At 64.1% G+C, this 44,778-nt stretch carries 45 protein-coding genes and 1 tRNA gene; 23 read left to right on the forward strand and 23 right to left on the reverse strand.

Translation table 11 applies throughout. The features are described 5' to 3' along the window. Positions 1-93 precede the first annotated feature (93 nt). From prfA to EN943_RS06065, 3 genes are all read right to left on the reverse strand, one after another. On the reverse strand, positions 94-1,173 hold the full coding sequence (prfA, locus tag EN943_RS06055; RefSeq protein WP_127411902.1) for a peptide chain release factor 1: 1,080 nt from the start codon (positions 1,171-1,173) through the stop codon (positions 94-96). Positions 1,174-1,183: 10 nt separating this feature from the next. Next, positions 1,184-3,454 carry a phosphoenolpyruvate--protein phosphotransferase gene (ptsP, locus tag EN943_RS06060; protein WP_013529460.1) on the reverse strand — a complete coding sequence of 757 codons (2,271 nt, stop codon included), beginning with the start codon at positions 3,452-3,454 and terminating at the stop codon, positions 1,184-1,186. An 83-nt stretch (positions 3,455-3,537) separates the two neighbouring features. Then, a complete protein-coding gene (locus EN943_RS06065) occupies positions 3,538-4,791 on the reverse strand; it encodes an aspartate kinase (protein ID WP_127411903.1) in 1,254 nt (417 codons plus the stop codon). A gap of 257 nt (positions 4,792-5,048) precedes the next feature. Here EN943_RS06065 and EN943_RS06070 point away from each other — a divergent pair, with 257 nt between their 5' ends. Both EN943_RS06070 and ubiG read left to right on the forward strand, forming a co-directional pair. Next, positions 5,049-6,890, forward strand: a complete 1,842-nt coding sequence (locus EN943_RS06070) for a CHASE3 domain-containing protein (RefSeq protein ID WP_127411904.1) — start codon at positions 5,049-5,051, stop codon at positions 6,888-6,890. A gap of 115 nt (positions 6,891-7,005) precedes the next feature. After that, entirely contained in the window at positions 7,006-7,755 is a 750-nt protein-coding gene (ubiG, locus tag EN943_RS06075) for a bifunctional 2-polyprenyl-6-hydroxyphenol methylase/3-demethylubiquinol 3-O-methyltransferase UbiG (protein ID WP_023811162.1), read from the forward strand. Positions 7,756-7,757: 2 nt separating this feature from the next. Here ubiG and EN943_RS06080 read toward each other — a convergent pair whose 3' ends face one another. After that, entirely contained in the window at positions 7,758-8,276 is a 519-nt protein-coding gene (locus EN943_RS06080) for a flavin reductase family protein (RefSeq protein ID WP_127411905.1), read from the reverse strand. 142 nt (positions 8,277-8,418) lie between these two features. Then, positions 8,419-9,309 (reverse strand): DMT family transporter, encoded by an 891-nt coding sequence (locus EN943_RS06085; RefSeq protein WP_127411906.1) that lies wholly within the window; start codon positions 9,307-9,309, stop codon positions 8,419-8,421. Positions 9,310-9,405: 96 nt separating this feature from the next. On the opposite strand from EN943_RS06085, the gene EN943_RS06090 reads away from it, so the two are divergent. Further along, positions 9,406-9,891 (forward strand): MarR family transcriptional regulator, encoded by a 486-nt coding sequence (locus EN943_RS06090; protein ID WP_127411935.1) that lies wholly within the window; start codon positions 9,406-9,408, stop codon positions 9,889-9,891. 129 nt (positions 9,892-10,020) lie between these two features. Here the strand turns inward: EN943_RS06090 and EN943_RS06095 are convergent, their stop codons facing one another. The 5 genes from EN943_RS06095 to EN943_RS06115 all read right to left on the reverse strand — a co-directional run bounded on the left by EN943_RS06095 (position 10,021) and on the right by EN943_RS06115 (position 13,094). Further along, on the reverse strand, positions 10,021-10,575 hold the full coding sequence (locus tag EN943_RS06095) for a hypothetical protein (RefSeq protein WP_164778094.1): 555 nt from the start codon (positions 10,573-10,575) through the stop codon (positions 10,021-10,023). A 122-nt stretch (positions 10,576-10,697) separates the two neighbouring features. Next, positions 10,698-11,123 carry a DUF1178 family protein gene (locus tag EN943_RS06100; RefSeq protein ID WP_127259830.1) on the reverse strand — a complete coding sequence of 142 codons (426 nt, stop codon included), beginning with the start codon at positions 11,121-11,123 and terminating at the stop codon, positions 10,698-10,700. Then, positions 11,120-11,986: a carbon-nitrogen hydrolase family protein gene (locus EN943_RS06105; RefSeq protein WP_127411908.1), complete on the reverse strand. Its 867-nt coding sequence runs from the start codon at positions 11,984-11,986 to the stop codon at positions 11,120-11,122. Before EN943_RS06105 ends, EN943_RS06100 begins: the two co-directional genes overlap by 4 nt. Before the next feature lie 10 nt (positions 11,987-11,996). Further along, positions 11,997-12,266, reverse strand: coding sequence for a glutaredoxin 3 (gene grxC, locus EN943_RS06110; protein ID WP_127411909.1), 270 nt, complete (start codon positions 12,264-12,266; stop codon positions 11,997-11,999). A gap of 27 nt (positions 12,267-12,293) precedes the next feature. Then, positions 12,294-13,094 (reverse strand): ComF family protein, encoded by an 801-nt coding sequence (locus EN943_RS06115; RefSeq protein WP_127411910.1) that lies wholly within the window; start codon positions 13,092-13,094, stop codon positions 12,294-12,296. 65 nt (positions 13,095-13,159) lie between these two features. On the opposite strand from EN943_RS06115, the gene EN943_RS06120 reads away from it, so the two are divergent. Then, entirely contained in the window at positions 13,160-14,035 is an 876-nt protein-coding gene (locus EN943_RS06120; RefSeq protein WP_127411911.1) for a methyltransferase domain-containing protein, read from the forward strand. 27 nt (positions 14,036-14,062) lie between these two features. Here EN943_RS06120 and EN943_RS06125 read toward each other — a convergent pair whose 3' ends face one another. The 5 genes from EN943_RS06125 to argJ form a co-directional block, all read right to left on the reverse strand. Beyond that, the gene (locus tag EN943_RS06125; RefSeq protein ID WP_127411912.1) at positions 14,063-14,248 is read right to left on the reverse strand and encodes a Flp family type IVb pilin; all 186 of its coding nucleotides are present in this window, start codon (positions 14,246-14,248) and stop codon (positions 14,063-14,065) included. Positions 14,249-14,357: 109 nt separating this feature from the next. Next, positions 14,358-14,672, reverse strand: a complete 315-nt coding sequence (locus EN943_RS06130) for a hypothetical protein (protein WP_013529445.1) — start codon at positions 14,670-14,672, stop codon at positions 14,358-14,360. Between the two features lie 129 nt (positions 14,673-14,801). Next, the gene (locus EN943_RS06135) at positions 14,802-15,224 is read right to left on the reverse strand and encodes a (deoxy)nucleoside triphosphate pyrophosphohydrolase (RefSeq protein ID WP_127411913.1); all 423 of its coding nucleotides are present in this window, start codon (positions 15,222-15,224) and stop codon (positions 14,802-14,804) included. After that, the gene (locus tag EN943_RS06140; RefSeq protein WP_127411936.1) at positions 15,217-15,969 is read right to left on the reverse strand and encodes a GNAT family N-acetyltransferase; all 753 of its coding nucleotides are present in this window, start codon (positions 15,967-15,969) and stop codon (positions 15,217-15,219) included. The genes EN943_RS06135 and EN943_RS06140 overlap by 8 nt, the downstream gene beginning before the upstream one ends. A 29-nt stretch (positions 15,970-15,998) precedes the next feature. Beyond that, a complete protein-coding gene (argJ, locus tag EN943_RS06145) occupies positions 15,999-17,240 on the reverse strand; it encodes a bifunctional glutamate N-acetyltransferase/amino-acid acetyltransferase ArgJ (RefSeq protein ID WP_127411914.1) in 1,242 nt (413 codons plus the stop codon). Between the two features lie 170 nt (positions 17,241-17,410). On the opposite strand from argJ, the gene EN943_RS06150 reads away from it, so the two are divergent. Both EN943_RS06150 and EN943_RS06155 read left to right on the forward strand, forming a co-directional pair. Next, positions 17,411-18,640 carry a caspase domain-containing protein gene (locus EN943_RS06150; protein ID WP_127411915.1) on the forward strand — a complete coding sequence of 410 codons (1,230 nt, stop codon included), beginning with the start codon at positions 17,411-17,413 and terminating at the stop codon, positions 18,638-18,640. A gap of 318 nt (positions 18,641-18,958) precedes the next feature. After that, entirely contained in the window at positions 18,959-19,558 is a 600-nt protein-coding gene (locus EN943_RS06155; protein ID WP_127411916.1) for a TetR/AcrR family transcriptional regulator, read from the forward strand. A 68-nt stretch (positions 19,559-19,626) separates the two neighbouring features. On the opposite strand, the gene EN943_RS06160 is transcribed toward EN943_RS06155, so the two are convergent. Further along, positions 19,627-20,544: a peptidylprolyl isomerase gene (locus tag EN943_RS06160; protein ID WP_127411917.1), complete on the reverse strand. Its 918-nt coding sequence runs from the start codon at positions 20,542-20,544 to the stop codon at positions 19,627-19,629. 247 nt (positions 20,545-20,791) lie between these two features. Between EN943_RS06160 and secA the strand changes: the two genes are divergently transcribed. From secA to EN943_RS06175, 3 genes are all read left to right on the forward strand, one after another. Further along, positions 20,792-23,524, forward strand: a complete 2,733-nt coding sequence (gene secA / locus EN943_RS06165) for a preprotein translocase subunit SecA (RefSeq protein WP_127411918.1) — start codon at positions 20,792-20,794, stop codon at positions 23,522-23,524. Between the two features lie 357 nt (positions 23,525-23,881). Further along, complete coding sequence (locus EN943_RS06170) at positions 23,882-25,282, forward strand: lipopolysaccharide biosynthesis protein (protein WP_127411919.1); 1,401 nt, start codon at positions 23,882-23,884, stop codon at positions 25,280-25,282. Beyond that, on the forward strand, positions 25,282-26,562 hold the full coding sequence (locus tag EN943_RS06175) for a GNAT family N-acetyltransferase (RefSeq protein WP_127411920.1): 1,281 nt from the start codon (positions 25,282-25,284) through the stop codon (positions 26,560-26,562). Before EN943_RS06170 ends, EN943_RS06175 begins: the two co-directional genes overlap by 1 nt. A gap of 72 nt (positions 26,563-26,634) precedes the next feature. On the opposite strand, the gene EN943_RS06180 is transcribed toward EN943_RS06175, so the two are convergent. After that, a tRNA-Leu gene (locus EN943_RS06180) sits at positions 26,635-26,719 on the reverse strand. Between the two features lie 276 nt (positions 26,720-26,995). Between EN943_RS06180 and EN943_RS06185 the strand changes: the two genes are divergently transcribed. Further along, the gene (locus tag EN943_RS06185) at positions 26,996-27,583 is read left to right on the forward strand and encodes a YqaA family protein (protein ID WP_127411921.1); all 588 of its coding nucleotides are present in this window, start codon (positions 26,996-26,998) and stop codon (positions 27,581-27,583) included. 34 nt (positions 27,584-27,617) lie between these two features. After that, entirely contained in the window at positions 27,618-28,136 is a 519-nt protein-coding gene (locus EN943_RS06190) for a disulfide bond formation protein B (protein WP_127411922.1), read from the forward strand. Positions 28,137-28,462: 326 nt separating this feature from the next. On the opposite strand, the gene EN943_RS06195 is transcribed toward EN943_RS06190, so the two are convergent. Further along, on the reverse strand, positions 28,463-29,020 hold the full coding sequence (locus EN943_RS06195; protein WP_006328497.1) for an HNH endonuclease: 558 nt from the start codon (positions 29,018-29,020) through the stop codon (positions 28,463-28,465). A gap of 128 nt (positions 29,021-29,148) precedes the next feature. Beyond that, on the reverse strand, positions 29,149-29,790 hold the full coding sequence (locus tag EN943_RS06200) for a DNA-3-methyladenine glycosylase (RefSeq protein WP_127411923.1): 642 nt from the start codon (positions 29,788-29,790) through the stop codon (positions 29,149-29,151). Between the two features lie 73 nt (positions 29,791-29,863). On the opposite strand from EN943_RS06200, the gene gluQRS reads away from it, so the two are divergent. Next, positions 29,864-30,739: a tRNA glutamyl-Q(34) synthetase GluQRS gene (gluQRS, locus tag EN943_RS06205; protein ID WP_127411924.1), complete on the forward strand. Its 876-nt coding sequence runs from the start codon at positions 29,864-29,866 to the stop codon at positions 30,737-30,739. 148 nt (positions 30,740-30,887) lie between these two features. Further along, positions 30,888-31,784, forward strand: a complete 897-nt coding sequence (locus EN943_RS06210; protein WP_127411925.1) for a DMT family transporter — start codon at positions 30,888-30,890, stop codon at positions 31,782-31,784. A gap of 85 nt (positions 31,785-31,869) precedes the next feature. Here EN943_RS06210 and EN943_RS06215 read toward each other — a convergent pair whose 3' ends face one another. After that, positions 31,870-32,721: a YihY/virulence factor BrkB family protein gene (locus EN943_RS06215; protein WP_013529430.1), complete on the reverse strand. Its 852-nt coding sequence runs from the start codon at positions 32,719-32,721 to the stop codon at positions 31,870-31,872. 55 nt (positions 32,722-32,776) lie between these two features. Between EN943_RS06215 and EN943_RS06220 the strand changes: the two genes are divergently transcribed. The 7 genes from EN943_RS06220 to EN943_RS06250 all read left to right on the forward strand — a co-directional run bounded on the left by EN943_RS06220 (position 32,777) and on the right by EN943_RS06250 (position 38,175). Next, positions 32,777-33,643: an SDR family oxidoreductase gene (locus tag EN943_RS06220; protein WP_127411926.1), complete on the forward strand. Its 867-nt coding sequence runs from the start codon at positions 32,777-32,779 to the stop codon at positions 33,641-33,643. A 25-nt stretch (positions 33,644-33,668) separates the two neighbouring features. Then, on the forward strand, positions 33,669-33,860 hold the full coding sequence (locus EN943_RS06225; protein WP_027038149.1) for a twin transmembrane helix small protein: 192 nt from the start codon (positions 33,669-33,671) through the stop codon (positions 33,858-33,860). Between the two features lie 25 nt (positions 33,861-33,885). Next, positions 33,886-34,467: a cob(I)yrinic acid a,c-diamide adenosyltransferase gene (locus tag EN943_RS06230; protein ID WP_127411927.1), complete on the forward strand. Its 582-nt coding sequence runs from the start codon at positions 33,886-33,888 to the stop codon at positions 34,465-34,467. A gap of 28 nt (positions 34,468-34,495) precedes the next feature. Further along, complete coding sequence (locus tag EN943_RS06235; RefSeq protein WP_127411928.1) at positions 34,496-35,296, forward strand: rhomboid family intramembrane serine protease; 801 nt, start codon at positions 34,496-34,498, stop codon at positions 35,294-35,296. Positions 35,297-35,477: 181 nt separating this feature from the next. Continuing rightward, complete coding sequence (locus EN943_RS06240; RefSeq protein ID WP_027038146.1) at positions 35,478-36,227, forward strand: electron transfer flavoprotein subunit beta/FixA family protein; 750 nt, start codon at positions 35,478-35,480, stop codon at positions 36,225-36,227. Positions 36,228-36,250: 23 nt separating this feature from the next. After that, complete coding sequence (locus tag EN943_RS06245; RefSeq protein ID WP_127411929.1) at positions 36,251-37,180, forward strand: electron transfer flavoprotein subunit alpha/FixB family protein; 930 nt, start codon at positions 36,251-36,253, stop codon at positions 37,178-37,180. Between the two features lie 116 nt (positions 37,181-37,296). After that, positions 37,297-38,175: a 3-hydroxybutyryl-CoA dehydrogenase gene (locus EN943_RS06250; protein WP_013529423.1), complete on the forward strand. Its 879-nt coding sequence runs from the start codon at positions 37,297-37,299 to the stop codon at positions 38,173-38,175. A 57-nt stretch (positions 38,176-38,232) separates the two neighbouring features. Here EN943_RS06250 and EN943_RS06255 read toward each other — a convergent pair whose 3' ends face one another. The 3 genes from EN943_RS06255 to EN943_RS06265 all read right to left on the reverse strand — a co-directional run bounded on the left by EN943_RS06255 (position 38,233) and on the right by EN943_RS06265 (position 41,560). Further along, entirely contained in the window at positions 38,233-40,251 is a 2,019-nt protein-coding gene (locus tag EN943_RS06255) for a PAS domain S-box protein (RefSeq protein WP_127411930.1), read from the reverse strand. Between the two features lie 132 nt (positions 40,252-40,383). After that, positions 40,384-41,022, reverse strand: coding sequence for an NrsF family protein (locus EN943_RS06260; RefSeq protein WP_127411931.1), 639 nt, complete (start codon positions 41,020-41,022; stop codon positions 40,384-40,386). Position 41,023: 1 nt separating this feature from the next. Beyond that, on the reverse strand, positions 41,024-41,560 hold the full coding sequence (locus EN943_RS06265; RefSeq protein WP_127411932.1) for a sigma-70 family RNA polymerase sigma factor: 537 nt from the start codon (positions 41,558-41,560) through the stop codon (positions 41,024-41,026). A gap of 260 nt (positions 41,561-41,820) precedes the next feature. Between EN943_RS06265 and EN943_RS06270 the strand changes: the two genes are divergently transcribed. The 3 genes from EN943_RS06270 to EN943_RS06280 form a co-directional block, all read left to right on the forward strand. Beyond that, positions 41,821-42,828, forward strand: coding sequence for an iron ABC transporter substrate-binding protein (locus EN943_RS06270; RefSeq protein ID WP_127411933.1), 1,008 nt, complete (start codon positions 41,821-41,823; stop codon positions 42,826-42,828). Between the two features lie 174 nt (positions 42,829-43,002). Then, on the forward strand, positions 43,003-44,583 hold the full coding sequence (locus EN943_RS06275) for an iron ABC transporter permease (protein ID WP_164778098.1): 1,581 nt from the start codon (positions 43,003-43,005) through the stop codon (positions 44,581-44,583). Next, the coding region (locus EN943_RS06280; protein ID WP_164778096.1) for an ATP-binding cassette domain-containing protein at positions 44,580-44,778 on the forward strand (199 nt) is incomplete at its 3' end. The genes EN943_RS06275 and EN943_RS06280, both read left to right, overlap by 4 nt.

The raw sequence follows: 44,778 nt of genomic DNA on the forward strand, positions 1-44,778 counted from the left end.
ATCAGCCTCGCATCGAGCGCCGGATCGTCGATCGAGGCGGCGGCAAGCCGGGCCCGCGCTTCCAGCAGCAGCGGCCCGAGTGCGTCGGGCAGGTCAGCCATCCACGCCGATGTCGGCGAGCAATTTCGACTGATGATCGGCGATCAGCGCGTTGATGATCTCGTCGAGTTCGCCCATCATCACCCGGTCGAGCTTGTAGAGCGTCAAATTGATCCGGTGGTCGGTGACGCGGCCTTGCGGGAAATTATAGGTCCGGATGCGTTCCGAGCGGTCGCCGGAACCGACCTGCGACTTGCGCGATTCGGAGCGCTCCTCGTCGGCCTTCCCGCGCTCCAGATCATAGAGCCGGGCGCGCAGGATCTGCATCGCCTTGGCGCGGTTCTGATGCTGCGACTTTTCCGCCTGCACGACCATGATGCCGGTCGGCAAATGGGTGATGCGGACGGCCGAATCGGTGGTGTTGACGTGCTGGCCGCCCGAACCCGAGGCACGCATCGTGTCGATGCGGATGTCTTCGGCCCTGATGTCGATGTCGACCTCTTCGGCTTCGGGCAGCACCGCGACGGTTGCCGCCGACGTGTGGATGCGCCCGCTCGCCTCGGTTGCCGGCACGCGCTGCACGCGGTGCACCCCGGATTCGAATTTCAGATGCGCAAAGACGCCCTTGCCCGACACAGTGGCGATGATTTCCTTATAGCCGCCGGCATCGCCATCGCTGGCCGAGGCCGTCTCGAAACGCCAGCCGCGTTCGGCGGCGTAGCGCTCATACATGCGAAACAGGTCGCCGGCGAAAAGCGCGGCCTCATCGCCGCCGGTGCCGGCGCGGATTTCGAGAATGGCGTTCTTGTCGTCGGCGGCATCCCTGGGCAACAGCAGGATCTGGATGTCCTTCTGCAGCGCCTCGATGCGGTCCTCGACCTCCGGCAGCTCGGCCTCGGCGAGCGCCCGCATCTCGGCATCGGTGCCCTTGTCGGCAAGCATGGCTTCGAGGTCGGCCTGCTCATGCTCGGCCAGGCGCAGTGCCCTGACCTTGGTAACCATGTCCTGGATTTCGGCATATTCGGACGCCATCCGTACATAGGCTTCCGGCGCCGGGCCGGCCGACATCTGCGCTTCGAGCATCTCGAAACGCTTGACGACTTGATCCATACGATCGCGGGGCAAATTGACCATGATGAGGCTGCTACAACGGGATCGAACGGTCGTCGGCAAAGGCCTGCAGCAGCGCCCGCATCGGCAAGCCCTGTGCTGGAGCCATCAGATTGTCGTCGAAAAACGCCTTCAACTCGTCCAGCGGCAGTTCCGTCAGCATCGCCTTGACCGGGCCGATCGAGGCCGGCGACATCGAGATCGAGCGGAAACCGAGTCCGATCAGCGCCATCGCCGAAATCGGCTTGCCGGCGAGTTCGCCGCACAGCGTCACCGGCGTATGGTTGCGGACGCCGGCATCGGCGATCTGCTTGAGCACCCGAAGGAACGGCGCCGACAGCGTGTCGAAGCGGTTGGCCAATTGCGTGTTGCCGCGGTCGACGGCCATGACGAACTGGAACAAATCGTTCGAACCCACCGAGACGAAATCGACCGCCTTCATCAATTCATCGAGCTGGAACAGCAGCGACGGCACTTCCAACATGGCGCCCAACTTCAGGCTGGTCGGCAAATGATGGGCAAAACGCGAGAGATGCCGCACCTCGCGGTCGATGATCTCGCGCGCCTGGGCGATCTCGCCAAGCTCGGTCACCATCGGCAGCATAAGCTTCAATTCACGCCCGCCACTGGCCTTGAGCAAAGCGCGTATCTGGGTGCGCAGCAGCCCCGGCCGGTCGAGCGTCAGGCGGATCGCCCGCCACCCAAGCGCGGGGTTCTCTTCCTGGATCGCGCCCTTGAAATAGGGCAGCACCTTGTCGCCGCCAATATCGATGGTGCGGAAAGTGACCGGCTTGCCGCGCGCCGCTTCGAGCACGTCGCGATAGAGCTTTTCCTGGGCCTCGGCCCGGGGAAATGTCGAGGCGACCATGAATTGAAGTTCGGTGCGGAACAGGCCGATGCCGGCCGCACCCGCTTCGGCAAGCTGCGGCAGGTCGACGGCAAGACCGGCATTCATCAACAGGTCGACCTGGACACCATCCCTGGTCGTCGATGGCTTCTTGCGCAGTTCGCGATAGACCTCTTGCCGGCGCGCCCGGAACCGCACTTTTTCGGCATAGGCGGCCTCGAGGTCGGGCTGCGGCCGCAAATGGATCACGCCCTCCTCGCCGTCGACGATGATGGCATCGCCGTTTTCCGCCATGGAAACGGCGCCCTTCATCTGGCCGGCGACGGGGATGCCCATGGCACGCGCGACGATGACGACATGGCTGGTCGCCGCGCCATCCTCGAGCACCAGCCCGCGCATCTTGTCGCGGGGATAATCGAGCAGCTCGGCAGCCCCCATCGAACGGGCGACGATGATGGCGTCCTTCGGCAGCGATGCGGCAACATCCTCCGGCCCGCGCCCCATCAGCTGGCGCAGCAGGCGGTTGGCGAGGTCGTCGAAATCGCTCATCCGCTCGCGCAGATAGGGATCGGTCATGTGCAGCATGCGGGCGCGCATGTCGCTCTGCACCTTTTCTACCGCGGCTTCGGCCGTCAGGCCGTTGCGGATCGCCTCTTCCAGCCGTCGCACCCAGCCGCGATCGTTGGCGAACATGCGATAGGCTTCCAGCACCTGGCGATGCTCGCCCTCGAAGGCGACGTCGCGGCGTTCCAGCATGTCGTCGATGGACAGCCTGAGCGAACTGAGTGAGGTCTCCAGCCGGCGGACCTCTTCCTCGCTGTCTTCGTTGAACAGATTGGTGACGACGATACGCGGCTCGTGCAGCACGACATGGCCAAGCCCGACGCCTTCATTGAAGGACAGGCCGGTGAAGCTGACAGGACGGCGCAGATCGAGTTCGAGGCCGGGCCGGGTCAGCCGCGCCAGATCGCCGGTGGCGATCATCTCGGCGATCACCATCGCCGTGGTTTCCAGCGCCTCGACTTCGTCGTCGCGGTAGTGGCGCATGGTCTTGTTCTGCACCACCAGCACGCCCAGCGTGCGCCCTGCCCGCAGCACCGGCACGCCGAGGAAGGAGTTGTAGATCTCTTCCCCGGTCTCCGGCAGATAGGCGAAGGCAGGGTGTTCCTGCGCATTGGACAGGTTGAGCGGCCGCGCGCTGGCGGCGATCGTGCCGACAAGGCCTTGGCCCAGCCGCAACTGTGCCAAATGGACGGCGTTCGGGTTCAAACCTTCGGTGGCGTAGAGTTCGAGCACCGAATCGGCGCGCAGCACATAGAGCGAGCAGACTTCCGCGACCATGTTGGAGGCGATGTCGCGCACAATCCGGTCAAGCCGCTCCTGCGGCTCCAGCGGCTCCTGCATGAGCTCGCGGAGCCGTTTGAGCAAAACGCGCGGGCCACTGGCCTGATCACGCATCGCGGCTTGTTCTCCAATGGGCATTCTGCCCGCCGCAGTTTCCACCGCGACCGGCGCACACGCAACAACTCAAATCGTTCTCGCTACTGCTTATCCAGACCGTAGACGGAATGCAAAGTACGAACCGCAAGTTCCGTATATGGACCGTCGATCAGGATCGAAATCTTGATCTCCGAGGTCGTGATGGCGCGAATGTTGATCGATTTGTCGGCCAGCGCCTTGAAAGCGGTGGCGGCGACGCCGGCGTGGCTCCTCATGCCGATGCCGATGACCGAAACCTTCGACATGCCGGCTTCCGACTGCACGACATCGTAGCCGATCTCGGCTTTCAGCCGTTCAAGCACGGCCAGCGCCTTGTCGACATCGCCCGACGGCACGGTGAAGGTCATGTCGGTGAACTTGCCGTCCTCGGAAATGTTCTGGACGATCATGTCGACATTGATGTTGGCCTCGGCCAGCGGCCCGAAGATGCCGGCGGCAACGCCCGGCCGGTCGCCGACCCGGCGCAGCGAAATCTGCGCTTCGTCCTTGGCGTAGGCAATTCCGGTGACGACCTGCTGTTCCACGATCTCTTCCTCGTCGCAAATGAGCGTTCCGGGCGGATTGAGCAAATCCCCCATTCCGGGCGCATCGGGATCGTCGAAGGACGACCGCACGAAGGTACGCACCCTGTGCACCATGGCAAGCTCGACCGAACGCACCTGCAGAACCTTGGCGCCGAGCGAGGCCATTTCAAGCATTTCCTCGAACGAGATCTTGGCCAGCCGCCGCGCCTTGGGCTCAATGCGCGGATCGGTGGTGTAGACCCCGTCGACGTCGGTATAGATGTCGCAGCGATCGGCCTTGACCGCCGCGGCGATGGCAACCGCACTGGTGTCGGAGCCGCCGCGGCCGAGCGTGGCGATACGATTGTCCGGGCCGATGCCCTGGAACCCGGCGATCACCGCCACCTGGCCCTCGCCGAAGCGCTTGATCAGGAACGCGCCGTCGATGTCGAGGATGCGCGCCGCTCCATGCGCATTGTCGGTCTTGATCGGGATCTGCCAACCCTGCCAGGAGCGGGCATGCACGCCCATATTTTGCAAGGTGATGGCCAGAAGGCCGGCCGTGACCTGCTCGCCGGAAGCGACGACCGCATCATATTCGCGTGCGTCGTGCATCGGCGAGGCCTCACGCGTCCAGCCGACCAGTTCATTGGTCTTGCCGGCCATCGCCGAAACGACCACCGCAACCTCATGGCCGGCGTCGACCTCGCGTTTGACGTGACACGCCACGTTGCGGATGCGGGCGATGTCGGCGACCGAGGTTCCGCCGAATTTCATCACGATGCGCGCCATGGGAGCGAAATGCCTTTGCCTGAAGCCGGATCCCAGCCAAAGCCGGAATCCCGAAAAGCGGAAGGCCGGCTGACGCCGGCCGCTGAATGCGCGGCCTCCTTAGCCAAATGATGAAGGTTTCGCAAGGCTGGCGGCCGATTGCCGGCTCCGGAAGCCGGCATATTGCCTTCCGCCCCGCTGCCGCCTACGAAATGCTGCCCGCGGGGAATTCTTTTGGCTCGGCATACCAGATGATGATTGCTCGTCTTCGACGTGCCATGCGATGGCAATCACTCCCGCTTATCGCCGGCTTTGCCGTGCTGGCGCTGATTGTCGGCAGCCGTGCCATGCTGGTCGAGGAACAGCGGGCCAACCGCGCCGCCGCGCGCGAGGCAATCGAATATCAGCAATTGCTTTCGGGTCTGCTTTCTCTGGCGCAGGAAGCCGAGAGCGGCCAGCGGGGCTATCTGCTGACCGGCGAGAAATCCTATCTCGAACCCTATCGGAGCGCTGTCGGCGCCATTCCGGGCCAACTTGCCCGCATCGACAGCTTGACTGCCCCCGACGACCAGCTCGTCCAGCAGATCAGCCGTATCAAGGACGCGCTTTCGCAAAAGCAGGCTGAACTGGCCGAGACGATTGCCCTGTACGACCAGGGCAATGCGACGAACGCGCTGGATCTGGTTCGCAGCGGCCAGGGCAAGGCCGTCATGGACGAAATCCGGACCAGCATGGATACGGTCCGACGCATCAGCGCCGCAGCCGTCGCCGCGCGCGACGCGCATACCGATCAGGTGGAGGCCTGGCTACGCATCGGTTCGCTGGCGGCGCTGCTGGCGATCTTCCTGCTTGCCGGCTACGCGATCAGGGAATCGCGCCGCCGCTTCCGTGAGGTTGCCGTTGCCCAGGATGAGTTGGTCCACAAGAACGTCGCCCTCGGCAAGGAGATCGAGACGCGCGAAAAGGCCGAATCCCAGATCCGCCAGATGCACAAGATGGAGGCGGTCGGCCAGCTTACAGGTGGCATCGCCCACGACTTCAACAACATGCTGGCGGTGATCATCAGCGCCATGAACCTCGCCCAGCGCAAGCTGGCGCGCGGCGAGCACGACATCGCACAATTCATCGATGCGGCGATCGATGCCGCGACCCGTGCCGCCAATCTGACGGCCCGGCTGCTCGCCTTCTCGCGTCAGCAGCCGCTGGCGCCGCAGATCGTCGACGCCAACCGTCTGCTGACCGGCATGTCCGACCTGATCCGTCGGGCACTCGGCGAAACCATCCGCATCGAAACGGTGCTCGCGGGAGGCTTGTGGAAAACCCATGCCGACCCGAGCCAGATCGAGAACGCCGTTCTCAACCTGGCCGTCAACGCGCGCGACGCCATGGGCGATGATGGCAAGCTGACCATCGAGACCGCCAACAGCCATCTCGATGAGAACTACGCCGCCGCCCATGCCGAAGTCGCGGCCGGCCAGTATGTCATGATCGCCGTCAGCGACACCGGTTCGGGCATGAGCCCCGATGTCATGGCCAAGGCCTTTGAACCCTTCTTCACCACCAAGCCGGTCAACAAGGGCACCGGCCTGGGATTGAGCCAGGTGTTCGGCTTCGTCAAACAGTCGGGCGGCCACGTCAATATCTATTCCGAACCCGGCGAAGGCACGACGATCAAGATCTACTTGCCGCGGTATTTTGGCGCCGAAGAGCCGGCCGTGCCCACCGGGCGAGGCAACAACCCCGCCGCACCCGTCACCGAAACGATCCTTGTCGTCGAGGATGATGCCCGCGTGAGGGTCTCCACCACCGGTGCCATACGCGAACTCGGATACACCGTCATTCATGCCGCGAGCGGCGAGGAAGCGTTGCAGAAACTGGCGGAGAGCCCGAACGTCGCCCTTCTGTTGACCGACATCGTCATGCCCGTCATGAACGGCCGCAAGCTGGCGGAAGAGGCCGTTGCCCGCATGCCGCAACTGAAGGTGATCTTCACCACCGGCTTCACCAGGAACGCCGTGGTCCACAACGGCGTGCTCGACCACGACGTGCATTTCCTCGCCAAGCCCTTCACCATCGAGCAACTGGCGGCGAAACTGCGTGACGTGCTCGGCACGAAGTAGGCAGGCTGCGCTGCCAGCCCAGTCGGTCTGTCAGCCCCTTTGGCAGCATCGAAAATTGTTGCCTTGACATTCGCGGCCTCACGCCCGACTTCCTAGCGTTCGAGGAGACCAACCGATGCCAGAGCCCCGACGATCGACGATCGATGCCGGAGAAGTGGAACGCTTTTCCGCCCTTGCCGCCGAATGGTGGAACCCGAACGGCAAGTTCCGTCCCCTGCACAAATTCAATCCGGTCCGGCTGGCCTATATCCGCGACCAGATAGCGACGCGCTTCGGCCGTGACCCGCGCGCTGCAAGGCCTTTCGAGGGTCTGCGCATCCTCGACATCGGCTGTGGCGGCGGACTTTTGTGCGAGCCGATGGCGCGGCTTGGCGCCGAGGTTGTGGGCGCGGATGCCTCCGAAACCAACATCGAAGTGGCCAAGCTGCACGCTGCCGAGGGCAATGTCAGCGTCGACTATCGCGCCACGACGGCCGAGGACCTTGCCGACGCCGGCGAAAAATTCGACGTCATCCTCAACATGGAAGTGGTCGAGCACGTCGCCGACATCGATCTGTTCGTCGCCAAATGCGGCGAGATGGTCCGGCCCGGCGGCATCATGTTCGTGGCCACCATCAACCGCACGCTGAAGGCGCTGGGCTTAGCCATCATCGGCGCCGAATATGTGCTGCGCTGGCTGCCGCGCGGCACCCACCAGTTCGGCAAGCTGGTGCGCCCGGAAGAGCTCGAAAAGGCGCTTGGCGGCGCGGGCCTGACCATCATCGACCGCACCGGCGTCACCTACAACCCGCTGGCCGACCGCTGGGCGCGCTCGAAGGACATGGACGTCAACTACATGGTCCTGGCGGAAAAAGGCTCGGTCTGATCTTATTCAGAATTCAACGGCCTGTAGCCGCCGCGCCAGTAGATCAGCGCCTGGCCGGCATCGGACGTGCGCACGGCCTCGACCGAACCAATGACGATCGAATGCGTGCCGCGATCGATCATCTCGTCGAGGCTGCAGTCGAAGGCGGCCACCGCATCCGAAAGCAGTAAAGCTCCGGTCTTGAGCGTCATCCATTCGGCACCCTCATAGCGGTCCTTGCCCTTGATGCCGCCAAAGCCGGAGAACCGCTCGGCCACGCGCTGATGCTGGGGGCCAAGCGAATTGACGCCGAAATGCCGGTAGCGCTCGATCACCGGCCAGGTCGACGACGACCTGTTGACGCAGGCGATCACCTTGGGCGGCTCGGCCGACAGCGAGACGACCGAAATGACCACCAGGCCGGAGCGATCCTCGCCGGTGCCGGCGGTGATGACGCTGACATTGCCGACGATCAGCCGCATCGCGGCCCGAAAATCAGCTGCATCGACAGCAGTCCCCTCGGATGTCTTCGGTTCGTTCATGGCTTGCTCCAGAGCACGATCCCAAAAAGGGAAAAGTCCCCGGAAAAGACCACGCTCAAACAGGAAGATAAAGCAGATCTGGATACAAATTCAGGTGAGATCGGTTCCAGGCGCGAAGGCAGTTCGGATCCCCTGCGACCGCTCACGCCTTCTGGCTTTGTGCCCTGGTGGTGATGAACACGCCGGCGGTGATAATGAGCGCGCCTGCCCAGGTCAGCAACTGATAGTGCTCGCCGAGGAAGATCGTTCCGGCAAACAGGCCGACGGCCGCCGCCACATAACCGATCTGGCTGAGATAGACCGGACCGCCGACCGCCTGCAGCCGGAAGAAGAAGGCGAACATCGCCGACGCCGACGCGGCTTGCGCGACGACCACCAGCGGCACGCCGCCGAGTGGCACGAAGGCCTTGACGCCGAACAGGGCGAGAATGCCGACAAGCAGCATCGCCGCCGACGCCAGATGGCTGCCGACGGCAAGCTCGATCGGGCCGGTGCCTTCCGGCCAGTCGACCGTGCGGTAGATGTTGCCGGCGGCAAGACTGACCGGGATGAGCAACCCCATCGCCACCCAGAACAGATCGGCCGGCTGGCCGGCCTCGCCGCGCGTCACCGCGACCATCACGGCGCCGACGAAGCCGACGGCGATGCCAACAATGCCAAGCATGTTGGGGCGCCGGACACGCAGCAGGATCGAGAACACCAGCGTGATGACAGGCGACAGCGTGAACATGATGCCGGTGTAGCCGGCGCCCAGATGCGGGATGGCCGAGAACATCAGGAGATTGGGGACGGCATAGGACACCGCCGCGGTGACGAAAAAGTAGCGCAATTTGTGCGCGGTGAGCCGGATCCGCTTGCCGCGAGCCAAGAGCACGCACAGCAAGACCCCGCCGGCGCCGAGCGAGATGACGAAGGCCCAGACCATGGCCGGCACGCCGGCAGCCGTGGCGAGCTTGCCGAACGGCAGCGTCAGGCCGAGCAGGCCGCCGGTGACGACCAGCAGGCCGAGCGCCGAATCCCAGAGAAGTTTCATTGACCGAATCCTGTAGCGCGGCCCTTGGCCGGCGTTGCATGTTACGATAAGATAACGGAAAGATTCTTAACGTCAAGATATATGGTGGTGAGACAATTGGACAGGGCAGCAAGAGCGATCGAGCAATGGAAGCGGGAGCGGCCCGATCTGGATGTCTCGCCGATGGGTGTGCTCGGGCGGCTGAACGAGGCCTCCTCGCTGATCGCCCGCGAGCGCCTGGCGCCGTTGTTTGCCCGTTATGGATTGCAGTCCGGGGAATTCGACGTGCTGGCAACGCTGCGCCGTTCAGGCTCTCCCTACGCGCTGACGCCGACCGCCCTCTATGAAGCGACGATGGTGACGTCAGGCGCCATGACCAACAGGCTCGACCGGCTCGAGACGTCCGGATTGATCCTGCGCGGGCCGCATCCCAACGATAGGCGCGGCATTGTCGTGAGGCTGACCGAGAAGGGCCTGGCCTTGATCGATGAAGCCGTTACCGCCCACGTGGCCAACGAACATGAGGTTCTCTCGGGCCTGACGCCGGCGGAACAGGAGACGCTCTCTCGGCTGCTTGAGAAATTGATCGGGAGTGTGGGCTAGAGCAATTCCAAGAAAAGTGTGAAACGGTTTTCCCAGGAAAAACGCATAGCGTTTTCCTTGGGAATAGCGTCAAAACAAAGAGTTAGAGCAGCTCGCCGTTTCCGTGAAACGGTGAAATGCTCTAGCCGGTCAATTCATAGGCTGCCGCGAGAACCGGCGCCGGTGTTTCCAGCGCTGGTATGATACGGTGAGGTGAACAAGCCGGGCCGGCATGTTGAGGTAGAGCAGAGCATCTCGCAAACCACTGAGATTTCGCTCACTCATCGCCTTGTCGGAAAAGTCCGGCATAGCCTCAAGTGTCGCTTCAGCTTGCTGGCTCCGACCCTTTCCTGTCGGCAATCTGGCCGCAAAGGCTATTTCTCGACGCAGACAGACCTGCTCGACGCGATCCCGCAACGCCTCTTCGTAGCCGATGCCGCATCGCATAAGCCGCGCATGGGTGGCCTCATGGACGATAATCGAAGCGACCAATTCCGGCGTCGTCTCTTCGCTGATGATATGGCGCTCGTCCAATTCGCACGCCTTGGAGGAGTTTGCCCATTGCGCGACGGAAGCAGGAAGGGTTGTGACGAATACCTGTCTTACGTCCCCAAGCAGCCGTCTGTAGCGCACTGGATCAAAATCACGAATAAGCTGAAGTGCCTCGACGATCTTGTCGGTGCCCTTGTCGCTGATGATGAGCAATCCGTCGATCGTTCGGGTACCGCTAAGCTTCACGGCGGCCCAGCGGGCCAATCGGCCAACGACGGCTCTTATGCTGCGTCGCGGCTCAATCGCTTCTGGGTCGCGCAAAGCTCCCTCGGAACTCAGTTGCGGTCGTCCGGGAACACCGGAATCGGCATGAACTCGACGCCGTCCTCGGCCAGGCTCTTGGCTTCTTCCAGCGTCGCCTCGCCATAGATGCCGCGCGGGTCGCTCTCGCCGAAATGGATCTTTCGCGCTTCCTCGGCGAACTTGTCGCCGACATAATCGGCATTCTCGCGCACCTTCTCGGCCATCGCCTTGAGCTGCGCCAGCGCCTGCTTCTGCGCCTCGCCCATGGCCAGCGCTATGGTTTCCTGCTTGCGCGCCGTGGAGACGGCCGGCGCCATCAGCGCTTTCTGCACCTTGTGCGAACCGCAGGTGGGGCAATCGACGAAGCCGCGCTTCTTCTGGGTGTCGAAGTCGTCGTTGCTGCGGAACCAGCCTTCGAATTCGTGCTCGTGCTCGCAGATCAGGGCAAAACGGATCAAGAGGCTGCACCCCTGAGCCGCGGCAACTCGCCCAAGCCGGCATTGACGGCGAAATCCCGCGCATTTTTGAGGTTGGGGATCTTCTTGCGCGCGGCAAGCGACTGCGCCGGGTCGATCTCGGCGACGATCACACCAGGCTCGTCATGTGCGGCTTCCGCAATGATACGGCCCCACGGATCGACGATCAGCGAATGACCGTAGGTCTCGCGGCCATCCTCATGCAAGCCGCCCTGCGCGGCGGCGACGACATAGGCGCCGTTCTCGATGGCGCGGGCCCTGAGCAGCACGTGCCAGTGCGCCTCGCCCGTCTGGCGGGTGAAGGCAGCAGGTACGGAAAGCAGGTCGGCGCCGGCCAGTGCCTCGGCACGGAAGAGTTGCGGAAAGCGCAGATCGTAGCAAACGGCGAAGCCGAGCTTTGCACCCTCGATCTCGGTGACGACGGCCTCGGTGCCCGGTTCGTAAGCCGCAGATTCACGCCAGCTCTCGCCATTGTCGAGATCGACGTCGAACATGTGGATCTTGTCGTAGGTGGCGAGCGTGGCACCGTCCGGCCCGAACAGCAGCGCCCGGTTGGCGAGCTTGCCGTCGGCGCGCAGGATGGCGGTCGAGCCGATATGCAGGAAGATGCCGAGGTCCCTGGCCAGCCTGCGCGCGGTCGCGACGACGATGTCCTTGTCTTCGGAGGTGAATGATGCGGCGCGCGCTTCCTTGTCGCGGATCAGCGCCCCGGTCATTTCCGGCGTCTGGATATAGGTCGCGCCCTGACTCGCGGCTTCACGCACCAGCCGTTCGAGATCGACGGCGTTGCGCTCGGGGCTCTCGCCTGAACGCATCTGGATCGCAGCGGCTTTGAAAACACCCATCGTCATTCCCTCAATTCGTCGCGCCGTTGGCGAGCAGTTTGTCCAGCCGGCCTTCGGCCTCCAGCTCGTGGAGGTCGTCACAGCCGCCGACATGCGTATCGCCGATGAAAATCTGCGGAAAGGTCGTGCGGCCATGCGCCCGGGAGATCATCTCCTGGCGCAGTTCCGGCGAGAAGGAGGCATCGTGCTCGGTAAAGGCTATGCCCTTGCGCTCGAGCAGCCGCTTGGCTGCCGTGCAATAGCCGCACATCATGCGGGTGTAGATCGTGACATCGGCCATGACGAATTTCCGCTGTTCGTTGCCGACTTATATAGTCGCGGACTCGTCCGCCCGGAAGTCCCCCGGCAACACACGGGCAAAGGTCAGCACGTCGACGGCGGCCGCACCTCCCCTTTTCAGCGCCTTCGTGGCGGAACGCACCGTGGCGCCGGTGGTGTAGACATCGTCGATCAAAAGCACCCTGCGGCCGGCGATCTCGATTTCCGCCTCGGCTGGTACCCGAAAGGCGGCCCGCACATTTTCCTCGCGCTCGCTGCGCTCCAGCCCGACCTGCTGGCGGGTGAGCTTCACGCGCTGCACCGCCGAGGGGGCAAAGGGCAGTTCGCTGAGCGCCGAGACCGCCCTTGCCAGTTCCGCCGATTGGTTGAAGCGCCGCCTGAAAAAGCGCCGCCAGTGCAGCGGCACCGGCACCACCACATCCGCCTCGGCGATGAGATCGGCACCCGCACGCACCATCCAGCGCGCCATCCAAGGTGCCAGATCGGTGCGATCCTGGTATTTCAACCCTTGCACCATTTGGCGGGCAACGCCGGAATAGGCGACCGCCGCCCGCGCCCGCTCGAAAGGCGGCGGATCGGCAATCGCCTCGGCCGACAGAAAGCCTTCGCCCATATGGTGGGTGAAAGGCGTACCCATGACGGGACACCATGGCCGCTCCAGCAGCCTGAGCTTCGGCCAGCAGGCGCCGCACAGCACGCCCGGCTGCGAGACATGCCGGCGGCAACCGGCGCAGACCGGCGGGAACAGCATACGCGCCGGCCAGCCGACAACCGACCGGGCGAGGTTCGTGATCCCGATGGGCTTGATCTTGGGCATCGGATCGGTCACGTGGTTGCTCCTGCGCACCACTATATCAACGATCTTGGAGCGTGGACAAACAAAGGATCTGCCCGTTGCAGCCGATAATGGATACCTCTCTGTGGCTGGCGCACAAGCGGCGCGCGCTTGCCCATCCCGTCGACGGCGCGGACTTCCTGATGCGCCGCACGGCCGAGGACCTCGCCGACCGGCTGGGCGCCGTCGAGCGCAGGTTCGTCAAGGCGGCCGCGCTGTTTTGCCAGACGCCGGCGGCAGCCGAAACGCTCGCCGAAAGCGGCAAGGTCGCCGACATTGTCCGCGTCGAGACGGATACGGTTTTCCTGAGTGGTGGCGATCTCGGCTTGATCGCACCGCTCGAAACCGTGCCGTTCGAAGCGGAAAGCCTCGATCTGGCGGTGTCGCTTTTGTCGCTGCAGGCCATGAACGACATTCCCGGCATGCTGATCCAGATCCGCCGTGCGTTGCGGCCGGATGGGCTTTTCCTCGGCGCCTTTGCCGGCGCCGGTACGCTTTTCGAGTTGCGCGAAAGCCTGCTTGCGGCCGAGACCGAGCTTTACGGCGGCGCCAGCCCGCGTGTCGCCCCGTTCACCGACGTCCGCGATGCCGGTGCGCTGCTGCAGCGCGCCGGTCTCGCTCTGCCGGTCGCCGACGTCGAGACGGTGACGGTGCGCTATGCCAGCCTGTTCAACCTGATGGCGGATTTGCGGGCCATGGGCGAAACCAATGCGCTCACCGATCGCAGCCGGCGGCCGGGCTCGCGCAAGCTGTTTGCCCGTGCGGCGGAAATCTACGCCGAGCGGTTTTCCGACCCCGACGGCCGCGTCAGGGCAAGTTTCTCGATTGTCTGGATGTCCGGCTGGGCGCCCGACGCTTCGCAGCAAAAACCGCTGAAGCCAGGGTCGGCCAAGATCTCGCTGAAGGCAATCCTGGAGGCGCCCGGCGGGCAATGATCCTGCCCGCAGGCGCGGAAAGTTGGATCAGTTTGTGGGTGCGAAAGCGTTCGCAAGCTTGCTGTTGTTGTCGCTGAACAGCCAGATGATCCCGTCGCGGACCTCACCGATGCCGCCGACGATGGCCAGCGACAGCACAGCGATGATCACGCCATATTCGACGGCCGTGGCGCCGGTCTCGTCGTTCAGAAAACCCAGCAGCTCTGCTTTCATGGCCTCAACCCCTCTGTCCGGGACCTTACAGCCGACCTGTTAAGAAAGGTTAACGGCAAAGGCTTAACAGGCGGTGAAACCGCCGCCTTTGCGAAATCTCTTAACCATGTCAGCAGTCGCCGCTGCTCCTGCCATTGGACCTGATGATGCAGACCGAGCTCGGCTGTGGCTGCAGCACGCTGCGGCGCAGCGTGTAGGTTTCGCGATGACCGATCGAGCCTGTGGCCGCCATGTCAAGCCCGCCGAAACCATCACGGGCCGACAGCGAGCGTGTCTGGCTGTCGAGGAAGGGGGTTGCGATCAGCGCCAGCGCCACCGCGGCCGAACCGAACAGAAGCGTGATGCGCAATATGCCCATGCCCGCATCGGCGGCGCGAAACCCCCGCTCGGGCCGGATCGAGTCCCAATCCCTGTCTAGGCTCATGCTATCGCTCCCCGGCAAATCGACGGCTCGGCCGCGAACGGCCCTGCTTCAATTTTTCACGACGAGATAAATCTTCCATTAATGCTGGCTGATACAACGCCTCGGCCAGGAACCGGCCGGACGGGAGCCTCAGAGAAGATCGATGAGGAACGGGATCAGCGGCGCATCGGCCGGCGGCATCGGATAGTCGCGCATCTGCTTCGGCCGCACCCATTTCAGCGCCTGCCCTTCCCTGGGCTGCGCGATACCGCGAAAGCGGCGGCAGATGAACAGCGGCATCAGCAGGTGGAAATCGTCGTAGGAATGACTGGCGAAAGTGAGCGGCGCCAGGCACGGGATGTCGGTTTCGATGCCGATTTCCTCATGCAGTTCGCGAATGATGCACTGTTCGGGCGTCTCGCCCGGCTCGACCTTGCCGCCGGGGAACTCCCACAGCCCGGCAAGTTGCTTGCCCTGAGGCCGCTGCGCCAAAAGCACCCGACCGTCGGCATCGACCAGCGCGCAGGCGGCGACCAGCAGCAGGCGCTTGCTGGCGGTCACGACCTCATTCATGACCCGGTGGCCGGCGGTAGTGGTAGCGATAGACTTCCTCGAAGCCGAGCGAATGGTAGAGCGCCAGTGCCGGCACATTGTTGGCCTCGACCTGCAGCCAGGCTTCCCGCGCGCCCCGCAGCCGTGCCCATTTCAGTGCCGACAGGATCAGGTTGCGGCCGTGACCCTTGTTGCGTGCCGATTTGTCGGTGGCGACCTCGAACAGGCCGGCGAGGTCGCCGTCGTGCACGCAGATCAGCGTCGCCAGCGCTTCGGCCCCATCTTCGAGCGCGAACAGCCCGGCTTCGGGCTGGATGGCGCCGATGATCTCCGACAGGCCGGGCCGCAGCGAAACGTCCGAACCGCTGACCTTGAGCGACGCGCCGATGAAGCGGCTGATGTCCTTGAGCGGGATCTGGTCCATGGCGGCGTCGAGTTGCGCATCTGCCAGCGGCAGCCGCATGACCAGGGACTCGTCGAACCGGCTCCAGCCCTCGCGGTCGAGATGGCCAGCGAGATCGGGACCCGACAACGGCGACATGCGGAACGTCAGCGGCCTGCCATAAGCATCGAAACGGCGGCTGGCCCGGCCGATACGGTCGGCCATGTGCATGATATCGCCGGGATCGAGCGGATTGACCGAGTTCAGCCGCTTGGCCGGATGGCCGGCGGTCAGCCGCACCACCCAGGTGCCGTCATAATGGACGGCGGCCGCCGGCCAGGCGCGAAAGCCGGCCGCCTCGTAGCGGCGTACGATCGCCAGCATGCTTGCCGGATGCCTGGAGCTCAAAACCATCAGCTCCGGTAATCGCCATTGATGACGACATATTCCTTGGTGAGATCGCAGGTCCACACCGTCGCCTTGCCGCGGCCGATGCCGATATCGGCGCGGATGCGGATGTCGTCGCGCTTCATGTAGGCCGACGTCGCTGCCTCGGAATAGCCGGGATCGCGCTCGCCTTCATGCGCCAGCCTGTTGTCGCCGAACCAGATCGACAGCCGGTCGCGATCGGCGGGTTCGCCGGCCTTGCCGACAGCCATGACGACGCGGCCCCAATTGGCGTCCTCGCCGGCGACCGCCGTCTTGACCAACGGCGAATTGGCGATCGACAGCGCGATGCGCTTGGCCGAGCGCGCGGATTTGGCGCCGGTGACGGTGACTTCGACCTGCTTGCGGGCGCCCTCGCCATCGCGCACCACCTGCAGCGCCAGCGATTTCAGCACCTTGCCGAGCGCCCGGCGGAACGCGCCAAGGCGCGCATCCTTGGGATCGGTTATCTCCGGCGCGCCGCGCTTGGCGGCCTTGCCGGTGGCGAAGATCAGCAGCGTGTCGCTGGTCGAGGTGTCGCTGTCGACGGTGACCGCGTTGAAAGTCTTGGCCGTGCCGCGCGACAACAGATCCTGCAGGACAGGGGCGGCGATCGGCGCGTCGGTGGCGATGAAGGAGAGCATCGTCGCCATGTCGGGCGCGATCATGCCGGCGCCCTTGGAAATGCCGTTGATGGTGACATCGGTGTCGCCGAGCTTGACGGTCGCGGTCGCCACTTTCGGATAGGTATCCGTGGTCATGATCGCCTTTGCCGCTTCGGTCCACAGCTCAGGCTTGCCGTTGCTGACCAGCCCCGCCAGCAGATGGCTGAATTTGCTGGTGTCGAGCGGCTCGCCGATGACGCCGGTCGAGGCCAGGAAAACCTCCGCTGCCGTGCAGCCGGCCGCCTTCGCCGCCGCCTCGCCGGTCAGCGCGGTCGACTCGCGGCCTTTCTTGCCGGTGAAGGCGTTGGCGTTGCCGGAATTGACGACCAGCACCCGCGCCTTGCCTGCGCCGAGATTCTGCCGGCAGAAATCGACCGGCGCCGAGGGGCATTTCGATTTCGTGAACACGCCGGCGACCGCGGTGCCTTCATCGAAGATCATGGTCAAAAGATCGGTGCGGCCCTTGTACTTTATCCCTGCCTCGGCGGTGGCGATGCGCACCCCCTCGATTTCTGGCATTTTCGGGTATTTCTTCGGCGCAAGCGGCGAAATCGTCGTGGACATGGAGGCCTCGGGCGGGAAAATCGCAAGGGAAGGCCGGTTTGCCCGATAGACCGCGCGGGCGCAAGGGCGTTTTCGTCGCTCTTGTCCGGGAGTTCGAACTCGCCAGGGGTTAAGCCTGCATCTCAAATCCGTTGGCGCCGGCGGGGCCAATGGCGTTATGATCTCACCCCATGGGCAGGCTTGCGATCCTCGCATGGGCATTTCTGGGACTTTTGCTGCTGAGCGCGGATGCGCAGCCGCAACGGCGGGTGGCGCTTGTCATCGGCAACGGCACTTACGCCGAAGCCGGCACGCTGGCCAATCCTGTCAACGACGCGCTCGACATCGCCGACAAGCTGCGCTCCATCGGCTTCGAGGTCATCGAGGGCAATGATCTCGGCAAGCGCGAACTCGAACGCAGCATCGGCGCGTTTTCCGATGCGCTCCAGGGCGCCGGCGTCGGGCTGTTCTACTATGCCGGCCACGGCCTGCAGGTCGACGGGCGCAACTACATCGTGCCGGTCGACGCCAGGCTGGACGTACCGGTCAAGCTGCAGCTCGAGGCCGTGCCGATCGACGAAGTCCTCGACATCATGGAACAGCAGACCAAGGTCAGCCTGGTGTTTCTCGATGCCTGCCGCAACAACCCGTTTGCGCGCAGCCTCAGCCGCACCGCCACCACGCGCTCGGCGACGGCGCTGGCCGGGCTGGCGCAGTTCGAATCGACGCGCGGCTCGTTCATCGCCTTCTCGACGGCACCTGGCGCTGTCGCCATGGACGGAAGCGGACGCAACTCGCCCTTCGCCGCCGCCCTGCTGCGCCACATCGCCGAGCCCGGCCAGAGCATCAACGACATGATGATCGCGGTGCGCCGCGACGTGGTTTCGCAAACCCGCGAAATCCAGCGCCCCTGGGAGCAGGGCTCGCTGCTCGAACGCTTCGAATTCGTCTCGGACCGACAACCCACCCAGCAGCAGAAGCCGGCCGCCGCTCCGGCACCGCCCACCGACGTTGCCGTGCTTGAGCGCTCTGTGGGCGACGACAACGCATCGATCGAGAAATTCCTGCGCCGGGATTATCTGACGCCGGACACCAAGGCGATGGGCGAGGCCGTCAAGCGGCTCTACGGCTCGTCGGCCACCATTTTCGGCACAAGCTACGACACCGATGCCATCGTCAAAGTGAAGACCGACTGGTTCGCGCAATGGGCCTCCTGGTCGCTTGGCCTGGAGCCCGGCAGCCTGAAGGTCACTCCGCATGGCGACGACCGCGCCGAGGCCGTCTTTGCGATGCGCTACGACTATGTGCCGAAGGACAGATCGGCGGCACGCCTGACCGGCAAGGCGCGCGTCACGCTTGGCTTGGTCAAGGCCGACGGCGGCTGGCATATCGAATCCGAGACATCGCAAGCCATGCAGTAGACATCGTCCGACGGCCGGTCCGGCGGTGTCACCCAGTTTGTGCCGGCCGCCTTCATGTTGATAGGAATTTATTCTTGACAGGGTGAGAGCAGCTATGCTATCTTTTCGTCCATGGTGCTGATTTGCGCCAGCGACCCGCCGCCCCGGCGGGTTTTTGCGTTTGGGGGCCTTCGCCAATCAACACGCCGGTAAGAGTTCCAGAAAAACGACTAACCACTACCCCGACCATGCCAGCCTCCAGCAGCTTGAAAACGCGCCGTTTCGTTTGAGCGTCGGGTCACCTATATTGCCGTCGAAGTGTTGGCGAGGACGACAGAGATGGCCGAGGACGCCGATCCGGCGCGCAGATCGATCGGTGCGCGGCGCAACCCCGACAGCGCCGATGCCATTCTCCAAGCCGCCGAGGCCGTGCTGGTCGAAGCCGGCTATGCCGGTTTCTCGATCGAGGCGGTGGCGCGGCGGGCCCGCGCCGGCAAACCCACCATCTATCGCTGGTGGCCGAGCAAGGCGGCGTTGCTGCTTGAGGTCTACCAGCGCCAGAAGCGCGTCGATGTTCCCGATACCGGGCGACTGGAGGAGGATCTCGTCGGCTTCCTGAAAAACCTGTTCGCCCACTGGCGCGAGACATCGTCGGGAAGCGTGTTCCGGTCGCTGATCGCCGAGGCACAGTCGGACGAGACCGCTGCCGCGGCCCTTGCCGACTACTCGCTGGGCCGACGGTCCCACACCGGCCAGATCATCGAACGCGCCAAGGCAAGGGGCGAAATCCCGGCCGGCGTCGATTCAGCTGTTGTCGCCGATCTGATCGCCTCCTTCGCCTGGAGACATCTGTTGACCAACCGCCTCGACGAGAACGAAGCGGCCATCGGCAAGGCGGTCAACTACGTGATGCGAGGTATAACGGCACCCGCCCCCTAAAAATACGGCAACAAAAAAGGGCGCGGCAACTCCTGGCTGCCGCGCCCTTTTTCGAAGAGCTATCAGTCTTACTTGGCGCTTTCCAGCGTATCGACCGTCTTCTTCAGGTTCGCGTCGGGGATCTCGATCTTGGCGCCGGCGCGCAGCGACTTGACCAGCGCAAAATACTTGTCGCGAATGACCGCCTGCTTGGCCTGGTCCTTGACGTCGTCGAAGGCCGGCGGCTGCTTGGTGCGCTTGTCCTCGAGCTTGATGACATGCCAGCCGAACTGCGTTTGCACCGGCTGCTCGGTGTATTTGCCGACCTCGAGCGCGGAGGCCGCCTTGTCGAACTCCGGCACCATCTGGCCAGGTCCGAACCAGCCGAGATCGCCGCCGCTGGTCTTGCCTGACGGATCGCTGGTGTGCTCGTTGGCGAGTTTCTGGAAGTCGGCGCCGCCATCGAGCTGCTTGATGATCGCCGCGGCCTCTTCCTTCGTCTTCACGAGGATGTGACGGGCATGCAGCTCGTTGGTGGGCGGCGTGTTGGCGATTTCCTGGTCGTAGCGGGCGCGGACCTCGGCGTCGGTGACCTTGTCGACGACACCCTTCTCGACCATCTCGCCATGCAGCGCGCGCTGCTGCAGGAAGGCCATGCGGCGCTGGAAGTCGGGATCCTTGTCGAGCCCGGTGGTGACCGCCTGGGCGGCCATGACGCGGATCTCGATGGCAGCCGAAAGGGCGGCGGCACGGCGCTGCTCGGGCGGCAATTGCGCGAACTGCTGCGACAATTCCCCTTCGGCAAGCACCAGATCTGCTTCGGTCAGGGGCTGGCCGTTGACCATGGCGATAACCTTGTTCGGATCGACCGGTGCCGCGGCTGGCGCTGCTGCATCCGCCGGAGCGGGAGCGGTTTGCTGCGCCATCACAGGCGAGAGCGAAAGGGCCGACAGGCCGACGGCCAGGCCAAGGCTGGCGAGCGACGCGCGGCGAAACAACAGGGACATAGGGTGACTCCGGTGGGGATTGTTAAGAGGGGTGCTTCCAGATCGGCCAGATTGTGGCGGAATTTGGCGCAGCTGGCAGGGCCGGCGCGGCGTTGACATCAGTTGAGCCCCCTCTTATCTGTCCAACGACTTTGCGTCCAGAACCGTTTTCCGGGCGCTTTTTGTGTTTGTCCACGTTCACGTGGAATTGATGGGGCCGGCCGGCGCTCATCGCAAAGATTGAGAATTCTATCGAAAGGACCAGTGGATGGTCAGTCTCGGCGGTCTCGCCCGTAAGGTTTTCGGTTCCTCCAACGACCGTCGGGTCAAATCGACCCGGCCCCGTGTCGAGGCGATCAACGCCATGGAAAACGAGATGCGGGCTCTCTCCGACGAGGAGTTGGTCGGCCGCACCGCGAAATTCCGCCAGGACATCGCCAACGGCGCTTCGCTCGATGACCTTTTGGTCCCGGCCTTTGCCACCGCCCGCGAGGCCGCGCGCCGCGTGCTCGGCATGCGCCCCTTCGATGTCCAGCTGATCGGCGGCATGGTGCTGCACAATGGCGGCATTGCCGAGATGCGCACCGGCGAGGGCAAGACCCTGGTCGCGACGCTGCCGGTCTACCTCAACGCGCTCGCCGGCAAGGGCGTCCACGTCGTCACCGTCAACGACTATCTGGCCACCCGCGACTCCGAATGGATGGGCCGCGTCTACAAATTCCTCGGCCTCTCGGTCGGCGTCATCGTCCACGGCCTTTCCGACGAGGAGCGCAGCGCCGCCTACGCCGCCGATGTCACCTACGCCACCAACAACGAGCTCGGCTTCGACTATCTGCGCGACAACATGAAATACGAGCGCGCCCAGATGGTGCAGCGCGGTCACAATTACGCGATCGTCGACGAAGTCGATTCCATCTTGGTCGACGAGGCGCGCACGCCGCTGATCATTTCCGGTCCGCTCGAGGACCGTTCGGAAATGTACAACACCATCGACACCTTCATCATCCAGCTGCAGCCGCAGGATTATGAGATCGACGAGAAGCAGAAGACCTCGATCTTCACCGAGGAAGGCACCGAGAAGCTCGAGAACCTTTTGCGCGACGCCGGCCTGCTCAAGGGCGAGTCGCTCTATGACGTCGAGAACGTCGCCATCGTCCACCACGTCAACAACGCGCTGAAGGCGCACCGGCTGTTCCAGAAGGACAAGGACTACATCGTCCGCAACGGCGAGATCGTCATCATCGACGAGTTCACCGGCCGCATGATGCCGGGCCGCCGCTATTCGGAAGGCCTGCACCAGGCGCTCGAAGCCAAGGAGCATGTGGCGATCCAGCCGGAGAACCAGACGCTGGCCTCCGTCACCTTCCAGAACTATTTCCGCCTCTACAAGAAGCTCTCCGGCATGACCGGCACGGCGCTGACCGAGGCCGAGGAATTCGGCAACATCTACGGCCTCGAAGTTACCGAGATCCCGACCAATCTGCCGGTCGTGCGTATCGACGAGGACGACGAGGTCTACCGGACGGTCGAGGAGAAATACAAGGCGATCGTCAGGGAGATCCGCGAAGCCAGCGCCAAGGGCCAGCCGACGCTGGTCGGCACCACGTCCATCGAAAAGTCCGAGCAGCTGGCCGAGCGCCTGCGCAAGGAAGGTTTTACCGATTTCGAAGTGCTGAACGCCCGCCATCACGAGCGCGAGGCGGCGATCGTCGCCCAGGCCGGCAAGCCCGGCGCCATCACCATCGCCACCAACATGGCCGGCCGCGGCACCGACATCAAGCTCGGTGGCAATGCCGAGATGCGCATCGAAGATGAACTCGGCGACATGCCGGCCGGACCCGAGCGCGAGGCGCGGGAAAAGGAAATTATTGCCGACATCGAGCGGCTGAAGGAAAAGGCGCTGGCCGCCGGCGGCCTCTACGTGCTGGCCACCGAGCGCCACGAATCGCGCCGCATCGACAACCAGCTTAGAGGTCGTTCAGGAAGACAGGGCGACCCCGGCCGCTCGAAATTCTTCCTGTCGCTGCAGGATGACCTGATGCGCATCTTCGGCTCCGAGCGCATGGACGGCATGCTGCAGAAGCTCGGCCTCAAGGAAGACGAGGCGATCATCCATCCGTGGATCAACAAGGCACTGGAAAAGGCGCAGAAGAAGGTCGAGGCGCGCAACTTCGACATCCGCAAGAACCTTTTGAAATATGACGACGTCTCCAACGACCAGCGCAAGGTGGTGTTCGAGCAGCGCATCGAACTGATGGACGGCGAAGGCCTCTCCGAAACAATCGCCGAGATGCGCGAAGGCGTTATCGACGAGATCGTCGCCAAGGCCATTCCCGAAAACGCCTATGCCGAGCAGTGGAACGTTGCCGGGCTGAAGGCCGAGATCGCCGAGTTCCTGAACCTCGACCTCCCGGTCGAGGACTGGGCCAAGGAAGAGGGCATCGCCGAGGACGACATCCGCGAGCGCATCGCGCAGGCCGCCGAAGCCGCCGCCAAGGAGCGCGCCGAGCGTTTTGGCCCCGAGGTGATGAATTACGTCGAGCGCTCGGTGGTGTTGCAGACGCTCGACCATCTGTGGCGCGAGCACATCGTCAATCTCGACCATCTGCGTTCGGTCGTCGGCTTCCGCGGCTATGCCCAGCGCGATCCGCTGCAGGAGTACAAGGGCGAGGCGTTCGAGCTGTTCCAGGCCATGCTCGGCAATCTGCGCCAGGCCGTCACCGCGCAGCTGATGCGCGTCGAACTGGTCCGCCAGGCCGCCGAAGCCCCGCCTCCGGAAGCCCCCGACATGTTCGGCACCCATATCGACGGCACCACCGGCGAAAACGACTTCGAAGGCGGCGAGACCGCCCTCCTGGTCCGCCCGGAGACAACCGCCATCGTCGCTCCCGAAGACCGCGATCCCAACAACCAGGCCACCTGGGGCAAGGTAGGCCGCAACGAAGCCTGCCCGTGTGGTTCGGGGAAGAAATACAAGCACTGCCATGGAGCGTTCGCGTAAGAGCGCGCTTTCCTTCTCCCCGTCACTATACGGGGAGAAGGTGGCCCGCAGGGCCGGATGAGGGGCGGCGCCGGCGTTCGCGGTTAGCGCCGCTAAAATCCCGCGAAGGCCGCTTCGTCGGCGGCCGCAACCACGCCCTTGTCGGTTCGACCCACCATTTGCCCACGCGAAGTCGCGTATAAGCGCGTCTTGTCGCGCACAGCCCGATCTCCCAACGCCTGCGCCGCCCCTCATCCGCCTGACGGCACCTTCTCCCCGTATAGGGACGGGGCGAAGGGGGCTCCCTACCCACGTTTTCTTAATGTGTCTCCGCTACACCAACGCCTGAAAAGAAGCGGAAAACGGAGAGAAATCGGGGTGCGCTTTTCCGCGGCCACGACTGCCGGGCGGTTCTTGCCGCAGCGTTGGGCGCTGCGCATGGGGCCGTTGCTTGGCCGCATCGATGCTGTGCTGTTCACCGCCGACGAGCGCGGCGAGGCGAGCCGCATGTCGGTCATCGCCTTCTCGGTCCGCATCGTCAGCGCCGTCATCGCCTTCGTCAGCCAGGTGCTGATGGCACGCTGGATGGGCTCGTTCGAATACGGTATCTTCGTCCTCGTCTGGGTGACGATGGTCATCGTCGGAAACCTCGCCTGCCTGGGCTTCCACACCTCCGTCATCCGCTACATTCCCGAATACCGTGAGCGCGGCTTGATGGATGAGCTGCGAGGCATCGTGCTGGCCAGCCGCCTGTTCGTGCTGATCGCCTCGACGCTGATTGCCGGGCTCGGCGCGCTCGGCGTCTGGCTGGCGGCACCCTGGATCGAAAACTACTATGTGATTCCGTTCATCCTCGGCGTCATCTGCCTGCCGATGATCGCCATGTCCGACCTTCTGTCGGGCCTGGCACGCGCCAACAGCTGGGCGCTGTTTGCCCTGTCGCCGACCTATCTGGTGCGGCCGGTGCTGATCCTGCTGTTCATGGCGCTGATGCTGTTTGCGGGCTACGCACCCGATGCCAGGACCGCAATCTTCGCCTCGATCGCCGCCACCTACGTCACCACGCTGGGACAACTCATCGGTGTCACCCAGCGCATGGAACGGCAGATCCCGGCGGGGCCGATGAAGGTCCATTTCGCGCAATGGTTCATCGTCTCGCTGCCGATCTTCCTGGTCGAGAGCTTCTTCTTCCTGCTGACCAATGCCGACGTGCTGATGGTCGGCGCCTATATGGACCCCAACGACGTCGCCATCTATTTCGCCACCGTGAAGACGCTGGCGCTGGTGCATTTCGTCTATTTCGCCGTCAAGGCAGGCGTTGCCCAGCGCTATGCGCAATTCACCCATGGCGATCCGAAAAGGCTCGCCGCCTTTGCCCGCGAGACGGTGTCGTGGACGTTCTGGCCCTCGCTGTTGATGGCGCTGCTGGTGCTAGCGCTCGGCGAGCCGATGCTGGTGCTGTTCGGCCCGGAATTCACATCAGGCTATCCGCTGCTGTTCCTGCTCGTCTTCGGCGTCGTGGCGCGCGCCGCCGTCGGCCCCTGCGAAAGCCTGCTGACGATGAGCGGCAACCAGAACATCTGCGCTGCCGTCTATGCCATGACGCTGGCCTTCAACATCGCCCTCAACGTGGTGCTGATCCCGATGTTCGGCCTGTGGGGCGCGGCGATGGCCACCGCCTTTGCCATGATCTTCGAAGCCGGCGCGCTCTCCTTCACGGTGTGGCGCAAGCTCGGCATCGTCATGCTCATCTTCTTAGCCCCGAAAGGAGCCGCGTGATGGCTGCCATCCCGTTGCTTGAGGAAACCAGCGGCGGTACCGCCGGCGCCATGGTGTCTGGCCTTGCCGGGCTGACCCGCGACGCCGACCCCGCCCATATCGAGATCCTCGCCAACAACCGGCCCGAGCGCAAGCTCGCCATCTACCCGGCATCCGCCGGTTTCGACCTGGTCGAGGAGCTGGATTATCTCTGCGCCCGCACGGTCGAGTCCAACGTGTTCTTCAACCCGCGTTTCCTTGCACCCGCCATGCCGCGGCTGGAGGATCGCGAGGTGCGGCTGGCGGTCATCCGCGACGGCGACGAATACCGCAACCGGCTGCGCCTTCTGGTGCCGTTCTCGGTTGAGCGGCCGGTGGTGCCGCTCGGCGTTCCGGTCATGCGCACATGGTCGAGCCCGTTCGGTCCGCTCGGCACGCCGCTGGTCGACCGCGACGATCCGGTCGGCGTCGTCGAGGACTTCTTCTCGATGCTGTCGCGCCCGCACCTCAAACTGCCGAAAGTGTTCGTCCTGCCCGACATCCGGCTCGATGGCCCGGTGGCGAGCCTGCTTGCCACCGTGGCCGAGGCGCGCGGCCTGATGCTGGTCACCACCGGCCAGACGCAGCGCCCGGCGCTGGAGAGTGAGCTCGACAGCGACGATTATCTGAAGGCCTCGCTGCGCGCGCACCATTATCGCGAGTTCCGCCGGCTGAAGCGGCGCCTCGGCGACCTCGGCAGGCTGGAGCATGTCGTGGCGCGCGGCCCTGAAGACATCCGTCACGCCATCGAAAGCTTCCTGACGCTGGAAGCGGCCGGCTGGAAGGGCCGCGAACGCACCGCCATGGCGATCGACCGCTTCCGCGCCGCCTTCGCCCGCGAAGCCGTGCACCGGCTGGCCGAGCAGGACATGTGCCGCATCCACTCGCTGACGCTCGACGGCCGCACCATCGCCTGCCTGATCGTCTTCGTCGAAGCCGGCATCGCCTACACCTGGAAGACCGCCTATGACGAAACGCTGGCCAGCTATTCGCCGGGCACGCTGCTGATGATCGAGGTGACCAGGCAGCATCTCGACGATCCCAACATCATGATGACCGATTCCTGCGCGGTGCCCGACCATCCGGTGATGAGCCGGCTATGGGCCGAGCGCAAGCCGATGGGCACGCTGGTGATCGGGCTGACGCCGGACGCCGACCGCCTCACCCGCCAGGCCGCCTCGCAACTGCATCTCTACCGCGAAACCCGCAACATGGCCCGCCTGCTGCGCAACCGGATGAAGAGCTTGCTGGGACGGCGGTAAGATTGCCGGATCTGGCAGGCTGAACCAGAACGCAGTCTCCTGTGGTCAGTGAGCCTGGCGATGCTGAAAAAATGGTGCCCCTAGCCGGAATCGAACCAGCACTCCTTGCGGAACTCGATTTTGAGTCGAGCGCGTCTACCAATTCCGCCATAGGGGCTCAGGCCGGGCGGCCTGGATGGCGCGGGACTATACGGTTGGAGGGCTGTTCGTCAACTGGCCAATTCTCCAGTGCCTCCAAGATGCGACCAAACTGCGCCTTCCGATTTCGTGACGGGGCTGCCATTGTGCAGCGCGGAAAATCTTTCTAGACAGGCGGCGCATCAAAGCGCGGCACGTCTGCGGGGACGGATGGCGTGCTCTGGGTCTTTGTTCGGTGCATGCCATTACACCCCAGCCTGCCTGCGCAATGGAACGACACGCATTAGGAGTGCCGATGCTTCGCGGACTTTACGACTGGACCTTGTCGCTGGCGGCCCGCAAATCCGCCGAATGGTGGCTGGCCTTCATCGCCTTCGTCGAAAGCTCGGTGTTCCTGGTGCCGGCCGACGTGCTCTATCTGCCGATGGCGCTGTCGCGGCCGGATCGCGCCTACCGCTATGCGCTGATCGCCACCGTCGCCTCGGTGCTGGGCGGCATCGCCGGCTGGTTCATCGGCCACTACGCCTATGACGCGGTGGCGAGGCCGATCCTCGAATTCTACGGCAAATATGACGAGTTCGAGCAACTGCGCGCAGGGGCAGGCGTCGGCTTCATCGTCCTGATGCTGATCACGTCGGGCGCTGCCCATCTGCCGCCGATCAAGGTGGTGACGATCCTGTCCGGCGTCATCGGCGTCAATTTGCTGCTGTTCATCGTGCTGGCGATCGTGGCCCGCGGTGCCCGCTTCCTGCTGCTGGCCTGGCTGCTGCGCCACTATGGCGAACCGATCCGCGAATTCATCGAAAAGCGCCTCGGTCTCATCGCCGGCGCCGGCGCGGCTGCCCTGATTTTGCTCTATATCCTGGTCAAATACGCGTTCTGAACAGAACCATTGCGAGCCGGACGGACCGATTGAAATGACAGCGACCATGAATGCCGACACCGGACGCCAGCGCACGCTGACCGCCTTGTTCCTCGCCGTCGCCATGGCCGCCACCGTTGGCTCGGCGCTCGGCTTCCAGTATCTCGGCGGCTATATCCCCTGCCACCTCTGCCTCGAACAGCGCACGCCCTACTATATCGGCGTGCCGCTGATGGTGCTGGCGGTGATTGCATCGATGCTGCACGCACCCAGCTGGCTGACGCGCGGCCTGCTGGCCGTCGGCGGCCTCCTGATGCTCTACGGCCTCTATCTCGGCGTCTACCACTCCGGCGTCGAATGGCAGTGGTGGGCCGGCCCGACCGATTGTACCGCAGGCGCCGGACCGGTCGACACCGGCGGCAAGGGCGTGCTCGACGCGCTCGACAAATTCGTGCCGCCGTCCTGCGACAAGGCCGCATTGCGCATCCTCGGCCTGTCCCTGGCCGGCTGGAACGCCATCGCCAGCCTGATCCTCGCCGCAGTCGCCTTCCGCGGCGCCCTCACCCGCGACTAAGCCTGTTCGATCGAACAGCGCGACACAGAGTTCGCGCAAAAATTCGCCGGGCTGAGTCGGATGGCGCGGCTTTCGACGTCCGAGCCAGGTCGACCCCCACTCCGTCTCGGCTTCGCCGAGCCACCTCTCCCCCGATCGACGGGGTAGAGGAAGGGCGCGAACCTGTTGTAGCCAGCGCTCCTCCGAGAGAGGCTCCTTTCCTCTCCCTCCGGAGGGGGGAGAGGTGGCTCGGCGAAGCCGAGACGGAGTGGGGGAAGCCGGTCCTTAAGCGCGAAGCCGCTGATAAGTGAGCGCGAGGCGGCCAGCATGGCGGATTGTGCCGAACTCTAGGGTTCGAGTTCGACATCCCAGTACAGATAATCCATCCAGCTCTCATGCAGATGGTTGGGCGGGAACAGGCGGCCATTGTTGTGCAGATCGTGCACCGTCGGCTGGAAAGGCTTCTGCAGCGGCCACATCTTGGCATGCGCCGGCATCATGCCGCCCTTCCTCAAATTGCAGGGCGAGCAGGCGGCAACGACATTCTCCCATGTCGTCGCACCGCCGCGATGGCGGGGGATGACGTGATCGAAGGTCAGATCCTCCGGCGTGCCGCAATACTGGCACTGGAAGCGATCGCGCAGGAAGACGTTGAAGCGGGTGAAGGCCGGGTGCCTGGAGGGCTTCACATAGGCCTTCAGACTGACAACGCTCGGCAGCTTCATCGAGAAGGTCGGCGAGGAGACGGCGTGCTCGTATTCGGCGACGATGTTCACCCGGTCGAGGAACACCGCCTTGATGGCGTCCTGCCACGACCAGAGCGACAAGGGGTAATAGCTGAGCGGACGGTAATCCGCATTCAGCACCAGTGCTGGAAGCCCATCCGGAGATACGGCAACCGTCACGTGTTCACCTCCTTGGTTCTAGACCCGAACGGCGCGGATACTGTAAGCCCGACATGACAGGGATGTGAAGCGGATTGTCGCGTCGCTGAAGCGCCAAAAATGCATGATTTTTATGATTCTTCGCGGATTCAGGCCGGCGGCGCGGCGTCCCGCCCTCTGGTTTCACGATAATAGGACCAGAAAAGCCGCGATGCGACACCTCGCCACGGGCTCCATGATTCGGCCAATGCGATCAGTGTTTTCTCCGGCGGCCGCGGCTCGATGCCGAGCGCGTGGCCGACCGCGCTCTGCAGCGCGACATCGCGCGCGGGGAAGATGTCGGGGTGCCCGGCGGCAAACAACAGGTACACTTCCGCCGTCCAGGGACCGATGCCGGACACCGCCGTCATCGTCGTGATCGCCTCCTCGGCGTCGAGCGAACAGAGGTGATGCAGGTCGAGGCCATCGGCCACCGCCTGGGCAATTGCGATCAGGCCGCGCTGCTTCGGCCGCGACAGGCCGGCCTCGCGAAACATCTCTTCGCCGGCGGCAAGGATCGCCTGCGGCGTCAGCGGATCGACGAGCTTGGTCAGCCGGCCGAAGATGGCATCGGCACTGGCGCGGGACACTTGCTGCGAGACGACGATCGAGGCCAGGCTTCTGAAACCCGGCTCTGAGAGCCGCAGCGGCACCTCGCCGGCCATGCCGCGCACCTTCTCCAGGCGCGGGTCGATCACGCAAAGCGCATCGAGCCCCCGGGCAATGTCGTCTGATGTCACGATACGGCGCATGCTTTCTTGTTCCTCGACCGTCGACAGGGTAGCAATTGGCGAAGCGCCGCAAAACATGATTGCCGCCTGAGAGATGACACTCCTGACATTCCGTTTCGCGCCCAGCCCCAACGGCGACCTGCATCTCGGCCACGCCTATTCGGCGCTGCTCAACCAGAAGCTGGCGGCACAGGCGGACGGCCGCCTGCTGCTGCGCATCGAGGATATCGACACGACGCGCTGCACGCCGCAATTCGAGGCAGGCGTGCTTGCCGATCTGAAATGGCTGGGGCTTGGCTGGGAAGAGCCGGTGCGCCGCCAATCCGAGCATTTCGCCGAATACCAGGCGGTGCTCGAGCGGCTGGTCCAGGAGGAACTCGTCTATCCCGCCTTCATGAGCCGTGGCGAGATCCGCGCCTTCATCACCGACAGCGAAAAGCGAGGGCGCGATTGGCCGCGCGATCCCGATGGCGTGCCGCTCTACCCCGCCGCGGACAAGGCGCTGCCGATCAGGGAACGCCAGCGTCGGATAGCCGGGAATGCGCCCTTCGCCTGGCGGCTGGATGTCGATGCCGCCATGGCGCGCGTCGGCAAGGACCTGTCCTGGACGGAGTATTCCGACGAGACGCTCCTTGCGACGCGCTCGATCGAAGCTCGCCCGCGAGACTGGGGCGACGTGATCGTGGCGCGCCGCGACATCCCGACCAGCTACCACCTCGCCGTGGTCATGGACGATGCGCAGCAAGGCGTCAGCCACGTCGTGCGCGGGCAGGATCTGTTTTCCGCCACCGGCGTCCAGCGCCTGCTGCAGGAACTCTTGGGGCTGCCGCAATCCGCCTATTTCCATCATCGTCTCATCCTCGGGCCCGACGGACGAAAACTGTCGAAGAGCCTGGGCGATACCGGCCTTGCCGCCTTGCGCCATGCCGGAGCGTCGCCTGACGACATCAGGCGGATGGTCGGGCTTTGAGCCCGGTGAGACCAGGGAACCACCCCCCAGATGCGCCGGGCGTTGAATTCCGGTGATCCATGGATCAACCGTTTCGCTTTGCGCGCCGGGGTGAACGGGATTAGAGCAGCGCCACGGCAATTCTCTCCAGTGCGGCGGACTCCGGAACATGCATAGCATCAAGCGGTTCATTCCCGCCACCTTCGTCGTCTTGTGGGCGACCGGCTTCATCGGCGCGCGCTACGCCATGCCATGGGCGGAGCCGTTCACCTTCCTCGCCGCACGGTTCGTCATCGCCGCCATCCTGCTGGCTATCCTGATGCTTGTGCTGGGTTCGAAAAAAGCCACCCGCGAGGAGGCGCTGCATGCCACCGGCGCCGGCATCCTGATGCACGGCGTCTATCTCGGCGCTGTCTTCTGGGCCATCCACAGGGGCATGCCGGCCGGCTTTTCGGCCCTGATCGTCGGCCTGCAGCCGCTGATCACGGCGGTGCTTGCGGGCAAGTTCCTCGGCGAGGCGATCCTGCCGCGCCACTGGCTTGGCCTCGGCATCGGCCTCATCGGCATCGTCATCGTGCTGTGGCCGAAGCTCGGCGCGCTCGGCGGCGGCGTGACCGCGGCGACGCTGACCGCCTCGCTGGTCTCGGTGCTCGGCATGAGCGCCGGCACCATCTGGCAAAAGCGCTTTGCCTCCGGCGGCGACCTCGTCGCGGCGACCATGTGGCAATATGTCGGCGGTGGCTCGCTGATGCTCGTCGCCTCCCTCGCCTTCGAAACCCACACGGTCGTCATCAACGGCGAACTCATCTTCGCCATGGCCTGGCTGGTTCTGGTGCTGTCGCTCGGCGCCATCTTCCTGCTGATGGTGATGATCCGCGACGGCGAGATGTCGAAAGTCGCCTCGCTGTTCTACCTGGTACCGGCGGTGACGGCGATCATTGCCTGGGCCCTGTTCGACGAACAGCTCAACGCGCTGCAGATTGCCGGCATGGCCATCACGACATTCGGCGTTGGCCTGGCAACGGCGCGACAGGCCAAGGGAAAAACTGTGGAATTGAGGAATTGAGGAATTGAGGAAGAAGCACAGACAGCGCCAGATATGGCCCACTTTTTCTCCAATTCTCAGTTCTTCAATTCTTCAATTCCACCTGTCATCCCACCCGCGCACGTGCCTCCAGGTAGCGGCTGATCGCGGCATTGAGTTCGCCGCCGAGGATGAAGATCGCCGAGACCATGTAAAGGAAGACCACGGCGATCATGATCGAGGCCAGGCCGGCATAGGTCGTCACATAGGACGAGAAGTGGTCGAGATAGGTGGCGAAGATGGTCGAACCGATAAGCCATGCCGCCAGCGTGAAGACGATGCCCGGCACCAGCGACACGAAGCGGCGCTTGCCCGCCGGCAGCCAGAAATGGACGGCAAACAATCCGCCGACAATGACCGCCGAAGCGATGACGTAACGCCATAGCGTAATGGTGCCCATATAGGGCTTGATCCAGTCGATATGGGCTTCGGCGAGCCGCGCCAGCAGCGGCGCGAACACCAGGAGCACGCTGATCGCCAGGAAACCGGCTGTGGCGATGAGCACGAAGATGATGCTCTGCACCCGGCGGTAGATGATGCCGCGCGTTTCCGAGACGCGGTAGGCGCGGTTGAGCGACGTGCGCAGCGCCTCGATGCCGTTCGAGGCAAAATAGGCCGCAAGCACCACACCATAGGTCAAAAGGTCGGTGCGCCTGACGGTCAGCACATTGAGCACTTCGCGCGCGATCGGCTTGGCGATCTGTTCGGGCCAGGTGTCGAAGACCAGATGCACGGCCGTGTCGGAGAACGCCTGCGCGCCGAGGAAGCTCGCCAGCGTCGTCGCGAAGATCAGGAACGGGAACAGCGCCATCAGCGAGGTGATCGCCAGATGGCTGGCCATCGCCCAGCCGTCATCGGTGTTGAAATGGCCAAGCGCGTCGTAGAGAACCCGCTTGAGGGCTACGATCTTCCGCAACAAGAACCGCGCCCTCCAATTGTCTCCACGCCGGGAATATGGGAAGGGATTGCGGCAAATGGCAACCCTTGGCGAAACCACGAACAGTCCGGCGCAGAAGTTGCGCTCGATTATCATCACCGGTGCGTCTTCGGGAATAGGCGCGTACTGCGCCCGCGCGTTGAAGGCGGAAGGCTGGCGGGTGTTCGCAACGGCGCGCAAGCCGCAGGACCTCGCCGCGCTCGAAGCCGATGGCATCGAGGCCTTCTATCTCGATTATTGCGAGCCGGACTCCATCGCCGCGCTGGTGACGGCGGTGCTCGACCGCACCGGCGGCCGGCTCGACGCCCTGTTCAACAACGGCGCCTATGCGCAGCCGGGCGCCGTCGAGGATCTGCCCGTTGCGGCGCTCAAGCAGCAGTTCGAGGCGAATTTCTTCGGCTGGCATGATTTGACCCGCCGGCTGGTGCCGGTGATGCGCCGCCAGGGTCAGGGCCGCATCATCCACTGCTCCTCGATCCTTGGCCTCGTGCCGGTGCGCTTTCGCGGCGCCTATTCGGCGTCGAAGCACGCACTCGAGGCCTTGATGCTCTGCCAGCGCCAGGAACTGGCCGGCAGCGGCGTCCACGTTTCGCTGATCGAGCCGGGGCCGGTGAAGTCGAAGATCGCCAGCAATGGCCTCATCTGGTTTCTCAGCAACATCGACCACGAGAATTCCGTGCACCGCGTGGACTATGCGGCGCAACTCGAACGGTTGCGGGCCGGCGGCAGCCAATCGGCCTTGAAGCCAGGGCCGGAAGTGGTTCATGCGGCGCTGCGCCATGCACTTCTGTCGCGGCGCCCACGCCCGCACTATGTGGTAACAGTGCCCGCCAGGATCGGTGCGGTGCTCAAACGCATCCTGCCGGCATCGATGCTTTACCGCCTGATGGCCAAACGCGCCTGAACGCCAAAACAACTGGAACGAAACGATGGCAACCGTCTTCAACATCCTCGCCATTCTGGTCATGGTCGCCGTGGTGATCGTGCTTGTTCGCGGCCTCATCAACATGATGCGCGGCGGCTCCGGCGTCACCTCGAACAAGCTGATGCAGGCGCGCGTCATGCTGCAGGCCGTGGCGCTGGTGCTGATCCTGCTGGCGGTGTATTTCACCCGCAAGTGAGGATGCCGGCGGCCGGGGAGGCGAAATGGTCAAGCTCAACAAGATCTACACCCGCACCGGCGATGACGGCACCACGGGTCTCGGCACCGGCGAGAGGCGGCTGAAATCCGACCTGCGAGTGGACGCCTACGGCACGGTCGACGAGGCCAATGCCTGCATCGGCATCGCCAGGGTTCACACGGCCGCGACTCACCCGGTGATCGACGCCATGCTTTCCCGCATCCAGAACGATCTGTTCGACCTCGGCGCCGATCTCGCCGTGCCCGACGACGGCAAGCCGCTCGGCTATGAGCCGCTTCGCATCGTCGCCGTGCAGACCGACCGGGTCGAAAAGGACATCGATCTTCTCAACAAGGAGCTTCAGCCGCTCAAATCCTTCGTGCTCAATGGCGGCACAGCGGCGGCGGCGGCACTTCACCTTGCCCGCACCGTGGCAAGGCGAGCCGAAAGGCTGATGGTGGCACTGGCCCAGGACCCGGACGAGCACGTCAACCGCGACGGTCTCAAATACATCAACCGCGTCTCGGATTTCCTGTTTGTCGCCGCCCGGGCGGTCAATGACAACGGAAACGCCGACGTGCTATGGGTTCCCGGCAAGAACCGCTGATTGTCGAAAGCGGAAGAGGGCCTGGGGCATGTTCATCCCGCTTTACGACACCAACAGGCTGCGCCACATCCGCCTGCAATATGTGACGATCGGGCTGATCGTGGTCAACGCCCTAGTCTACCTCGCCACCGCGCTCGGCGGCGAGAGTTTCTCCAATGCCGCCGTCCTTGGGCTGGGCTTCATCCCGTCGGTCGTCCATGACACCGCCGAGCTCGATCCCCGTTTTGTCGTCATCCCCGAAAGCCTGAGCTACCTCACCTATTCCTTCCTGCACGCGGACATCTTCCATCTCGGCGGCAACATGCTGTTCCTGTGGGTTTTCGGCGACAATGTCGAGGATGCGCTCGGTCACATCCGCTACCTCATCTTCTATCTGTTGTGCGCGATCGCCGGAGCCGCCTTCCAAGGGCTCGTCGCCTGGGATTCGCAGGCGCCGCTGATCGGTGCCTCCGGCGCCATTGCCGGCGTGGTCGTCGCCTATCTGATCCTTTATCCCAGGGTGAAGGTCTGGGTGCTGGCCTTCGCCCGCATTCCGCTGCGCATCCCGGCCTTCATCCCGCTCATCCTGTGGGTGCTGTTCCAGGTGGTGATGTTTGCCGCCGGCGGCGAGGACCAGATCTCCTGGGCCTGTCATATCGGCGGCATCATCGCCGGAGCCGTGCTGGTGCTCGTCTTGCGCAGCCGCGGCGTGCCGCTGTTTGCCGGCGCCGACGAGGACGTCGCGCCCGCCGCTCCCAACCAGCCGCAAGCTGCCGCTGAACCATTGGCGCCTGAGCCACCCGCCGCGACGCCGCGTTGGGGGCGCGGAAACGCTTCCAGTTCGGACTGAACCGATTTGAGCCACTTGCAGCGTATTGACGTGCAGGGTTGCCGCAACTACGGAAACGTCTCCGCCGCAGCCTAAGGCGGTCAAAGACCAGAATTTCCATCCGAAATGTCGGCTTTCGACAACTCAGAACGGGCGCAGGCTGTTATAGCGCGCCCAACTAGCGTGAAGAGGTGACAGGCAAATGAAGATCCTTGTGCCCGTGAAGCGGGTTGTGGATGCGAACGTCAAGGTTCGCGTGAAGGCTGACGGTTCGGCGGTGGAACTCGCCAACGTCAAGATGGCGATGAACCCGTTCGACGAAATCGCGGTGGAAGAGGCGATCCGGCTGAAGGAAGCCGGCAAGGCGGAAGAAATCATCGTCGTCTCGATCGGCCCGCAGCAGGCGCAGGAAACCCTGCGCACCGCGCTCGCCATGGGCGCCGACCGCGCCATCCTGGTCAAGACCGACGAACAGACCGAGCCGCTCGGCGTCGCCAAGGTGCTGAAGGGCGTCGTCGACGCCGAGCAGCCCGGTCTCGTCATCCTCGGCAAACAGGCGATCGACGACGATTCCAACCAGACCGGCCAGATGCTGGCGGCACTGCTTGGCTGGGCGCAAGGCACCTTCGCTTCCAAGATCGTGCTCGACGGCGACAAGGCCAAGGTGACGCGCGAAGTCGACGGCGGCCTGCAGACGGTGGAACTGAAGATGCCGGTGATCGTCACCGCCGACCTTCGCCTCAACCAGCCGCGCTATGCCTCCTTGCCCAATATCATGAAGGCCAAGAAGAAGCAGCTCGACGAGAAGACCCCGGCCGACTACGGCGCCGACGTCAAGCCGCGGCTGAAGGTCATCAAGACCGAGGAGCCGAGCGGCCGCAAGGCAGGCGTCAAGGTCAAGTCGGTGGCCGAACTGGTCGACAAGCTCAAGAACGAAGCCGGCGTGCTGTAAGCGATCGGGAAAGGAACAGAAAAATGACCATTCTCCTCATCGCAGAACACGACAACGCAACGCTTTCCGATCAGACCGCCAAGGCGCTGTCGGCGGCGCTGCAGATCGGCTCGGACGTGCATGTGCTGGTTGCCGGCAAGGGCGCCAAGCCGGCAGCGGACGCTGCCGCCAAGCTCAAGGGCGTGAGCAAGGTGCTGCTGGCCGAGGCGGACGAGCTTGCTGAGCGCCTGGCCGAACCGACGGCAGCGCTCATTGTGTCGCTGGCGGGCGCCTACGACACCATCATCGCGCCGGCGACCTCGTCGGGCAAGAATGTCACGCCGCGCGTTGCTGCCCTGCTCGATGTCGCACAGGTGTCCGAGATCATCGAAGTCGTATCCCCCGACACCTTCAAGCGGCCGATCTATGCCGGCAACGCCATCCAGACGGTGCAGTCGAGCGACGCCAAGAAGGTGATCACGGTGCGCACCGCCTCCTTCCAGGCAGCCCCCGATGGCGGCTCGGCGGCGGTGGAGACCATCAAGGCGGCAGCCAATCCCGGCCTGTCCACCTTCGTCGAGAACAAGCTTTCCGAGACCGACCGTCCGGAGCTGACCTCGGCCAAGATCATCATCTCGGGTGGTCGTGCGCTGGGTTCGGCGGAGAAGTTCCAGGAGGTCATCCTGCCGGTCGCCGACAAGCTCGGTGCCGCCGTCGGCGCCTCCCGCGCCGCGGTCGATGCCGGCTATGCGCCGAACGACTGGCAGGTTGGCCAGACCGGCAAGGTGGTTGCCCCCGATCTCTACATTGCGGTGGGCATCTCCGGCGCCATCCAGCACCTCGCCGGCATGAAGGATTCGAAGGTCATCGTCGCCATCAACAAGGACGAGGAGGCGCCGATTTTCCAGGTTGCCGACTACGGCCTCGTCGGCGATCTCTTCGTCATTCTGCCGGAGCTGCAAAAGGCGCTTTGACGCTTTCTGCCAAAGCGTATTAAATGGTGAGGGTGGGGTAGACGAAGTCGCCCCGCCCTTTTAGTTTGCACCGCACAAAAAGCAGGCCGCAAAGGCCTTTTGACGGGATCGGTGTAATGAGCAAGATCGAGACGATCGGCATCATCGGCGCGGGCCAGATGGGCGGTGGCATCGCCCATGTCTCCGCGCTTTCGGGCTACAAGGTGCTGATCTACGATATATCCCCCGACCGCATCGAGAAGGGCATCGCCACCATCAGCGGCAACATGGCCCGCCAGGTGGGGTCCGGCAAGCTCGACGAAAAGGTGCGCAACGACGCGATGGGCCGCATTTCGGCTGCGCCCGCGATGGCCGATCTTGCTGGTGCTGACCTGGTGATCGAGGCGGCGACCGAGGACGAGACGGTCAAGCGCAAGATCTACGCCCAGCTCTGTCCGCAGCTCAATCCCGAAGCCATCCTGGCGACCAACACCTCGTCGATCTCGATCACGCGGCTTGCCGCGCAGACCGACCGGCCGGAGCGGTTCATCGGCATACATTTCATGAACCCGGTGCCGCTGATGAAGCTGGTCGAACTGGTGCGCGGCATCGCCACCGAGGACCAGACCTTCGAGGCCGCCAAGACCTATGTGAAGCAGCTCGACAAGACGATCACGGTCTCGGAGGATTTTCCGGCCTTCATCGTCAACCGCATCCTGCTGCCGATGATCAACGAGGCGATCTACACGCTCTATGAGGGTGTCGGCTCGGTCGATGCCATCGACACCGCCATGCGGCTCGGCGCCAACCATCCGATGGGGCCGCTGCAGCTGGCTGACTTCATCGGGCTCGATACCTGCCTGTCGATCATGCAGGTCCTGCATGACGGCCTGTCGGACTCGAAATACCGCCCTTGCCCGCTGCTGGTAAAATATGTCGAGGCCGGCTGGCTCGGCCGCAAGACCGGGCGCGGCTTCTACGACTATCGCGGCGAGCATCCCGTTCCGACGCGCTGAGCGGATCGTCGGCGCAAATCAGGGACAAGCCTTTCGGATGAGCGGTGACAGGCTCAATCAGGAGGCCGCGGCCAGCGGCTCTGTCCGGCCATCCACGATCTGCGCGTCGGGCGCCACGGAGACACAGCCACGGCCCGCCGCCTTGGCCGCATAGCAGGCCGCATCGGCTCTCGCGATGATCTCGTCGACCTCGCCGCAATTGGCATTGATTGCAGCCAGCCCGATGCTGGCGCCGATCACGTGAGGACGGCCGTCCCAGGTGAAGTCCAGGCCGCCGATCGCATCGATGATGGAGCGTGCCGCGATCTTGGCGCCGGCTGCCGAACTCGATTTCAGAATGACCGCGAATTCGTCGCCGCCGAGGCGAGCGACGATATCGTCTGGACCAAGCACGCTGCGAATCGCCTCGGCAACCCGCTTCAGCAGCGCGTCTCCCGCCGCGTGGCCGCCCGTGTCGTTGACCAGTTTGAAGTGATCGAGGTCGATGAACATGAACTGATGTCCGGCACCTCCGACCGACTTTGTCGTGTCGGCGGTGCCGTCCTTGCGTGCCTGGCCGATCAGATCCTCCATGGCGCGGATGAAGCTGGAGCGGTTGGCAAGGCCGGTCAGCGCATCGTGTGCCGCGGCGTGCGCCAGTTGGCGCTGCAGCGCGCGCGCGTCGGTAAAGTCCTGGAAGACGATGACCAGCCCGCAGAATTCGTTCCGTTCGTTGACGATCGGCGACACCACCTGGCGGATGCTGCAGCGCGTGTCGTCGCGCCGGATAAGGACGGCGCGGCTGTTCTGGTCGGCGGGCGCATGAACGCCAACCGCGGGCCGGGTCACGCCGATCCTGTGCCCCGTCTCCTCGTCGACCGCCCAGTAGACATGGCCAAGCATCTTGCCGAGAGCCTCGCCGCCGGCAATCCCGGTCAGCTTTTCGGCGACCGGGTTCATGAAGGTGATGCGGTTTGCGGCATCGGTGCAGATGACGGCATCGCCGATCGATTGCAGCGTCACCCTCAGCCGCTCCTTTTCATCGACAAGCATTGCCGCCGACACAGTGAGGCGCTCTTCGGCCTCCTTGCGGCGGGTGATGTCGGTCAGGCTGCCAATGGCCCTGATCAGCTGTCCGTCCTCGTCACGTTCGATGGCCTTGCCGCGGTCGAGTATCCACATCCAGTGGCCATCCTTGTGGCGCATCCTGAACTCGGCCTCAAAGAACGGTGTCTTGCCCTCGAGATGGGCGCGATCGGCTTCGGCGACAGTCTCGCGATCGTCAGGGTGGATCATCGTCAGCCAGCGGTCGGTGTCGCCATCGAGTTCGCCATCCGCATAGCCCAGCATCTTGACCCAGGTCGAGGAATAGGTCGTGCCGCCCTTGCGCATGTCGAGGTCCCAGACCCCTTGGCCGGCACCGGCGAGCGCGAAATTCCAACGCGTCTCCGCTTCGGCAATGCGCGCCTCAGCCTGCTTGCGCGCGTCGATGTTCTCGATTTGCGAGACGAGATAGAGCGGGCGGCCGCTGGTCTCATCGCGAATGACCGAACCGGCAAGATGGGCCCAGACGGGCGTTCCATCCTTGCGGAGATAGCGCTTTTCGAAATGGAAGGAATTGACCGTGCCCGCCTTCAGATCGTCCATCGTCTCCCGCCCGATCAGCAGATCGTCGGGATGCGTGATCTGGAAGAAAGTCAGCGCCTCGATCTCTTCGCTTGTGTAGCCAAGCATGGCGGCGAAGGCCGGATTGGTCTGGCGGATGCGACCGTCGAGACCGACAACCACGATACCGATCGCCGAATCCTCCATGGCGCGGCGGAAGCGCAGCTCGCTCTCGGCGATCTGCTGGCGATCCCTGGTGATCCTGCGGATGGACAGGGCGGCGAGGAACAGCGCGCCCACCGCCACCGCCACAGCGATCTGCAGGGAGAGCTTCAAGGCTTCGGTGCCGAGGTCCAGGCGCGACAGCAGGATCGAGGTCGCCAGCACGCCCGGGCCGGCGACGAGCAACGCCAGCCCTGCATGCCCAAGAGATTTTCGGCTGGTCAATCCTCGCCACATCACGATACGTGCCACCCCCGTGCGCAAACGCATGTTCTCGCATCAACCTTGGCGGATCGATTTTAAGGAAAGGTTGCGTCCGGCCTGCCGGCGCCATCGCTAACCGGCAAACAATTGCCGGCATGATTAAGGATCGGTGCATGGGCTCGCGATCGTGGCGGAACGCTACCAGCGTACGAAAAACCGTCCGCCGAGCGCGCCGAGCAATGCGAGCGCTGCGATCGCTATCGTGTACCAGGTGGCGACGAAAAGCGGCGAATCGTCGAAGCAGTGCGCCGCATAGAAGGTCGCCGCCAGCCCGCCGGCGAGCAGACCCGCAACCGCGCCGGCAAGCACCGGCCGTGTCGGCGCGCCGTAGCGCAGCATCCACAGGAAGATGGCAAGCGGGCCAATGCCGATCAGCGGGATGAATGCCATGCAGATCATCATGTTGGAGCCGACCATCCTTGTACCCCATAGCGCCTCCGGCACCATGAAAAGCTCCAGAACCACTGCCACGGCCACCAGCACTGGCGCCGCGATCATCACAGCCATCGCCCGGCCTGTCGAAGCACCCGGCGTCGACAAGGCGCGGATCAGGGCGAAGGCGCTGACGGCAAGCACGATGGTGAAGACGAATTTGGAAAGAAAGCGCATCGTGTGCGCGGCCGCCATGAAGTCCGGGCGTGGGCCGATGGTCAGCAGGAAGACGATGGCCGCGATCACCGCTGCCGCACCGGCGGCCAGCCACCAGGCCGATTGCAGCGGCATTGCCTTGCTGCTTGCATCGGCGTCCAGCGCCTTGATGAGATCGTCCGTTCTCATGTCATTCCCGCCCGAATCGCTTGGCTATCGCCGCAAGTCCGCGATGCAGCGACACACGCACCGCCGTCTCGCTGATGCCGAACTTTGCCGCCGTCTCTCCGATGGAGCGACCTTCCACCGACACGGCCGAGACCACGGAGCGCTGTGCCGGCGACAGGCTGTCCAATGCCCGGTTGATGTCGCGCTCGCTGATGGTCTCGGTTTCCGGCTCCGCGAACGTCTCGGCGATATCGTCGACGTCGATCTCGATGCGCCGTCCGCGCCGCCGGAACGCATCGATCAGCTTGAAGCGGGCGATCGCGTAGATCCACGGCAACACCGGCGCATCCTGGCGCCAGGTATGTCGTTTCACATGAATGGCCAGCAAGGTTTCCTGCACGACATCCTCGGGATCGACCCCGCCCTGCACGATCTTGCGCCTGGCAAAACCGCGAACCAGCGCGGCAATCCGGTGCAGAAAGTCGGCGTAAGCCCTTTCATCTCCCGCGATCGCGGCCCGCATCAGCCGGGAAAGTTCGGCCTCGTCCTTGCCGCTCACAAGAGTTCACTCCCCCGATTTTCGCGTCTCGGCGCTGATTTGTTACGTGGCTGGCGAAATAATGTCCAAGCCAAACTGTCGACAAATCACGAAAGTTTGCGGCACCGCCGAACCGGGAGCATCACGCGGAATTGTCCGTCCGGCACCAACCTTTGCACGTCAGCGACCGATTGAAGCACATCGACAATGTTGACTACTGCTGTCAGGTATCGATAGGTGCAGCCTTGACAGACCAAGGCCCCGAAATCGAGGACAATGCCATGAAATACGCTCTTTCCACTCTCGCCGGCGCCACCGCGCTGGCAATCAGCCTGATCGCCGGTCCGGCAAAGGCGGAAGATGATGGCATCATTGTCTACAACGCCCAGCACGAAAGCCTGACCAAGGCGTGGGCCGAAGGCTTCACCAAGGAAACCGGCATCAAGGTCACCGTGCGCAATGGCGGCGACAGCGATTTCTCCAACCAGATCGTCGCCGAAGGTACGTCTTCGCCGGCCGACGTGTTTCTGACCGAAAACTCGCCGGCCATGGTGCTGGTCGAGACGGCCGGCCTTTTCGCACCGGTCGACGCCGACACGCTGGCACAGGTTCCCCAGGACTATCAGCCGGCCAGCGGCAAATGGGTCGGCGTTGCCGCGCGCAGCACGGTCTTTGCCTACAACAAGACCAAGCTGACCGCCGACCAGTTGCCCAAGTCGATGCTTGACCTCGCCGATCCGAGCTGGAAGGGCCGCTGGGCCGCCTCCCCGTCGGGCGCCGATTTCCAGGCCATCGTCAGCGCCCTGCTTCAGCTCAAGGGCGAAGCCGCTACCGCCGACTGGCTGAAGGCGATGAAAACCAATTTCACCGCCTACAAGGGCAACAGCACGGTGATGAAGGCAGTCAATGCCGGCGAAATCGAAGGCGGCGTGATATACCACTATTACTACTTCGGCGATCAGGCCAAGACCGGTGAAAACAGTAAGAATGTCGAGCTGCACTATTTCAAGAACCAGGATCCGGGCGCCTTCGTCTCGATCTCCGGCGGCGGCGTGCTGGCCTCGAGCAAGCATCCGAAGGAAGCCCAGGCCTTCCTGAAATGGGTGACTGGCAAGGGCGGCCAGGACGTGCTGAAGACCGGCGATTCCTTCGAATACGCAGTCGGCAAGGGCGCGGACTCCAACCCGAAGCTGGTGCCGCTCGCCGATCTGCAGGCACCGAAGGTCGACGCCACGACGCTGAACTCCAAGAAGGTCACCGACCTGATGACGGCAGCCGGCTTGCTTTAGTTGCCATTCCTCCTAAAAGGACAACCGGCCACGCTCCCGCGGGACTTCGCCTTCCGCGGGAGTGATTTTGTTTTTCGAGATGGCATTCGTCGATGACGACACGCTGTGTTCCCGACCGCGATTGCGGTCCTTCAATTGCTGCCGCTGGACGGCAACGGCACGGCGTCTGACCTGATGCAGTCTGCGGTCGATCTCGCGCGCTCGGGCCTGCCTTCGGGCATAGGCCGAAAGGCTCGGCGACGTGCACCGCTTTGGCTGGTCATCGCCGCCATCTTCGTCGCGCTGCTGGCGCTGGTGCCGCTTGCCTTCATCATCTGGATCGCGGTGCAGACCGGTTGGGAAACCGTCTCGGCGCTGGTCTTCCGGCCGCGTGTCGGCGAGCTTCTCGTCAACACTGTCCTGCTGGTCGCGCTCTGCGTGCCGATCACCATCGTGCTGTCGGTTTCGCTGGCCTGGCTGACCGAGCGCAGCGACCTGCCGGGCGCCCGGCTCTGGGCCTGGCTGTGCGTGGCGCCGCTCGCCATCCCAGCCTTCGTGCACAGCTATGCCTGGATCACCATGGTGCCGGGACTGCACGGCCTGTGGGCCGGCGTGCTGGTTTCCGTGATCGCCTATTTCCCGTTCCTGTATCTGCCGGTGTCCGCGGCGTTGCGCCGTCTCGATCCTGCCCTCGAGGACGCCGCCGCCGCACTCGGCCTTGGGCCACGGCGCGTGTTCTGGCGTGTCGTGCTGCCGCAACTGCGGCTCGCCATCTGCGGCGGCTCGCTGCTGGTCGGCCTGCACCTGCTGGCCGAGTACGGCCTCTATGTCTTCATCCGCTTCGACACCTTCACCACGGCGATCGTCGACCAGTTCCAGTCGACCTTCAACGGACCGGCCGCCAACATGCTGGCCGGCGTGCTGGTGAGCTGCTGTTTCGTGCTGCTCGGCCTCGAAGTGCTGGTGCGCGGCGAGGAACGCTATGCCCGTGTCGGCTCCGGCGCCGCACGTTATCAGCAGCGCACGAGCCTCGGACGCGCCACCATCCCAAGCCTGCTCTTGCTTGTCGTCACCACGCTGCTGGCGCTCGGCGTGCCGTTCGTCACCATCGGCGGCTGGCTTGCCGCCGGCGGCGCCGCTGTCTGGCGCTTGGACGAGATTGGCCTGGCGCTTGGCCAGACGCTGTTCCTGGCGCTCGCCGGCGCCTTGCTCGCTACCGTCGCCGCCATGCCGATGGCCTGGATCTCGATCCGCGCGCCGGGGCCATTGCAGCGTATACTGGAGGGCTGCAACTACATTGTCGGCTCGTTGCCCGGGGTCGTCATCGCACTGGCGCTGGTCACCATCACCGTGCGCATCGCGCTGCCGCTCTACCAGACCCTGTTCACCATCCTGGTGGCCTATGCGCTGATGTTCCTGCCGCGCGCGTTGGTCAGCCTGCGGGCATCGATCGCGCAGGCGCCGGTCGAGCTCGAACGCGCCGCTTCCAGCCTCGGACGGCCGCCGCTGCAGGCGCTGTGGTCGACGACGATCCGCCTGTCGGCGCCAGGTGCCGCGGCCGGCATGGCGCTGGTGGCGCTCGGCATCATGAACGAACTGACCGCCACCCAGATGCTGGCGCCGAACGGCACCCGCACGCTGGCAATGGCGTTCTGGTCCTACAGTGGCGAGATTGATTATGCCTCGGCGGCACCCTACGCCTTCATCATGGTGGCGATGTCGCTGCCCTTGACCTGGCTGCTCTATGTCCAGTCGAAACGGATGGCCGGACGATGAGCTTTCTCGAAATCAGCGGCCTGCACAAGCAATACGGCCCGGTGGCCGCCCTTGCCGGCGTCGACCTGAGCGTCGCCAGCGGCAGCCGCACGGCGATCGTCGGTCCTTCCGGCTGCGGCAAGACGACCTTGCTGCGGCTGATTGCCGGCTTCGAGGCGCCGGACCAGGGGCACATCACGCTCGACGGTGCGATAT

It is taken from the genome of Mesorhizobium sp. M7A.F.Ca.US.006.01.1.1, from assembly GCF_003997935.1.
GTDB lineage: Bacteria > Pseudomonadota > Alphaproteobacteria > Rhizobiales > Rhizobiaceae > Mesorhizobium.

Coding starts and splice junctions, on each gene's coding strand:
- prfA (WP_127411902.1), bottom strand. CDS start 1,173: ATGGTCAATTTGCCCCGCGATCGTATGGATCAAGTCGTCAAGCGTTTC.
- ptsP (WP_013529460.1), bottom strand. CDS start 3,454: ATGCGTGATCAGGCCAGTGGCCCGCGCGTTTTGCTCAAACGGCTCCGC.
- EN943_RS06065 (WP_127411903.1), bottom strand. CDS start 4,791: ATGGCGCGCATCGTGATGAAATTCGGCGGAACCTCGGTCGCCGACATC.
- EN943_RS06070 (WP_127411904.1), top strand. CDS start 5,049: ATGCGATGGCAATCACTCCCGCTTATCGCCGGCTTTGCCGTGCTGGCG.
- ubiG (WP_023811162.1), top strand. CDS start 7,006: ATGCCAGAGCCCCGACGATCGACGATCGATGCCGGAGAAGTGGAACGC.
- EN943_RS06080 (WP_127411905.1), bottom strand. CDS start 8,276: ATGAACGAACCGAAGACATCCGAGGGGACTGCTGTCGATGCAGCTGAT.
- EN943_RS06085 (WP_127411906.1), bottom strand. CDS start 9,309: ATGAAACTTCTCTGGGATTCGGCGCTCGGCCTGCTGGTCGTCACCGGC.
- EN943_RS06105 (WP_127411908.1), bottom strand. CDS start 11,986: ATGGGTGTTTTCAAAGCCGCTGCGATCCAGATGCGTTCAGGCGAGAGC.
- grxC (WP_127411909.1), bottom strand. CDS start 12,266: ATGGCCGATGTCACGATCTACACCCGCATGATGTGCGGCTATTGCACG.
- EN943_RS06125 (WP_127411912.1), bottom strand. CDS start 14,248: ATGAAAGCAGAGCTGCTGGGTTTTCTGAACGACGAGACCGGCGCCACG.
- EN943_RS06130 (WP_013529445.1), bottom strand. CDS start 14,672: ATGAGCCTAGACAGGGATTGGGACTCGATCCGGCCCGAGCGGGGGTTT.
- EN943_RS06135 (WP_127411913.1), bottom strand. CDS start 15,224: ATGAATGAGGTCGTGACCGCCAGCAAGCGCCTGCTGCTGGTCGCCGCC.
- EN943_RS06140 (WP_127411936.1), bottom strand. CDS start 15,969: ATGCTGGCGATCGTACGCCGCTACGAGGCGGCCGGCTTTCGCGCCTGG.
- argJ (WP_127411914.1), bottom strand. CDS start 17,240: ATGTCCACGACGATTTCGCCGCTTGCGCCGAAGAAATACCCGAAAATG.
- EN943_RS06150 (WP_127411915.1), top strand. CDS start 17,411: ATGGGCAGGCTTGCGATCCTCGCATGGGCATTTCTGGGACTTTTGCTG.
- EN943_RS06155 (WP_127411916.1), top strand. CDS start 18,959: ATGGCCGAGGACGCCGATCCGGCGCGCAGATCGATCGGTGCGCGGCGC.
- EN943_RS06160 (WP_127411917.1), bottom strand. CDS start 20,544: ATGTCCCTGTTGTTTCGCCGCGCGTCGCTCGCCAGCCTTGGCCTGGCC.
- secA (WP_127411918.1), top strand. CDS start 20,792: ATGGTCAGTCTCGGCGGTCTCGCCCGTAAGGTTTTCGGTTCCTCCAAC.
- EN943_RS06175 (WP_127411920.1), top strand. CDS start 25,282: ATGGCTGCCATCCCGTTGCTTGAGGAAACCAGCGGCGGTACCGCCGGC.
- EN943_RS06185 (WP_127411921.1), top strand. CDS start 26,996: ATGCTTCGCGGACTTTACGACTGGACCTTGTCGCTGGCGGCCCGCAAA.
- EN943_RS06190 (WP_127411922.1), top strand. CDS start 27,618: ATGACAGCGACCATGAATGCCGACACCGGACGCCAGCGCACGCTGACC.
- EN943_RS06200 (WP_127411923.1), bottom strand. CDS start 29,790: ATGCGCCGTATCGTGACATCAGACGACATTGCCCGGGGGCTCGATGCG.
- gluQRS (WP_127411924.1), top strand. CDS start 29,864: ATGACACTCCTGACATTCCGTTTCGCGCCCAGCCCCAACGGCGACCTG.
- EN943_RS06210 (WP_127411925.1), top strand. CDS start 30,888: ATGCATAGCATCAAGCGGTTCATTCCCGCCACCTTCGTCGTCTTGTGG.
- EN943_RS06220 (WP_127411926.1), top strand. CDS start 32,777: ATGGCAACCCTTGGCGAAACCACGAACAGTCCGGCGCAGAAGTTGCGC.
- EN943_RS06225 (WP_027038149.1), top strand. CDS start 33,669: ATGGCAACCGTCTTCAACATCCTCGCCATTCTGGTCATGGTCGCCGTG.
- EN943_RS06230 (WP_127411927.1), top strand. CDS start 33,886: ATGGTCAAGCTCAACAAGATCTACACCCGCACCGGCGATGACGGCACC.
- EN943_RS06235 (WP_127411928.1), top strand. CDS start 34,496: ATGTTCATCCCGCTTTACGACACCAACAGGCTGCGCCACATCCGCCTG.
- EN943_RS06240 (WP_027038146.1), top strand. CDS start 35,478: ATGAAGATCCTTGTGCCCGTGAAGCGGGTTGTGGATGCGAACGTCAAG.
- EN943_RS06245 (WP_127411929.1), top strand. CDS start 36,251: ATGACCATTCTCCTCATCGCAGAACACGACAACGCAACGCTTTCCGAT.
- EN943_RS06250 (WP_013529423.1), top strand. CDS start 37,297: ATGAGCAAGATCGAGACGATCGGCATCATCGGCGCGGGCCAGATGGGC.
- EN943_RS06255 (WP_127411930.1), bottom strand. CDS start 40,251: ATGCGTTTGCGCACGGGGGTGGCACGTATCGTGATGTGGCGAGGATTG.
- EN943_RS06260 (WP_127411931.1), bottom strand. CDS start 41,022: ATGAGAACGGACGATCTCATCAAGGCGCTGGACGCCGATGCAAGCAGC.
- EN943_RS06270 (WP_127411933.1), top strand. CDS start 41,821: ATGAAATACGCTCTTTCCACTCTCGCCGGCGCCACCGCGCTGGCAATC.
- EN943_RS06275 (WP_164778098.1), top strand. CDS start 43,003: ATGCAGTCTGCGGTCGATCTCGCGCGCTCGGGCCTGCCTTCGGGCATA.